Consider the following 57,671-nt stretch of genomic DNA (forward strand, 5'->3'; position numbering starts at 1 on the left):
CCTTGGTGAGCCATTACCTCACCAACTAGCTAATCCCACCTGGGCATATCCTGAAGCGAGAGGCCCGAAGGTCCCCCTCTTTGGTCCGTAGACGTTATGCGGTATTAGCTATCGTTTCCAATAGTTATCCCCCACATCAGGGCAATTTCCCAGGCATTACTCACCCGTCCGCCGCTCGACGCCCAACAAATCACCCGAAGGGTCAATGTTGTCGTTTCCGCTCGACTTGCATGTGTTAGGCCTGCCGCCAGCGTTCAATCTGAGCCATGATCAAACTCTTCAATTAAAGTTTTTTTGGCCGCTCTTATAAAAAGGCGACCGGCTCAATGAATACTGACTTCAAAACTGTTCCTTACTCGAAAGTAAGAAGTAATTTTAAAGCTATTACTATTCCAACAGAATAGTAATGAATTGACTGTGCTCTTATTGGTTTTCACTTTTCCTCTCTATTTAAAGAAAGTAGTAAAACAAACCAGCTCAAGGCTGATTTCCAATTTGATATTGGTCACTCAGTTCATTGATAAATCTTTTCGATTATCATCAACGAGTGCCCACACAGATTGATAGGTTTAAATTGTTAAAGAGCGTGCTTTAGATGATTCCTTTTGTGAGGTACATCTCAAAGCGGACGGCCATTCTAGCGTTTTGAACCTCAGTGTCAAACACTTTTTTAAGTTTATTTTCTAAAAGAAGTTAAACTCAAATGGTTCGGCTAAACTGCCTATGAATCACTGCGAAGCGTTGTGCGCTCTGCCGTGTCAGTGAGGCGCATTATAGAGAACATTGACGCATCGGCAAGGCTTTTTTTCAAAAAACTTAATAAAAATAGCTTTTCGCTCAAATTTTGACTGAAAGCCCTATTTATCCATTTTTACCCCCCTTTTAGGTACAGGTTATCCACAGAGTTATTCAAAAACACAAAAAAACCGCCAAATTGGCGGTTTGATTTTAATTGTTTTATGGCTGCTTATATTTAGATACCAGAGCCATTTTCTTCTTCATTATCTTCATGAAGCCCACATTCTCTCTTTAATCCAAAGAAACGAGTATCTTGCTCTTTCATTCCTTCTACATACTTTGTGGTTGTATGCACATCACCAATAGAGATATACCCCTGCTCTTTAAGAGGATGCTGTGGAAGACCATGCTCTTCTATATACTGATTTATTTGCTCACTAGTCCAGTCGACTATAGGTAAGAATTTAAATACACCATTTTGTATAGATAAAATAGGCAACCCTTGTCTTGAGTCTGATTGGCTTCTACGTAATCCGGAGAACCAAGTTCCAACATTCAGTTCAGTTAAAGCTCGGCGCATCGGCTCTACTTTATTTAACTGATTATACTGAGTTAGCCCTTCGACACCTTTATTCCATAGCTGACCATAGCGAGCTTCTTGCCAAGCTGAGCTGAGTACGCTTTTATAAACTTTAAGGTTTAACCCCAATAGTACTGTTAGCTCATCGATAAATTGATAGGTCTCAGGGAATAGATACCCTGTATCCGTCAATATCACCGCGATATCTTGTTGTTGGCGCGTAACTAGATGAAGCATTACCGCAGCTTGAGCTCCAAAACTTGAAGAAAGAGCGTGGCTTCCTTGCAAATTATTCAATGCCCATGCAATACGCTGCTGTGTCGTCATATCTTCGAGTTCAGCATTTAATCTCGCCAACTCTAAAGTTTGCTCAACTTTATTAAGATTTACGATCTCTTGCAGATCTGGTTTTTGTTTAAGTTCAAGCATGAAAATCCCTCTTAGATACTAAGACTTCTTTTACAATGCCATCTCTAATGACAAAGTCCCCAAATGCTTCTTGTGGTTGACGACTTGCAGTCCATCGTTCCACCAGCGTATCAATATCTTCAAGTATCTGCGCTGAGCTGGCATTTTCTTTGTAGATCTTAGGTACGCGAGTACCTGCTTTATTACCACCAAGGTATACGTTGTATCTATCTGGTGCTTTACCTACTAGACCGATTTCGGCCAACATTGCTCTACCACAACCATTCGGACAGCCAGTTACGCGTAAAATGATACTTTCATCTTCGTCCACACCATGCTTTTTCAGTATGCCTTCAACATCAGTCACAAACTGAGGAAGAAAACGTTCTGCTTCTGCCATTGCTAGAGGACAAGTAGGAAATGCCACACACGCCATAGAATCTTTACGTTGTTGAGACGTTGTTGAATCTAAAAGACCATGCTCAAAAGCTAGCTTCTCTATTTTATCTTTATCTTCTAAAGGGACACCGGCAACAATCAAGTTTTGATTTGCCGTCATACGCAAATCACCTTTATGGATTTTCGCTATTTCAGCAACACCCGTTTTTAATGGCTTGCCTGGGAAGTCGAGTAACCTTCCGTTCTCAATGAACAGAGTTAAGTGGTGCTTACCGTCTATTCCTTCTAACCAACCAAGCTTGTCACCACGGTTAGTAAGTTGATACTCTTGAACTGGCTCAAAGGTAATTCCCGCTCTTTTTTCTACTTCTTGCTTAAATACATCAATACCAACGCGATCTAGTGTGTATTTTGTTTTCGCATTTTTACGGTTTGAACGGTTACCCCAGTCACGCTGAGTGGTAACAACTGCCGCGGCAACTTCTAAAGTATGCTCCAGAGGAATGTAACCAAACTCATCGGCTTTTCTAGGATAGGTCGAAGTATCACCGTGAGTCATTGCTAACCCACCGCCAACCAATACATTAAAGCCGACTAACTTGCCATCTTTAGCAATCGCAATAAAGTTCAAATCATTGGCGTGTAAATCAACATCATTATCTGGTGGCACTACAACCGTAGTTTTGAATTTACGTGGTAAGTAGTTACTTCCCAGAATCGGTTCTTCATCTGTTGTTTCTACTTTTTCACCATCTAACCAGATCTCGGCATAAGCTCTAGTCTTTGGCAGTAGATGTTCACTGATCTTTGTTGCCCACTCATAGGCTTGCTGATGTAGCTCTGATTCAACAGGGTTACTTGAACAAAGTACATTTCGATTCACATCACCGGCTGTTGCGATTGAATCGATACCGATTGAATTTAAGGTTTGATGCATGAGCCTAATGTTTGGCTTCAATACGCCGTGAAACTGAAACGTTTGACGAGTAGTTAGTCTGATACTTCCATACATAGAGCTTTCAGTCGCAAACTTGTCGATAGCGAGCCATTGCTTAGGCGTAATCACACCGCCGGGCATGCGCGCACGCAACATCACATTATGCAAAGGTTCTAATTTTTGCTTTGCTCGCTCGTTACGAATGTCTCTATCATCTTGCTGATACATTCCATGAAAACGTATTAGCTGAAAGTTATCTGCTTCAAAGCCACCGGTAATCTCGTTTTTGAGGTCGTTAGTAATGGTGCCACGCAAAAAGTTACTTTCTCGTTTTAGTCTTTCATTGTCAGAAAGTGGGCCTAGTTCTTCACCCAATACAACTTGCTTTTCCATTAATATACGTCCCTTTGGTATCGTTTCTGTTTACGAAGATCTTTTAGCCACTCTTCAGCACTTTCTGAGCTTAATCCGCCTTGCTGTTGTGCAATATCTAATAGCGTTGTCTGTACATCTTTCGCCATTCTTTCTGCATCACCACAGACATAGAGGTATGCCCCGTCTTGCAACCATTGCCATAATTGCTCGGCGTTTTGTTTTAACTTGTCTTGCACATAAACTTTATTTGCGCCGTCTCGGCTAAAGGCCACATCAAGCTGACTTAATAAGCCGTCTTTTAAGTAACGCTGGAATTCGACTTGGTATAAGAAATCTTGAGCAAACGTTCTGTCGCCAAAGACTAACCAGTTTTTACCTTCGGCTTCTCTTGCATCACGCTCTTGTAAGAAACTTCTAAAAGGAGCAATACCTGTTCCTGGGCCAATCATGATAACTGGCGTATTGTCATCACTAGGTAGTTTGAAGTTATTGTTATGCTCGATGAACACCTTAACTTCTTCGCCTTCCTCTAAACCATTAGATAGGAATCCAGAAGCGCCACCGATTCGCTTACCTTTATTGGTATCGTATTCAACAACACCAACCGTTAAGTGCACTTCTTCATCCACTTCTGCCTGAGAAGAAGAGATAGAATATAAACGTGGAGTCAGTCGTCTTAGCATCGAAATTAATTCTTGAGCCGTTAGCTGTGCTTTCTTCTCTGCAATAACGTCAATGATTTGAGTTTTAGCGGCATACTCTCGAAGCTTATTTTTATCTTCGACTAATTTGAGTAGTTTTTTGCTATCAGACTTTTGCGCATACTGAGTCACAAACTGAGGATTAGATGAGGTCACTTCAAAAGACTCAATCAATGCCTGTTTGATTGAAATGGTTTGATCGTCAAGCTCAACCGTTTCGTCTTTATCAATGGCCGCCGTTGCTAGAATCGCATCCACCAGCTGTTCATCATTTTTATACCAAACGCCTAATGCATCGCCTGGCTGATAAGTAATGCCTGATTCTTCTAAATCAATTTCGATGTGTCTGACATCTTTGGTGGAATCACGACCGGTGATCTTTTGGTTGGTTAATAAGCTCGCGGTATAAGGTGATTGCTTGCTGTATTGAGAACCAGTAGTTGAAGTTGGTAAAGAGACAACTTCACCAGCAGTACTTGTTGATGATTTAAATAACTCACTGATGGTATCAAGAGCCTGAGTCTGCCATTGGGCAACCGGCGCTTCATAATCTAAGTCACAGTCAATTCGGTCAATAAACGGGGTTGCGCCTAGCTTGCTAAGTGCAGCGTCAAAGTCTTTACCTGTTTGGCAGAAGAACTCATAACTAGAATCACCAAGACCGATAACTGCATACTGCAACTTATCAAGTTTTGGCGCTTTCTTAGAATTGAGGTAATCATAAAACTCAATCGCATTATCAGGCACTTCACCTTCGCCGTTAGTAGAAGCAACCACAATAACGTGAGTTTCATTTTTTAAACTCTTGAGTTTATAGTCAGCAGCATCATAGAGTTTGGCGGCGTAGCCTTCCTCTTGTACTTTTGCATGCAACTGTTTAGCAACGCCTTTAGCGTTTCCAGTTTGAGAAGCAAAAATGATAGTCAGCTGTGAGGCTGTGCCAGTTGTACTCTCGACTTGAGGAACTGAGGCAATCGTATGATTTTGGCTGATACCATAAAAGTAACCACTAACCCATGCCAATTGTTGTGGCGATAGTTCAGCAGCAGCTTGTTTTAATTGGTTTGCTTGATTATCACTAAGTGGTGAAGCAAAGCCGGAAAGATCCTTGAGCAACATGGTCACATTATCCCTGTATATTACATGACCATAAGATTACCTATAATTTGTAATAGCAATAAAGAATAAAGAAGCATGTTTAATAATCAAAAGGAATGAAAAACTATTTCCCCTATAGTATTTCGACTCTCACTTGGCTAAATCCAACCGCCATAGCACTCTTTGAAGCAGAATCAAGATCGCTGTAGTAATGTTGTTCCCCTTGAGGATCTGTAAGGGCTAGGATGCCACCATGACTATCCCTAAACTCAACTAACCACAAGCCATCTTGGCTACTTTGCTCCACAATAGCTTCCACCAAACGCTCAGAACGATACAGCACACGAAGTTCATTGATTGTCATATAAAGCTTGCTCCCTATTTCTCCTATTAAGGATGGACCAAACTGATAAAAATGCGAGTTGATAACGACTATCAAATAGAATCTGGCAGATAATAAAAAACCCGTCACAAAAGGACAGGCTATTTATAGTATTCGTCGAATGAACCTAAACGGTATTACAGATTAGAAAGCAACTTGAGCACCAACAAACCAACCATCGACAAACCCGTAGGCTTTATCATCAATACTTTTAAAAGTGTAATCAAGTACTCGATATCCACCACGTAATACAATATCTGCAGAAGTTAAAGCAAAGGTATATTGCACACCACCAGTTACATCAGCAGATTTAATATCGCTAGTTTCACCATAATCAAACTCGCCAATGACCGCAAAATTGGTGTTGGGAACTTGGATTAGAGCATTCGCATACCAACTAAAGATAACCCCATCAAAATCGATACGTTGACCCGAGTCTTCATCATAAAATGAACTGTCTCGGTAATCGGTTAGAGTAAAGCCTGCATCTAGCTCTAAGTTCTCTGTTCTTAGAGGACGATAATAGAAAGTGTAATCAAACTTATCGTGAGCAATGTAGGTGGTGTCTAACCCTGTATATCGAATGCGAAAATTAGGAAGGTAAGGAACATCATGTTCAATTTGCGCAGATAACACTGGCAATTCATCATCATCTTGGCGAGTTTCTCGAATCTTTGTACTGCCCCAGAACATATCGGCAGTCACTTTTCCATGAATACCCGGCTGTGCCTCTTTAGCCTGCACAGCCCAAGAGCTTGCCAATGCACAGGCTCCGACAACAGCAACGAAAGTGCATCTGTTCATTCCCTACCCCTATAAAACTAAAATCATTCCTTTATATGCAGATACTAGCATACATAGATTTTAGTTAAATCAATAAGTAACGTTATGAACATGTACGGTAATACCTAAACAGGCCGTAGATAATGGCTCCGATTATAATATAAGGAAGTAAATTAAAAGCCGCCCCTAATAAACTCACCACAATACTCAGTGCAAATACCGCTGCAAACGCAACGAAGAAACCAAAAAATGTTAAGCCGACGAAGAAAAATACACCAAAGAACATAAGTAACATCAATAGCTCAAACATAGTGACTCCTAAATAAATTGACTACGACTCAATTAAGACCTGACTTTAGACCCCTTACTTTCCTATAAAGCAAGTACCTTGCCAAACTATCAATAATGCTAACACCTTGATAATAAAAAACAAAAAAGCCCTAATCATAGACAAGGGCTTTGTGCATTCGTTCAATGTGGTGTAAATAACCAACTAGTGGTTAAGCCTACACTCCCAACTCTTTAGGGATTTTAGCCAGTGCAGCTTCAACAACTTCGATACCTGAACCTGGCTTATGAGCATTCTCACTAATGTAACGTCGCCATTGACGAGCGCCCGGCATGCTTTGAAACAGTCCTAACATATGACGAGTAATGTGTCCTAGGTAAGCACCATCAGATAGTTGTTGTTCAATATACGGGTACATCAACTCAACCACTTCACTGCGTTTTATGATGGGTTTATCTTGGCCAAAGATAAGCTGATCCACCTCAGCCAATAAATAAGGATTCTGATACGCCTCTCGACCAATCATCACACCATCAAGGTGCTGTAGATGCTCAAGGGTTTCATCGATAGTTTTAACGCCGCCATTCACCCCAATATCTAGATGTGGAAAATCTTTCTTGATTTGATAGGCGCGAGGATAATCCAATGGTGGGATTTCGCGGTTCTCTTTAGGGCTAAGGCCACTTAACCATGCTTTACGAGCGTGGATAGTAAAATGCTCACAACCGCCTTTTTCATGAACGGTTGAAACAAAATCAGTTAAGAACTCATAAGAGTCTTGATCATCAATACCAATGCGCGTCTTTACTGTCACTGGAATATCAACCACCGATTTCATCTCAGCAATGCAATCAGCAACCAATTGTGGCTCACCCATAAGACAAGCACCAAAACGTCCATTTTGTACACGGTCAGAAGGACACCCAACATTTAAGTTAACCTCATCATAACCGCGCTCCTGCGCCAACTTGGCACAATGAGCAAGATCTTTAGCATTAGAACCACCAAGCTGCAAAGCAATGGGATGTTCTTGTTCGCTAAAACGTAAAAAATCACCTTTGCCATGAATGATGGCACCTGTCGTCACCATCTCTGTATACAAAAGAGTGTTCTGTGATAGCAGACGATGAAAATAGCGACAATGACGATCTGTCCAATCGAGCATTGGGGCGACAGATAAGCGAGATGATGAATACATAGTTAAGACCTTTTATTGAACTGTACAACACGAAACGAAATTGATGCTTGTGTTCGTGATGCTTAAGTAGAGATGACTCTCACCTCCACTTTGAACGGCGGATTATACGGCTTGGCTGAATCTTCATCAATCATAGACTTTGCCTATATACAACAAAGGCCATTTAGATATTATCCAAATGGCCTTTGTAAGCTATTTCTGTATTCATTTAGAATGCGGGCTCAATGGTGCCTTTAAAGGTTTTCTGTAAAAAATCACGCGTTGCTTGAGACTGGAATATTTTAACGAGTTTTAGGTAGCCAGGATTATTCTGTTGATCTTCTTTAGCTGCGATCACCATCACCGCAAGAGGTGCATCTTTTGACTCTAAATAGATGCCTTGTTTTTTAGGATCTAAACCCGCAGACATGACATAGTTCATTGTAATTGCAGCAGCATCCACATCATCAAGAGAACGGGGTAGTTGCGCAGCGTCCACTTCAACAAACTTTAGGTGTTTTGGGTTTGCGGTAATATCTTGTAGTGTGGCTTTTGAGCCTACTCCTGGCTTAAGAGTAATGAGGTTAGCTTCTTCTAATAGTAATAACCCACGTCCACCATTGGTTGGATCGTTGGGGATAGCAACTCGCGCTTCATTAGGCAATGCATCTATGGAGGTGAATTTATTTGAGTAGATCCCCATACGCATCAATATTGAACGGCCAATAGAGACTAAATGTGAATTATGACCTTCATTGTAGTTATCAAGAAAAGGCTGATGCTGATAACTATTAAGATCAATACTGCCATCCTCTAGCGCGGCATTGGGGGTGATGTAGTCAGAAAACTGTACCACTTCAACTTTGATTCCCTGTTTTGCCGCTTCTTTTGCGACAGCTTCAACCACTTGAGCATGAGGTCCAACAGTTGCGCCAATTTTAATCACTTTAGCTTCTTGTTGACCGCAAGCACTTAACCCTAATACCAATGCCGAGATAAATGCTAAACCGACTAACTGCTTTATTCCTTTCATGATCATTCCTATATTTAATTTTAGACTTCTAGCCATCTAAATTAAATATACTCTTTTGTGATTTGATAGCAATCATTAATTGTGATGCTAAGCACAGTCAATAAATGTCAGAAATAACTCAGGCAAAACAATAAAGGCCAGCACATGGCTGACCTTTATTGTTAATCGTTTTAGAAGTTACGAGCGCAAATTCTTAAACGCATTAATTAAACCATTGGTTGAGCTATCGTGAGAAGCAACTTCTACACTGTCTGCTAGCTCTGGTAAAATTTGGCTAGCCAATTGCTTACCAAGTTCTACGCCCCACTGATCAAAAGTAAAGATGTTCCAAATAACACCTTGTACAAAGATCTTATGTTCGTACATCGCAATCAGGTTGCCTAAAGTACGAGGCGTAATTTGCTTCACTAAGATTGAGTTAGTTGGGCGATTACCTTCAAACACTTTAAATGGTGCAAGCTCGGCAATTTCTTGCGCAGATTTACCTGCGGCCACTAATTCGGCTTCGACTACTTCACGAGATTTACCAAAGGCTAATGCTTCTGTTTGAGCAAAGAAGTTAGACATTAGTTTTTGATGATGATCACCCGTTGGGTTGTGGCTGTTCGCTGGAGCGATAAAGTCACAAGGAATCAGCTTAGTACCTTGGTGAATCAACTGATAGAAAGCGTGTTGGCCGTTTGTACCAGGTTCGCCCCAAATAATTGGACCTGTTTGGTAATCGACAGCATCGCCATTACGATCAGTGTATTTACCGTTTGATTCCATGTTACCTTGCTGGAAGTAAGCGGCAAAGCGGTGCATGTATTGGTCATATGGAAGTATGGTTTCTGACTCTGAACCGTGGAAGTTGTTATACCAAATACCAATAAGTGCCAGAATAGTTGGGATGTTGTTCTCAAGCTCAGTTGATTTGAAATGGTTATCCATTTCATGAGCACCCGCTAGCAACTCAATAAAATTGTCGTAACCCACGCCCAAGGCAATAGAAAGACCGATTGCTGACCATAAAGAATAACGACCGCCAACCCAATCCCAGAATTCAAACATGTTTGCAGTATCAATACCGAACTCAGAAACCGCTTCTGCGTTAGTCGATAAAGCGGCAAAGTGCTTAGCTACGTGAGCTTCATCTTGCGCTTCTGCTAGGAACCAATCACGAGCACTGTGTGCATTGGTCATTGTTTCTTGCGTAGTGAATGTTTTAGACGCGACTAAGAAAAGCGTCGTTTCTGGGTTTACATTCTTTAGCGCTTCAGCAATATGAGTGCCATCGACATTAGAAACAAAGTGTAGGTTTAGGTGATTTTTGAAAGGAGAAAGCGCTTCCGTCACCATGTATGGACCAAGATCTGAACCACCAATACCAATGTTCACAACATCAGTAATTGCTTTGCCCGTATAACCTTTCCACTCACCACCGATAACGCGATCAGTGAATGACTTAATTTTTTCAAGCACAGCATTAACTGCTGGCATCACATCTTCACCGTTAACAACCACAGGTGTGTTGCTACGATTACGCAAAGCGGTATGAAGAACTGAGCGCCCTTCTGTTTTGTTGATTGCTTCGCCTGAGAACATGGCGTCGATTGCTGATTGAAGCTCTGTTTGTTTAGCCAAATCAAACAAGTGCTTCATTGTTTCTTCGTTGACTAAGTTCTTTGAGTAATCAACTAAGATGTCATTACCGAAGTTTTTAGAGAAATGCGTAAAACGCTCAGAATCTTGAGCAAAGAGATCTTTCATCTCCATATCTTGAGCTGATTCAAAATGTGCGGTTAAAGCCTGCCATGCATCTGTGTGCGTTGGATTGATGTTTTTCAACATTATGATTCCTATTATTTTAATTTTAAGTTATGCCCAACCAAGGATTGTCATATCCATTATTGAGCTCCCCTGATACTGACGGTGATAACGCGCCTCTAAGGGCGATTATCTGAATAATTTGATTTTTATATGTATGCAATTGTAGTAGATATGCTTTGTCGTTAGATAGACTCAGCATCATCTTTAATGTAAGCAGGTATCACGCGAGACGTTAGCTTAGTCACTAATTCATAAGCTATCGTTCCCATGTATCTTGCTACTTCTTCCACTGGTAAAGACTCTCCCCAAAGTACGGCTAAGTCGCCTACTTCATCAGTGGCATCGGGACCTAAATCAACCGTTAACATATCCATTGAGACACGTCCGGATAACGGTACTTTGCGACCATTAATTAATATTGGCGTCCCATTTGGCGCAGTGCGAGGATATCCATCACCATATCCCACCGCAATCACACCTATTTTAGTATCTCGTTTACTTGTCCAATTTGCCCCATAGCCAACACTTTCACCAGCTTTAAGGTCATTAATAGCGATAAGATGTGAGCGTAATGTCATTACGGGGCGATAGCCAAGTTGCTGAGCATCATTGTCATTAAAAGGTGAGACCCCATACATGATGATCCCAGGACGAACCCACTCAAAATGACTATCACTACGAGACAATATGCCAGAGGATGCGGCGATTGAACGCTCTCCTTTACAACTTGCCGTCGTTTTCTTAAATAGCTCAAGTTGCTGTGAAGTGATTGGATTTTCTGGCTCATCAGCACAACCAAAATGACTGATGTATCGCAACGGATGAGAGACATTTTTACACTCATGTAAGCGTTGGATGTATTCATCATACTGCTCGGGACGAACTCCTAAGCGGTGCATGCCAGTATCCATTTTTAACCATACTACAACTGGGTTGTCTAGCTCTGCTTGCTCTAAAGCGAGCAGCTGTTCTTCACAATGAACAACTGTCTGTATGTTATTGGCGACTAAAATAGGTAAGTCACCATCGGAGTAAAAACCTTCCAACAACAAAATAGGTTTAACAATACCACCGGCTCGAAGCTGAAGTGCTTCTTCAACTCTGGCAACACCAAAAGCATCAGCACCTTCGGCGTGTTTAGCCACTTCCAAAGAACCATGCCCATAACCATTGGCTTTTACTACCGCAAGCAGACGACTATTAGGCGCTTGCTGATGCAAGCGTTTGATATTATGGCGCAATGCATCGGTGTTAATGGAAGCTACAGCAGCCTTTAATCTACTCATGATCTTTCCTACTCGTCATCATAATCAAATGCAGGGCCAGCATAGTTATCAAAACGAGAATACTGCCCTTGGAACGTTAAGCGTACCGAACCGATAGGACCGTTACGCTGCTTACCAAGGATAATCTCAGCCGTTCCCTTCATCGCACTGTCTGGGTTATAAACCTCATCGCGATAAATAAACATGATTAAATCGGCATCCTGCTCGATCGCACCTGATTCACGTAGATCCGAGTTGATCGGGCGTTTATCTGCACGTTGCTCCAATGAACGGTTAAGCTGTGAAAGCGCCACAACTGGTACGTTCAACTCTTTGGCTAACGCTTTTAAAGAGCGAGAAATTTCAGAGATTTCCAAAGTACGGTTATCTTGCATTCCCGGAACGCGCATCAACTGCAGGTAATCGACCATGATAAGGCTTAAACCACCATTATCACGGGCAATACGTCTCGCACGCGAACGAAGCTCTGTCGGTGTTAAACCCGAGCTATCATCAATGAACATATTCTTCTTCTGCATTAAAATGCCCATAGTAGAAGAAATACGAGCCCAATCTTCATCGTCCAATTGTCCGGTACGAATCTTGGTTTGATCCACTCGAGATAAAGACGCGAGCATTCTCATCATGATTTGTTCTGAGGGCATCTCTAGAGAGAAAATTAAAACCGGCTTGTCTGAATCCATTGCGGCGTTTTCACATAAGTTCATCGCAAAGGTTGTTTTACCCATAGATGGACGAGCTGCCACAATAATCAAGTCCGAAGGCTGAAGGCCTGCGGTCTTTTTATTTAAGTCATTAAAACCAGAATTCACACCGGTCACACCGTCTTGCGGTGTTTTGTATAGTGTCTCTATACGTTCCAGTGTTTTTTCTAGAATATTATCAACACTTTGCGGGCCATCTTTTTCACTAGAACGTTCTTCGGCAATGGCAAATACTTTACTCTCTGCAAAATCGACAAGATCGCTAGAAGAGCGCCCCTGCGGATCATAGCCCGCGTCAGCTATTTCATTTGCAACACCGATTAGATTTCTGACGACCGCACGCTCTGCCACAATTTCGGCATAAGCATTAATGTTGGCAGCACTTGGTGTGTTCTTAACTAAATCAGCTAAATAGGCAAAACCACCCACGTCTTCGAGTTGTTCTCGACGCTCTAAAAATTCAGATAAGGTAATGAGGTCCAGTGGTTGGCTATCTTCGAGCAGTGATTTTACCGCCTCAAATATCATTCTATGCGGTCGGCTATAGAAATCGGTGGCCATTACTTTCTCAGCAACCGTATCCCAGCGCTCATTATCTAGCAATAATCCGCCGATTACCGACTGTTCAGCCTCCAGTGAATGTGGAGGAGCCTTAATTGCATCGACTTGAGGATCGCGCTTTGTATTTGTTCGTTGATCTGCCATGGATATGCTCAGTGATTTGAGATTCCTTGCATTATACCAATGGTAATGATGATGTGGTCAAAAAATATGTTTTATCTAACAGCATTAATTCGGTTGCCTATATTTACAGAATGAAAATGCTAGTATTAGTATTTGGTTAACATTTACTTGTATAAGTATTTACCAAGTATTGACTATGCATCAATAACATAAGCTACAATGCTTTAGTATCCATTAAGTTAAAGGTATTTCGTGTCCAAAAAATTGCTATTTTGTCTGGGGTCTCTGATGTGCTCAGGGCTTCATGCGGAAGAGCCTGATGATACGAATATCGATAGCCCTTCCCCCTTTAAAACTGAAGTCGAATTCGGTTACCAAGCGCACAGCGGAAATTCCGACTCTGAATCTTTAAACTCACGACTTAGTGGTGAGTACATCAAAAACCGCTACCGTATTAATGGCGAGTGGAAATATTACTTGTTGTATAAAGATGGGGAAGAAGATAAACGGCAGTCTACCTATGATATTCAAGGGGATTATAAGCTTGGGCCCAAGAGCTATGGCTACGCCAACTTTAGCGGTTATGACTCTAAATACAGTGCTTACTTTACCGATTATACGGTCTCAATGGGTATGGGTTATCAAATAACCAATAGTAAATATCTTTTACTTGAAGGGGAATTAGGGCCGGGTTATCGCTATCAAGAGCCTAATTTAGATGAAATTGATGATGATGACATCGTCTTTCCTGAAACAGTTCAAGAAGCTATTATTCGTGGCAATCTATCGATGGTTTGGAAGCCGATCAAAACGCTGTCAATCGGTGGCAACCTAACTATTATCGCAGGTGAAAGTAACACTCGAACAGATACTGAGTTATCTGTAATCAACGCGATAACAGAAGATATCGCACTAAAGCTTGTTTACAATCGTCAGCATCACAACAAAGTCCCTGACGGACTCAGTAATACCGATTCTATTTTTTCAGTAAACCTACTTTTTCTTTTCTAATCCCCTTTCTTTAGACATATTGCTTTAGGCATAAAAAAACACCGACCAAGGTCGGTGTTTTAAAGTCGTCTTTAGAGTAAAAAATTACTCTGCAGGTACAACTTGTAGGTTCACAGTTGCGAAAACTTCAGAATGAAGTTGAACGCTTACTTCGAACTCACCAGTGTTACGTAGTGCGCCTTCAGGAAGACGAACTTCGCTCTTAGCAACTTCAACGCCAGCAGCTGTAACAGCGTCAGCGATGTCGCGAGTACCGATAGAACCGAATAGTTTACCTTCGTCACCAGCTTTTGATGCGATAACAACAGCTTCTAGAGCGTTAACTTTCTCAGCACGAGCTTGAGAAGCAGCTAGTTGCTCAGCAACTTTAGCTTCTAGTTCAGCACGACGAGCTTCAAACATTTCAACGTTAGCTTTAGTTGCCATTACTGCCTTATTCTGTGGAATAAGGTAGTTACGAGCGTAACCAGATTTAACGTTAACAGTATCGCCAAGTGCACCTAGGTTACCGATTTTATCAAGTAGAATAACTTGCATTATTTAATCCTCTATTCTTAATAAATCGACCGATTACTGATGCTTATCAGTGTACGGAAGTAGTGCTAGGTAGCGAGAACGCTTGATTGCACGAGCTAGTTGACGCTGATATTTAGCGCTTGTACCAGTAATACGGCTAGGTACAATTTTACCAGCTTCAGTGATGTAGTTTTTAAGAGTTGCTACGTCTTTGTAATCAATCTCTTGTACGCCTTCTGCAGTAAAACGGCAGAATTTACGACGACGGAAGAAACGAGCCATGGGCTATCTCCTGATCTTAAATTTGAGTGATATCTTGGGCATGCAAAACCAGTTTTCCTAAGCCATTTCGGCTAGTTTGATAAGCGACGAAGCCACTTACCCTGATTGTGCTGCCTTTAACTAGTTCTTGAGTTAAAGTGTGTGACTTTTTACCACTTACCACTACAGGCATTCGACAGTAAACCTGTCTTAGAAGCTCTGCTTCTATCACATCTGAGCGATGCTCAAGCCAAAACTGGCAATGTGATATCCCCGAGGGGCTTTGTGTTCGAATAGGGTCTTTAGTAACAGTGCCACTTAAGTCCATTCGATTGGTCATACAATCAATTACTCAGCAGATGCTTCTGGCTTAGCTTCAGTACGCTCTTCGCGGCGAGGAGCACGTTCAGCACGTTCTTCTTTTTGCTTAAGCATAATTGATTGCTCAGTCACAGCGCCTTTAGTGCGCATGATCATGTTGCGTAGAACTGCATCGTTAAAACGGAAAGCAGTTTCTAGCTCGTCGATCACAGCTTGATCAGCTTCAACGTTCATAAGAACGTAGTGAGCTTTATGAAGCTTGTTGATTGGGTAAGCCAGTTGACGACGACCCCAGTCTTCTAGACGGTGGATAGTACCGCCAGCTTCGTTGATAGAACCAGTGTAACGCTCGATCATGCCAGCAACTTGCTCGCTTTGATCAGGGTGCACCATGAATACGATTTCGTAATTACGCATTTGTTGCTCCTTACGGATTATTAGCTTCCACGAGTGGCCCGGTCGTCCAGAGGAAGCAAGGAACTAAAGATAAATGACCGAGTTTTAAGGACGGCAAATAGTACAGAAATCGCCCAGTAATATCAAGAGAAAAAGACGCAATGAGAAGATATAGTTTTTAGAGGTGTGTTTTTTGGTTTTTATCTATACAAATCAAGCAATAAAAACCGTTATATAAAGCACCAATATGCATTGATATAAAAATAGGAGCCTAGGCTCCTATTTATCACTGGTTATCGCTGGGACGACCTAATAATTTATTTTTGACGCTGTCTTACTGCTTCAAATAAGCATACGCCTGATGCAACAGAAACATTCAGACTTGATACAGAACCCGCCATCGGAATCTTAATCAGGTCGTCACAAGTTTCACGAGTTAGACGACGCATACCGTCACCTTCTGCGCCCATAACAATTGCCAAAGAGCCCGTAAGCTTACTTTGATAAACATCATGAGTTGCCTCACCTGCCGTACCTACAATCCAAACATTTTGTTCTTGTAGATGACGCATAGTGCGCGCAAGGTTAGTAACTCGAACCAAAGGGACGGTTTCTGCTGCGCCACAAGCAACTTTACTTACTGTTGCAGTCAAAGGCGCAGACTTATCTTTAGGTACGATAACCGCTGCCACACCGGCTGCATCTGCGTTACGCAAACAAGCGCCTAAGTTATGCGGATCAGTCACACCATCTAGAATAAGTAATAATGGGTTTTCATTAGACGCTAAAATGATATCCAGATCATTTTCATTTAATACTTTTGCAGCCTTAACACGCCCAATAATGCCTTGGTGATTAGCACCTTTAGACTTGTCATCTAATGCTTTGCGTCCCATCTGCTGAATAGACACGCCATACGCTTGTAGCTGGTTAATTAAAGGTAACAAACGGTCATCCTGACGCCCCTTTAAAACAAATACTTCGATAAAGCGTGCAGGATCATTCTCTAACACCGCTTTAATTGCGTGGATACCGTAAATATATTCGTTACTCATTAATCACTTCTCTTATTTCTTAGGAGCGCGAGCTTTATTTTTATTGCTGCGTGCTTTGTTTTTTCTGGCTTTCTGCGATTTTGATTTCTTTGATGCAGGCTTTGCATCGGTACTTCCATCAGGACGTACTGTAGGTTCAACCATCGTTTTAGCGCGCTTAGAACGCCCTTCTTTTTTTGCTGAACCGTCTTTCTTGCCATCAAAACGTTTTGCATCTTCTACAAGGCGCTTCTTAGCTGTTTTACCTTTGCCTTTTGGCACACGGTTACTGCCCGCAATTTCAAAATCAATCTGTTTGTCGTCTAGGTTAACCGCTAATACTTTAACTTTAACCTGATCGCCAAGACGATAGATCTGACCGGAACTTTCACCGACCAAACGCTGGCTAACCACATCATAACGATAGTAGTCATTAGCCAACGATGAAATGTGAACGAGGCCATCAATATGTAGGTCGGTTAATCGAACAAAGAAACCAAAACCGGTGACATTAGCAATAACACCATCCAGTTCTTCACCCACATGGTCTTGCATGTATTCACATTTTAGCCAATCCGCTACATCACGTGTAGCATCATCAGCGCGGCGCTCAGTCATCGAACACTGTTCACCAAATACGTTCATATCATCAAAAGAATAATGATAGCCACCCGTTGGGGTCCATCTATCAGTATTGTAACCTTCTTGCTTAGCAATCAGATACTTGATTGCACGGTGCAATAATAAGTCAGGATAGCGACGAATAGGTGAAGTGAAGTGAGCATAACGTTTGAGTGCCAGTCCAAAGTGACCTGCATTGTCTGGATTATACACAGCTTGCTTCATTGAGCGTAGCAGCATTGTCTGGATAAGCTCTTTATCCGGACGCTGAGTAACCACATGCATTAACTCTGCATAATCGGTTGGTGAAGGCTCTAGACCGCCATTTAGGGTTAAACCTAGCTCGCTCAAGAAGTCTTTAAAACCGACCAGTCTTTGCTCTCCCGGTGTTTCGTGAATACGATACAACGCAGGCTCTTTAAGCTTTTCTACAAAAGAAGCTGAAGCGATATTCGCTAAAATCATGCATTCTTCAATGAGCTTATGAGCGTCATTTCGAATAACCGGTTCAATGCGATCAATTTTTCTATCCGCATTAAAGATAAACTTCGTTTCTACGGTTTCAAACTCTATTGCGCCGCGACGCTCTCGAGATGTTTTAAGAATACCGTACATATTATGCAGCTCTTGCAGGTGTGGAACGACTGATTCATAGCGCTGATTCAGTTCTTCGTCACCATTAAGAATATCGTTCACCTTGGTGTAGGTTAAACGAGCGTGAGAGTTCATCACCGCTTCATAATGTTTATAACCAGAGAGCTTACCGCTGTCCGATACGGTCATTTCACAGACCATACACAAGCGATCAACTTGAGGGTTTAGCGAGCATAAGCCGTTAGATAACACCTCAGGTAGCATAGGCACAACCTGAGATGGGAAATACACTGAGTTACCACGATTAATCGCTTCTTTGTCTAGCGCTGAATCAGGGCGAACATAATAACTGACATCAGCAATGGCGACCCATAAGCGCCAGCCACCGCTTTTTTTCTTCTCACAATATACGGCATCATCAAAATCACGGGCATCTTCACCATCAATGGTGACTAATGGCAGATCTCTTAGATCTACACGTCCCTTTTTCGCTTCTTCTGGAACTTGTTCTTCTAATGAGGCAATTTGCTTGGTGACTTCTTCTGGCCATTCATTAGGAATTTGATGAGTGCGGATGGCGATTTGCGTTTCCATACCCGGTGCTAGGTTCTCACCTAATACGTCAATAATTTTACCTGACATACCACGAGAGCGACTGCCACGGTCTGTTACTTCAATCACAACAACATTACCCATACGAGCGCCCATTCGGTGCTCTTTAGGAATCAAAATGTCTTGATGGATTCTAGAATCATCAGCCACAACATAAGCGTGACCAAATTCAAGGAAGAAACGTCCGACGATTTGTATGGCACGCTCTTCAAGTACGCGAACGATGCGAGCTTCTTTACGACCTCGTTTATCGGTACCTGATTGTTGAGCTAAAACGTAGTCACCGTGAATGATGCCACGCATTTGATGGAAAGGCAGAACCAAGTCGTGATCTTTACCGATGACGCCTTCAGGGCGAACCCAGCCAAAACCATCTTTATGACCAATGACATGTCCTTTAATCATCTCTAATTTTTCAGGAACAGCAAAACATTGGCGACGAGTGAAAACTAATTGGCCATCACGTAGCATCGCATTTAATCGGCGACGTAAGCCTTCATACTGATCTTCACCGCTAAGTTCTAGTGCGGTAAATAGATCGTTGCGATTCATTGGCACGCCAGCACCTTCAAGAAAGCTTAGAAGAAACTCTCTACTCGGTACTGGGTTCTCGTAATTTTTAGCCTCTCGATCTGCATGGGGGTCAAGAGATTTAGAATCGGACATGGATGTGCTCATTAATTAGAATAATTAAGTAAAGTATATTCTAGTAATGCCTCACAAGGAAAAAATGCTTTAGTAATTAGTAAAATAATCGTCTTTTTCTATTAGCCTTTGGACAACAAAATCAGTAATTCTGAATTATCATCTAGAAGATCGTCTAAGTAGCAACGATCCAATTCTGCTAAAAATGCTTCTTTTGCTCGGTGAAGGTAGCTTTTTAGACGACAAGCAGGCGTGATATGGCAAAACTCTGGAGAACAATTAATTACCGTGAGAGGTTCTAGCTCCCGAATCACACTACCTATATTAATTTCACTAGCCGGTCTATTCAGTCTAATCCCACCATTCTTACCTCGAATGGTATGTATAAACTCTTTTTGGCCAAGTTTATTGACAATTTTCACCATGTGGTTGCGAGAGATACCAAACACCTCACTCACCTGAGTAATATTAGTAAGTTCATCATCTTTTAAGGCAGCCAAATAAATAAGAGTTCGAATGGCATAATCGGTAAAACTGGTAATTTGCATAGTGGTACTCCGTCTCGTCCTCACAGTGTAATTCTTTTGTTGACTTTAATATACGTTTTACACAACAATAAACATGACTTTAATATACACCTTTAGGCGAGATATAAGATGTTGGAACAAAAAACGATTGATACAGTTAAAGCCACAGCTCCTCTGCTTGCAGAAACGGGTCCTAAACTAACCGCTCATTTTTATGATCGTATGTTTACGCATAACCCTGAGTTGAAAGATATCTTTAACATGAGCAATCAGCGCAATGGTGATCAAAGAGAAGCACTATTTAATGCCATTTGTGGTTATGCTGCCAACATTGATAATCTTGAAGCATTACTACCTGCTGTAGAGAAAATTGCACAAAAACATACAAGCTTCATGATCACTGCGGAACAATACAGCATTGTTGGCGGTCATCTTTTAGCGACAATTGATGAGCTATTCTCTCCAGGTCAAGACGTTCTTGATGCTTGGGGTGAAGCGTACGGTTTACTAGCAAATATCTTTATTGACCGTGAAGAGCAAATCTACTCAGAAAACAATGACCTTAATGGCGGTTGGCGTGGACTAAGAGAATTTGAAGTTGTCGAGAAAACAGAAGAAAGCTCATTAATCAGCAGCTTTGTTTTCAAACCAACGGATGGCGGTCCTGTTATGGGCTTTAAACCAGGACAGTACCTTGGTATCTACATCAATACTCCGATGTTTGAAAACCAAGAAATTCGTCAATACAGCCTATCCGCTGCGCCAAACGAAAATACTTACCGTATTTCTGTAAAACGTGAAGGTGAAGGCCGTGTATCAAACTTCCTGCATGATCACCTAAAACAAGGTGAGACAGTACAACTTGCGGCTCCAGCAGGTGACTTCTTCCTAAACGCTGAGTCTAAAAAACCTGTAGTACTTATCTCAGCAGGTGTTGGCCTAACACCAATGCTTTCTATGCTAGAAACACTGCAAGGAAGTGAAGTACCTGTTACTTGGATTCATGCAACTGAAGACGGCAAGCAACATGCCTTTAAACAGCACGTTTCTGAACTATGTAGCAAACAAGACAACTGTGAAGCAATCACTTGGTACCGTAACCCTCTTGCAAGCGATACGCTAGCTCAAGATTACCAATTCGATGGCCTAATTGAACTGTCTAAACTGAACGAGAAACAACTACCGAAAGATGCAGACATCTACTTCTGTGGCCCTGTACCATTCATGCAAGCGGCTGCTAAACAGCTGATTACTCTTGGCTTCAATGAAGACCAAATTAATTACGAATGCTTTGGTCCACATAAAGTATTGTAATATCAATCGTAGTAATTAACGATCACCATATCGTAGATACAAAAAAACCGGCGCAAGCCGGTTTTTTTTATTCAAAGTTTAATTCGATTAAGCACCGAATGGATGAACTTTGATCATAGTCTCGTTACGGTCAGGACCTGTAGAGATGATATCAATTGGCACACCAGTTAGCTCTTCAATACGCTTGATGTAGTCAAGTGCAGCTTGTGGTAATGCATCAATAGATGTTGCACCGTAAGTCTTCTCAGACCAACCAGGCATAGTTTCGTAAATAGGTGTCGCTTCTTCGAATGCTTCAGCAGCCATTGGCGATACTTCTAATACAGAACCGTCATTCATCTTGTAACCAGTACAGATTTTTAGCTCTTCTAAGCCATCTAGTACGTCTAGTTTAGTTAGACAGAAACCTGAGATTGAGTTTAGTTGTACTGCACGACGCATAGCAACGGCATCAAACCAACCTGTACGGCGTAGACGACCAGTTGTCGCACCAAACTCATGACCAACTTCACCTAAGTGTTTGCCGATTGGATCTTGTTGTTCCAAACCGTCATACAACTCAGTTGGGAATGGACCTGAACCAACACGAGTACAGTAAGCTTTCGCAATACCTAGGATGTAACCGATGTGACGAGGACCAAAACCAGAACCTGCAGCAACACCACCAGCAGTAGTGTTAGAAGAAGTTACGTATGGGTAAGTACCGTGGTCGATATCTAGAAGCGTACCTTGAGCACCTTCGAACATGATTTTGTCGCCGCGCTTACGTGCTGCGTCTAGTTCGTCAGTAACATCAATAACCATTGAAGTTAGAAGATCCGCATAGCCCATAGCTTGCTCTAGAACTTCTTCGTAACTTACTGGGTCAACTTTATAGAAATGCTCAAGTTGGAAGTTATGGAACTTCATTACTTCTTTAAGCTTCTCTGCAAATGTAGCTTTGTCGAATAAGTCACCTACACGTAGGCCACGACGAGCTACTTTGTCTTCGTATGCTGGACCGATACCACGACCAGTAGTACCAATCGCTTTTTTACCAAGAGCAACTTCGCGCGCTTGATCGATAGCGATGTGGTAAGGAAGAATTAATGGACAAGCTTCTGAAATGAACAGACGTTCGCTAACAGGAATGCCGCGCTCTTCAAGAGGCTTCATTTCGTTAAGAAGCGCATCAGGAGAAAGTACTACACCGTTGCCAATAATGCATTTTACATTATCGCGTAGGATACCTGATGGAATTAAGTGTAGAACGGTTTTTTCACCGTCAATAACTAGAGTGTGGCCTGCATTATGACCGCCTTGATAGCGAACCACATACTTTGCATCTTCAGTTAAAAGGTCAACGATTTTACCTTTACCTTCGTCACCCCACTGGGTGCCTAAAACAACTACGTTATTTCCCATCTTTCCAATTCTGATTGCTAGTTAAAAAAGGATTTTAGCACCGAAAAGGCAAATTTGCAGTCATTTTTTGAGCGTTCACCATAAAATAATGATGGTTTTTCAAATTAAGTTAAGACCAATATTAAAACCTCAGCAATGCTTACAGTAGCATAAAGGTAATCACAGCCCCTGCAACAACAAGGCATCCGCCAATACGACGCAATTGATTATCAGGCTGCTGACTCATTTGTTGCATCATATTTCGCCAAGCATTAGGCGCAAGTAATGGACCTAAACCTTCCAATATCAGAACCAACCCTAATGCAATCCAAATTCCCTGGGACATAATCACTCTTCTTTTTAATTGATGAATAAAAAAGGCTCCTAAATAGGAGCCTTTGAAATAGTTAATTGAATCTACTTGCGAGGTGCACCTTTCGCATCGTTCATAAAGCGGAAGAAATCACTCTTAGGATCAAGGACCATAATGTCCCCTTTTTCAGAGAAAGATTTCTCATACGCTCTTAAAGAACGTACAAAGCTGTAGAACTCAGGATCTTTACTGTATGTATCAGAATAGATCTTAGCGGCTTTAGCATCTGCATCACCACGAGTAACTCGGGCTGTTCTATCTGCTTCGGCTAGTACTGTCGCAACTTCTAGCTCAGCTTGAGCACGGATAATCTCGGCTTTTTCACGACCTTGAGAACGGTGCTTACGAGCAACAGATTCACGCTCAGCACGCATACGACGATAGATAGACTCAGAGATTTCATCCGGTAGGTTGATTTTCTTCATTCGGAAATCAACAACGCGAACACCTAAGTCATCCATAGCACTTTGACGAGTATCATCTAGAACTACAGCCATGATTTTATCACGTTCGCCATCAATCTCTACCGCAGCGCGAGCCGCTTCAGAAACTGTATCGTCTAGCTCTGATTCATCAGGTAGTACCTTCTCATTACGAGGACCCGATACAATCTGCTTAATCTCACGAGAACCGATTTCTGCACGAAGTACATCCGTCACTTTACGCTCTAATAGCGCTTGCGCCGTTAGTGCATTACCGCCACCAGTTGCAAGATAGTATTGACCAAAATCTTCAATACGCCATTTCACGTATGAATCAATGATAACGTCTTTTTTCTCAGACGTTACGAAACGGTCAGAACGGCCATCCATCGTTTGGATACGAGCATCTAAGCGTCTCACGTTGTCAAACAATGGCATTTTAAAGTGCAGACCTGGCTCGTAAATACGAGACATTTCATTGTTATCTTTCAAGATACGACCAAATCGAACTACGATACCGCGCTCACCCTCAGGGACCACAAATACCGACATCAACAGTAGTGCAATGATAACTACTACTACAGGGATCATTAACTTACGCATTTCTAGTATCTCCCTTGACGAGTCGTTGTCGTTGGATGAGAGTTGGCAGCGGGTGTCGATGTTTTCGCTGCTTTATCTGCATCTAGCTCTATTTTATCGTAAGTTGAAGACGATTTACTTGCACGTTTAGTGGCTGAGCTGTCTTGACCTGCTAACTTATCAATTGGTAAGTAAAGTAGGTTGCCGCTTGATTCAGAATCAATCAGCACTTTTGATGTATTCGAATACACTTCTTCCATTGTATCTAAATACATACGGTTACGAGTCACTTCTGGAGCCGCTTGATATTCAGGTAGCAATTTCTCAAACTGAGCTACTTGACCAAACGCTTCATTTACAATGCGCTCACTGTAACCAAGAGCTTCTTTCTTCAGACGCTCTGCACGACCTGTTGCCTTAGGCAAAATTTCGTTTTTATAAGCTTCAGCTTCACGAATGAAACGTTCTTCATCTTCTCGTGCTGCGATAGCGTCATCAAATGAGTCTTTAACTTGCTCTGGTGGACGAGCAGATTGGAAGTTGACGTCGACAATCAAAATACCCATATCATAGCCATCAATGATGTTATTTAGAGTTTCTTGAGTGCTTTGACGAATTTGTTGACGACCACTAGTCAGGATACTATCCATCAATGAATCACCAATTACTGCACGAAGTGCAGAATCCGTCGCTTGACGTAAACTGTCATCAGCGTTAGTCACACGGTACAAGTATTTGTACGGATCAGACACTCGGTATTGAACACCCATACCAACAGTCACAACGTTTTCGTCTTTCGTTAGCATTAAGCCAGAAGCTTGTAGCGCACGAATTGCTTCAACGTTCACAGTTGTTACTTCATCAATAAAACGTGGACGCCAGTTTAGACCAGGATCAACGATGCGATCGTATTTACCTAGACGAAGGACGACCCCACGCTCTGCTTCACCTACGGTATAGAAACCGGAAGCAACCCAAATGACGATAGCCACTACAGCGATAAGTCCAAAACCAATAGCGCCGCCACCTTTAGAAGATGAGCCACCGCTACGCTTGCCAAATTTACCACCCAGCTTTTGACTCAGTTTATTAAAAACTTCGTCTAAATCTGGTGGTCCTTGATTGCGACCACCTGATTGTTGCTTGCCACGATCTTTATTGCCCCAAGGGTCATTATCGTGGCCATTATTTCCGTTGTTATTTCCAGGCTCGTTCCACGCCATTAGAAAACTCCATCACTAGATATGACGTTATAAAGTAACAGTCTTTTAACCGACTATAAAGTCGTCCAACTGCGCCTCTTCCCTCTTTTGCAGCCTAGCCCAATCGGCTTGCTGCATTCGAATATCAATCAACAAGTTGCCTTCTGAATCATAAGCTTCTTGTTGAATAGATTTCATGTTGAAGAATACACCGCGTAAACGCCCCTGATATAAGGGAGGAATACTCAGGCTATATTCGACCATTTGACTGGCTAAACGTTCAGTCAACGCTTGAAACAGTAGGTCTAACCCTAGCCCTTCCATCGCAGAAACCCATACGGTGGTCGGGATCCCCTCTTCATTATATTCAATACGAGGAGATTGCTGTTCCATATTGTCTATTTTGTTCATAACGAGCAAAACTGGAATTTCATGTGCATCGATTTCTTCTAAGACGATATCGACAGCCTGCACATTCTCCCTGAAACGCTCATCACTCGCATCTATAACATGTAACAAAATGTCAGCTTCTTGGGTTTCCTGCAAAGTTGCTTTAAAAGCAGCCACTAAATCATGCGGAAGATGACGAATAAAGCCAACAGTATCAGCTAAGATGGCTAAACCCACATCATCTAGCTCTATTTTGCGTAGAGTTGGGTCCAAGGTCGCAAATAATTGGTCAGCAGCATAGACACTTGCTTCTGTAATCTTATTGAACAACGTGGATTTGCCTGCGTTGGTATAACCAACTAAAGAGACAGTAGGGATCTCAGCACGCTTTCTAGCCCTGCGGCCTTGTTCACGCTGCTTAGCAACCTTATCCAAACGACGTAAAATCGCTTTGATTCGGTCTCTAAGTAAACGACGGTCAGTTTCAAGCTGAGTTTCACCCGGCCCTCTTAAACCAATACCGCCTTTTTGTCTCTCCAAGTGAGTCCAACCACGAATCAATCGGGTGGAAATATGGCGCAATTGTGCCAACTCAACTTGCAGTTTACCCTCGTGGGTTCTAGCCCTTTGTGCAAAAATATCCAAAATTAAACCTGTACGGTCTAAAACTCGGCATTCACATAATTGTTCGAGGTTTCTTTCTTGAGCAGGGGAAAGGGAATGATTGAAGATAACGATTTCGGCTTCAAACTGCCGAACCATTTCAGCAATCTCTTGAGCCTTACCCTCACCCACATAGTACTTAGCATGAGGAGTTTGACGACTACCCGTCACCGTTTGCAAGTTGTTAACACCTGCAGAAGACACTAACATTTCAAATTCTGCTAGGTCTTCCCACTCCCCTTCTTGTGTAAAATTAATATGAACAAGTATCGCCTGTTCACCTGATTCATACCGGTCAAACAAGCGATAAGCTCCTTACACAAATATTTTGATGATTAAATAACTTTTTCAATTAGTCTTCAGATTTCTCTTGAGCGCGATCTGCGCCACTGTGATGAGCTATTGCACGAGCAGGAACCACAGTCGAAATAGCATGCTTGTATACCATTTGATTCACGGTATTTTTAAGAAGGATAACAAATTGATCAAAAGACTCAATCTGTCCTTGAAGTTTGATGCCATTGACTAGGTAGATAGAAACCGGCACTCGCTCACGACGCAGTGCGTTTAAAAACGGGTCTTGTAAAGATTGCCCCTTTGCCATGTTATTTTCCTTATTAGTATGTTGTTGTAATTATTTAGCAAGTGACAGTAGAAAAGTTGTACTGCTTGCGCATCCTAGCTAAATCGAACAATACCTCAAAAACACTACATTCCATGTAGAGGTATTGCCTATGCAAAACGATCATATTATACACAGCAAATTCAATTAGATGCTATGACATTCGCTATAGTTTCTACACCTTGATCGATATTTAGACTATCAAGCCAAGTTAAGTTTTCCCAGCTACGAAGCCAAGTAATTTGACGCTTAGCCAGTTGCCTTGTGGCGCATACGCCCTTAAATATCGCTTCATCAAAGCTATATTCACCTTCAAGGTACCCCCACATTTGACGATACCCTACACAACGAATAGAAGGAAGATCTGCATTTAAATCAGTACGTTGATGCAATGCTCTCACTTCATCCTCAAAACCATCTGCAACCATATTCTCATAGCGAAGTTCAATTCTACGATGCAGTTCTGAGCGTTCTTGTGGCGCAATGGCAAACTGTTTCACATCATAAGGGATAGGATCGCCCTTTTGCTGAGTTAATTCAGTTAAAGACTTTCCTGTAATACGAAATACCTCTAAAGCTCGAGATAATCGTTGCGGATCATTAGGATGAATGCGCTCCGCCGCCACAGAATCGATAGATCTAAGCTCATCATGCAGAGCTTGCCAGCCTTTTTCTTGAGCTTCTTGTTCTATCTGAGCACGAATCTCTGGATTAGCACCCGGCAAAGGAGAAAGCCCTTCTAGCAATGCCTTGTAATACAGCATAGTACCGCCCACTAACATCGGGATCTTACCTTGCGAAGTAATCTCATCCATTAGCAGTAATGCATCACGACGAAAATCCGCCGCTGAGTATGATTGGCTTGGGTCAATGATATCAATCAAACGGTGAGGCGCAGCGGCTTGCTCTTCTGCTGACGGTTTGGCTGTACCAATATTCATCCCCTTATACACAAGGGCAGAATCGACACTAATCAATTCAATAGGAAAACGACGACGCAGTCGAATCGCAAGTTCAGTTTTACCAGAGGCCGTTGGGCCCATTAAAAATATGGCCAAAGGCAATTTATCATTCATGTAATAGCGCTTTAATTGGTGTGGAAAAATCCACTAATTGGATAAATTTGTCATCTTTCAAATCTAGACCCGAAGTGGAAACCCCTTCTAAATCTGAAAGTAACTGAATAGCTTCAGATAAAGTGTAGACCTTATCTTTCTCCGCAACCTGAGATGCAAGCCACAGGCTCAGCTCTTCAAATGACATTGATTGACCACTATTTAATAGCGCCAATAATTGCGAAAAAAGTTGTTGTAAATTATGTTGGCGCAATGGTTGAGGCACAGCCATAACCATTACTTTTGAACCGCCTTTAAACATCAGTTCAATGGCAAAACGCTCTAGCATCGGCTGAATTTGTTGAAGCTGAGAAATATCATCACTACTGACTCTTAAAGCCAGTGGAATTAATAATGGCTGTTTAATCAACTGCCTGAGATCAACCGATAACTGACCACGTAGCTTCAAGATTTCTGCTCTTGATAACGAAAGCAATGCACAACCTGCATTGCTATTAATTAATAAACAACGCCCTTCAACCACAGTTAGCGCTTTACCTAATTGAGTAATTGGCTGAGTCTGCGCCGTTTGCACTGACATAGGTTGTGCTGGCATAGATTGCACTGGCATCGTTTGTGCTGGCGCTGTCTTAACTGACGTTGGCTTAACTTGTGTTCGAGAGCTTTCTTCCGAGGCAGAAATAGAAGACGGCGCAGCTGTCATCAACTGTTGGTAAACCTCGACTTCTCGCTCAGAAACTTGTGACTTCTCGGCTCTAGGTCCTTGTCTTTGTCCTGAGCTTGATGCTGAAGATGAAGGCTTATCCTGAGCTTGAGCTTTATTTGGATATTGCGGCGTATGTTCTATTGCCTGAGTTTGTCGCTGTGAAGCCGAAACATCACGCAGGGCTACATTGCTTTGCTCTGCTGACGTCGGAGTTTTCGGCTCACTTTCAGCCGTTGGATGAGACGTAGCAAAAGCACTTTCTCGTCTTTGTTGTGGCATCATCTGCTGTGACTGCCCTAAAGCATCCACTAAAGCTTGATAGATAAAATCATGCACCAAACGCGCTTGATGAAAACGAACTTCATGCTTAGCAGGATGAACATTCACATCCACTTGATGAGCGTCTATTTCAATAAACAGCACATACGCAGCATATTGGTCAGATCTTAAGGTAAGCTCATAGCTTTGACGAATAGCATGATTAATCAGCTTATCGCGCATCATTCGGCCATTCACATAACAATACTGCAAATCACCTTGTGAGCGTGCGCCATCAGGCGTCGTTATCCAGCCATAAAGCTTTAAATCTTGATGCTGTAATTCGACCTTTAACATATTCTCGGCAAAATTCTTACCGCATACCGATTGAATACGTTGTTCAACTTGGCGCTCTGTTTTTGCCGCGCGATATTGCTTAACTAACTTACCGTTATGTCGAAGATTTAAAGTGACATCAAAGCAGCTCAATGCAATTCGCTTTAATAGTTCTTCAATGTGGGTAAATTCTGTTTTTTCGGTACGTAAGAACTTGCGTCTTGCTGGAGTATTAAAAAAGAGATCTAAAACCTCAACCGAAGTTCCTACAGGGTGAGCCGCCGGTTGCAGTTTTACCTGCATATCTCGCCCTTCAGAATAGGCAGACCATGCTTGCTCTTGTGTTGCGGTGCGTGAGGTCATCGTTAAACGAGAAACGGAGCTAATACTAGCCAACGCTTCACCGCGAAAGCCAAGACTCATAATCGCTTCAAGATCATCAAGTGTGGTAATTTTTGAGGTCGCATGTCGGCTTAACGCTAACTGCAATTCATCCTTAATAATGCCCTTGCCATTATCACGAATACGAATCAGCTTACTGCCGCCTTTTTCGATATCGATATCGATACGAGTTGCGCCAGCATCAATACTATTTTCAACCAACTCTTTCACAACAGAAGCGGGTCTTTCAACCACCTCTCCTGCTGCTATTTGGTTTGCCAGTCTTGCTGGCAGTATTTTTATTTCACTCATCGATTTGGAATAATTAGCACTTGCCCAATGGCAAGAGAATCAGAGCGGAGCTTATTCGCACTGCGAATACTACTTACTGATACCGCATATTTTGATGCAATTTTACCTAAGAACTCACCGCGTTGAACTTTGTGCTTACGAATCGGAGCATCTTTCACCGCAACGGTTATCTTTAGTTTTTTGCCAACATGTACCGTATTCGACTTGAGATTATTCTCACGCTTAATTGATGCGACCGAAACCTTATACTGACTGGCAATTTTACCTAGGTACTCACCAGATCTTACAGTATGAGTAACCGATTTTGTTTCTACAGAATTTAAAGTGCTCGAAACCACTGCCGCACCAGGAATCGTTAATTTCTGTCCAACCTTGACCGTATCACTCTTGAGTTTGTTCGCCGCTTTAAGAGCACTAACTGAAATGCCATGATTTTGGGCAATTTTAGAAAGGAAATCACCACGTTGAACGACATAAACACCATGCTGATGACTAACTGATTTATCAAAGCTAGTCCCTTCTGGTGGGCTGTTCTTCAGATAGGTCACAACCGCACGGCTTAACGCTGTCGCTAACTTGTCTTGATAAGAACGTTGGAACAGTAATTTCTCTTCGGTCGGATTAGAAATAAAACCTGTCTCAACTAACACTGACGGGATTTGTGGAGAACGTAATACCGCAAGGCTTGCTTCACTAGGTTTGCTTTTGTGCAAACGTGCCACTTTTTTAAGCTCACCCAGTATTTCTGTCGCGAGTTTCTCACCTTCACGCTTAGAGTGAGTAAACTGCAAATCAAGTAAGGTTTGGTTCACGTTCTTATCTGCGCGAGTCACCGTCGATGTACCACCCAACTTTCTAGATTGGCGTTCTTGGTTTTCGACCCAACGAGATATTTCTGTATTTCGGCGACGATCATTTAAGAAAAATACCGATGCGCCTCTCGGGCGTGGTGAGGTAAATGCATCAGCATGAATTGATATAAATAGATGTGCTTTTTGTTTATCGGCAATCGCGACACGTTGGTCTAAATGCACAAAGTAATCACCAGTTCGCGTCAGCTGAGTTCTTATTCCTGGAATCGCGTTTAACTGTGCTGCCAATTTTTTAGCAATATTTAAAGTCGCAAACTTCTCATATTTACGACTAGGCCCGATAGAGCCCGGATCTTTACCGCCATGGCCTGGGTCAATCACAATAAGCACGTCTTTTCGATGTGGCACACTGCTACTACTGACAACGACAGGTTTAGCTTGTGGCTTACTGGCTACCTTTGTTTTAGCAAAAGGAATATCAACCACCAATCTATGCCCATTGCCTTTACCCGGACCAAGCTTAAAGAGATTAGGGGAAGCTTTACCTTTTAATTCAAAAACCAAGCGAACGGTATTTTTACTCGGTGGTGAACTTTCACGAACCTTAGATAAAATAGGGCTTTTGGTCACTGACTTAGGCAGTTTGGCACTGTTTGAGCTGTTTTTAATATCAACAACTACCCGTTCAGGGCTACCTAAGGTAAAGAAACTGTACTCAGCAGCATGCGTAAGATCGATCACAGCTCTGGTATCTTTGCTGGTCGTAGAGATACGGATATCTTTTATTTCATTAGCTTGCACACTCACAAACAAAGAAGAAATAAAGAGCAACGTAAACGCCCATACTGAATTCTTGATCAATTTAGCTCCAGATTTTTCATCAGTGTTAATCCATTGTCACTGTTTGCTATAACAGTTGCGATGCGTCCTTCACCTTCATAGCGAATATCTATTTCAAGATCGGCTGCTGGTAAAAGCCCTGTACCTCTCTCCGGCCATTCGACAAGACAAATGGCATCAGGGGTAAAGTAGTCTCGAATACCCATAAACTCTAATTCTTCAGGGTCAGCCAGACGATAAAGGTCAAAGTGATAAACCTGCCACTGCTGCAAATCATAAGGTTCAACTAAGGTGTAAGTTGGACTTTTTACATTTCCCGTATGACCCATCGATTGAATAAACCCACGACTAAAGGTTGTTTTTCCTGCACCTAAATCGCCATGTAAATAAATCGTGGTTTGCTCAGAGCATAAGGCTGACAGTCTTGCCCCTAACTTTACGGTATCGTGCTCATCCTTGAGAGAGAAATGCTTCTGGGTCATAAAAGGTTCGTCTTAATTTGATTTTATAAGTTATGACCTAATTATCTCTACTCAGAGCGTTTTGTCGAGTAAACCTGCATTTTTGATAGGCGATGACCTATATTTTTCTTCCATAAGCAAAGAGAAAGTGTGACGAGGTTATCTATCAGCGCTTTTATTCGCTAAAATAGTACCATCTTCCTTCAATTGACAGTGTTATGGATCTTCAGCAATTAGCAGAACAAATTAAGCTATGGGGCAACGAACTTGGCTTTCAAAAAGTCGGTATTACCGATCTCGATTTATCTGCATGTGAAGATGGCTTAAATAAATGGCTGGAACAGGGCTACAACGGCAATATGGAATGGATGGAGCGTAATGCAGATAAACGCTTGCATCCCGATCAATTACACCCTGGGACACTAAGGGTGATCAGCGTTCGTTTAGATTACCTTCCTCCAGAAGCTCGTTTTGCCAGTAACCTTTCGGATCCAACAGAAGCTTATATTAGTCGATACGCATTAGGTCGTGATTACCATAAACTGATGCGAAATAAGCTAAAAAACTTAGCTCAGAAAATTGAACAAGAATTAGGGGATTTAAACTATCGCCCCTTTGTGGACTCCGCTCCAGTATTAGAGCGCCCTTTAGCCGATAAAGCAGGGCTTGGTTGGACAGGTAAGCACTCTTTATTACTCAATGATGATACTGGCTCTTGGTTCTTCCTTGGTGAACTCCTTATTGGCTTGCCATTACCTATTGATAAGCCCATCGAGAATCAGTGTGGTAAATGCCGTTCTTGTATTACCAGCTGTCCTACCGGCGCCATTGTTGAAGATGGCGTGATAGACGCACGCAAATGCATTTCTTATTTAACCATTGAATATGATGGCATTATTGATGATGAGCTGTGTGACGCAATGGGAAATCGGATTTATGGCTGTGATGACTGTCAATTAGTCTGCCCATTCAATCGACATGCTAGTGTCACCGAGCAAACAGACTTTCATCGAAGAGAAAGTATCGAAAATAGTAATTTAATGACTCTATTCTCTTGGACAGAGCAGGAGTTTCTGAAAAACTTTGAAGGTTCAGCAATACGTCGTATAGGCCATCAACAATGGCTGCGTAATTTATCAATTGCGATGGGAAATGGCTTTTATGCCGCAGAGACGATTGAAGCACTACAAAGTAAGCTTGGAATTAATGATGTACTCGACCATCACATTAACTATGCAATTAAGCGACTCACAGATCAAAGTCATACCTTATCTAACAAACAGCAACGATTGATTAGGATTGTCCAAAAAGGGTTGCCAAGAGATGCTTAATCAATAAAAACCAAACCGTGAACTCCAAAAGGAATTGGATATTCATCCCGCTTAGAATAATTCTCCATCAACTTCGCTTTATTCCCTCCGTTCAATGCATTATTAGACTTAAAATCAGCTTAATGTAGCAAGTAGACTACCAGTGTGGAAAAAGAAAACAAAATTAGAAGAATTTGAGCTGTGACTAAAGTTAAACACAGGCACGAAATATGATAAAGATCAAATAAAGTCGTATTTAAGATCGAGAGACTATGTATGGAAGATCAATGATAATTCGAATTAACTATTATATTTCAATAGCTTAACCTATATACCAGCATGCCATTCATTATTAAAAATCAAATAGATCTTGACATAAGATCTTTAAAAATATCTAAGAAATATATTTATCAACCAACTTATCCACAGATTTGGCTTTGTGGGTAAGTCTGTGTATTAATTCTGAATTGGAGTGATTAACTACTGGAATAGCTAGAGTTTAATAAAAGAAACTAAATAGAAAATAAACTATAAGAAAAAGAGTTAACTTAGAATTGAATTAGGAGTGATTATTTCAATAACAAGATAAATTAATAAAGTATCTTAGTTAAGGAAATTGGTTGCGGGGGCCGGATTTGAACCGACGACCTTCGGGTTATGAGCCCGACGAGCTACCAAACTGCTCCACCCCGCGTCCGTATTGTATCTTTCATTGTTAAGTACAATGACAACTTATTATCTCGAAAGAGATGGGAGCGATACGCTAAGTTCGCATTCCCTAAAGCATGAAATTATCACACCTTTAAAATGTGGTTGCGGGGGCTGGATTTGAACCAACGACCTTCGGGTTATGAGCCCGACGAGCTACCAAACTGCTCCACCCCGCGTCCGATTGTGTCACCGTTAAGTACGATGAAGACTTTTAATCTCTAAAAATAGATTGGAGCGACACACGAGGTTCGCTTTCCCTTGAACATAAGCGTGACCTCAACCTTGGCAAGGTTACGCTCTACCAACTGAGTTAGTAGTACATTCAATCTTTCTCAAAGAGATTGGAGCGACACACGAGGTTCGAACTCGTGACCTCAACCTTGGCAAGGTTGCGCTCTACCAACTGAGCTAGTGTCGCATTCCATAAAAGCATGAATTATCACACCTTTGAAATGTGGTTGCGGGGGCTGGATTTGAACCAACGACCTTCGGGTTATGAGCCCGACGAGCTACCAAACTGCTCCACCCCGCGTCCGATTGTGTCAACGTTAAGTACGATGAAGACTTTTAATCTCTGAAAGAGAAGTTGGAGCGACACACGAGGTTCGAACTCGTGACCTCAACCTTGGCAAGGTTGCGCTCTACCAACTGAGCTAGTGTCGCATTCCGTAAAGCATGAATTTATCACACCTTTGAAATATGGTTGCGGGGGCTGGATTTGAACCAACGACCTTCGGGTTATGAGCCCGACGAGCTACCAAACTGCTCCACCCCGCGTCCGATTGTGTCAACGTTAAGTACGATGAARACTTTTAATCTCTRAAAGAGAAGTTGGAGCGACACACGAGGTTCGAACTCGTGACCTCAACCTTGGCAAGGTTGCGCTCTACCAACTGAGCTAGTGTCGCTTCATAAACGTATTTAATCCGTTTAGGGGTGCGAATTATAAGAGGTTATTTTTGTGATGCAAGCCTTAATTTTTATTTTTTTATTCTTTCGCCCTAAACGAACAAAAAAGCATCAGATTGACATGATTGTTTTTCGGTAATAACGAAGTTCAGCAATCGATTCTCTAATATCGTCGAGCGCTAGGTGGACACCTTGCTTTGAAAACCCATCTAAAACTTCTGGTTTCCAGCGGCGAGTAAGCTCTTTTAGAGTACTGACGTCAACATAACGATAATGGAAGTATTGTTCTAACTCAGGCATATGCTTGTATAAGAAACGTCGATCTTGACCAATGCTGTTACCACAAATCGGTGACACACCTTTGGGAACCCACTTTTCTAAAAACTCAATGGTAAGTGCTACAGCTTGATTTTCATCTATAGCACTGTCTTTTACACGTTTAACTAATCCGCTATTGGTGTGAGTATTAGTGCACCAATCATCCATTATTGCTAACTCAGCATCAGATTGATGAATTGCGATAACTGGCCCTTCTGCCAAAATATTTAACTCGCTATCGGTCACGATAGACGCTATCTCAATCACTTTATGTACTTCAGGATCCAATCCTGTCATTTCAAGATCGACCCAGATTAAATTGTTATCGTTAAACGCCATGGATTACATTGCCTATTATTATGGTGAAGGAAACTTCCGTTATGCTTATAAAGTTCAAATCTTTGAATTGCATAATTTACAGCAGATATCGCTTAATCTCGCATCTTGATAGCGATTAGGTATATCATACTCTTCAATTATAGAAAGCCAACTGGACACATAAGAATACATGGCTAAGAAGAAAAAGCTAACCAAAGGACAAGTACGTCGTGTTCGCGGTAATCAAAAGAAGCGATTACAACAAGACAACGCTGTCCAATGGGACGAGCAAATGCTTGGTGAAACCAAAAAAGGCTTAGTGATCACTCGATTTGGCCAACATGCCGATATTGAAGACACTGAGACAGGAGACATTCACCGCTGTAATCTACGTCGTGGTATTGAAAGCTTAGTCTCTGGTGACCGTGTGCTTTGGCGTATAGGACTTGAGTCTATGGCTGGGATCTCTGGCGTTGTCGAAGCGGTAGAGCCAAGAACATCCATGCTCACAAGACCTGACTATTACGATGGTTTAAAGCCGGTAGCAGCAAATGTTGATCAGATGGTTATCGTATCATCAGTGCTTCCTGAGTTATCTCTATCTATCATTGATCGCTATTTAGTCGCCTCTGAAACGCTAAGCATTGCTCCGCTATTGGTGCTAAATAAAATCGATTTAACCACTAAAGAGCAACTTGCCACTCTTGAAGTCCAATTAAAAATTTATAGTGATATTGGTTATAAAGTTTTATTGGTCAGTAAAGAATCAGGTGAAGGTATCAGCGCTCTTGAAGATGAACTGGCAGGTAAGATTAATATCTTTGTTGGTCAATCTGGTGTGGGCAAGTCGAGCTTAGTTAACGCATTGATGCCTGAACTTGATGTAGAAGAAGGCGTGATATCAGAAAATTCTGGTCTTGGTCAGCACACTACAACAGCGGCAAGACTGTATCACTTCCCTGCTGGCGGCGATCTTATCGACTCTCCTGGAGTGCGTGAATTTGGCCTGTGGCACCTTGAACCCGATGAAGTGACTACGGCTTTTGTCGAGTTTAGAGAATTTTTGGGGCTATGTAAGTTCCGAGATTGTAAGCATGCCGACGATCCAGGCTGTGCATTACAGCAGGCTATTAGTGATGGCAAAATACATCCAAATCGCTTTGAAAACTATACAAGAATTATTGAAAGTATGGTGGAAAATAAAGCTAACCGTCAGTATTCAAAAAACAAGAAATTGGATCAGTAGTTTATTTAGACAAACTGCAACAGTTTAAGTAACATTCTGCCCCAATTTAGGAATAATGGACCTTATTGTGATTGATAAAATCAAAGTCGGCGCCCAATACTGGATGCCACAACACGGCCTTACACGCTTGGTTGGAAAACTTGCTTCTGCGAAACTGGGCGGATTTACTACGTCGATTATTCGCGGCTTCATCAAGCAATACAAAATTAACATGGACGAAGCACTACATTCAGATCCTGCTCACTTCAAAACCTTTAATGAGTTTTTTGTTCGTGAACTGAAACCTGGTATTAGACCTGTCGTTGAAGATGAATCAATTATCACCCATCCAGCTGATGCGTGTGTAAGCCAATTCGGTCCAATCGAAGATGGTAAATTAATTCAAGCGAAGAAGCATGACTACTCAGCACGCCAACTGCTTGGTGGTGATCTAAGCCTTGCAGAAGCCTTTACTGATGGCAGTTTTGCTACGCTATACCTTTCGCCAAGTGACTATCACCGAGTGCACATGCCGTGTGATGGAACACTAAGACAGATGATCTATGTTCCGGGTGACCTTTTCTCAGTTAATCCGTTAACCGCAGAAAACGTAGAAAATCTATTTGCACGCAATGAACGCGTTGTGTGTATTTTTGACACTGAATTTGGTCCAATGGCGCAAGTACTAGTGGGTGCAACCATTGTGGGTAGCATTGAGCTTACTTGGGCTGGCACAGTAACACCGCCACGCGGCAATACTGTTTATCGTTGGGATTATCCAGCTGACGGTGAAAAAGCCATTCAGATTAAGAAAGGGGAAGAAATGGGCCGCTTTAAGCTTGGCTCAACAGTGATTAACCTGTTCCCTAAAGGTGCTATCGAGTTTGATTCTAGTATGCAATTAGAAGCCACTACTCGCTTAGGTACCGCTTACGCTCGCAAGCTTTAATCTTAGTGAGATAAGCCATTGGTTAGACAAAAAAAGGAGCGAAAGCTCCTTTTTTATTTCCTTTCTATTTGCTTCCATCTACGGCATAGGTCATTTCAAGCCCCTGCTCTAGCAATAACAATTGCTCTTTTCCTGTTTTGGTCGCCACCGGTTTTACCATCGCCAATATCTGCAACATTCCCTGCATAATCATTGACTCTGTGACTTTATGAGTTGCATTCATTGCAGATTGATAGCCTAGCCACCCCGTTGCCACAAAGTGCAAATTAGTCACCAAACGAGGCATATCTTGAGGCTCAACAGAAATCAGCTCAAGAGTAGAGAAAGATTCGACTATTGCGACTAAATTGACTCTCAGTTTTTCCTGAACCTTTGAATAAGCACTATGAAGTTGTGCATCTCGGCTGACAATATCAGCGAGATTGGCGTAGAAAAAACGATATTTCCACATTAAAGAGAAAGTGGAATTGACGTAATGCTTCAATAATACAAGGCTTTCATCTTCACTTTCATAAGGACGAAATCTATCAAGTAACTCTGCGGTATAGTCCTCGAAGATGGCTCGAATGATCTCTTGTTTATTCGAGTAATGGTAATATAGATTGCCCGGACTAATCCCTAAGTATTCTGAGATATGATTAGTCGTGATATTGCGCTCACCGTGTAAGTTAAATAACTCAAGCGCACCTTTCACTATTCTTTGCTTTGTTTTCATTTGATGACTCAATACCTTAGGTCATTGTTAATTGATCAAAATAGTTTTGCTATACTCAGCATTCTCACTCTTAACGTAAAAGCTATTATTACTTTGTCTATCTCTCATTGGCTATCAGCCGCTAGACCTAAAACATTGCCACTGGCTTTAACTTCCATTGTTACAGGGAGTTGCTTAGCCTACACCCACCAGCATTTTTCTTGGAGTGTCAGCTTACTTTCATTGCTAACCGCAACCTTGCTACAAATATTATCAAACCTTGCCAACGATTATGGTGACTCTCAGCAAGGAACCGATAATCAAGATAGGCTTGGGCCAACAAGGGCAATACAGTCTGGTGAGATAAGTAGCAAACAAATGAGAATAGCAATGACAGCCTGCTCTATTTTGAGTTTAGCTGCTGGACTGGCTCTTATTCTAACATCATTAACCACCACAACCGATATTATGATTTTTCTTGGTTTAGGTGTGTTAGCCATATTTTGTGCAATCGCGTATACCGTAGGCAACCGACCATATGGCTACATGGGCTTAGGTGATCTTGCTGTTTATGTGTTCTTTGGTTTGCTTGGCGTCGGTGGCACATTTTATCTGCATACACTCAGCATATCAGCCGACTTATTTTTACCAGCAACCGCCACAGGCTTACTGGCCGTGGCGGTATTAAACGTGAACAATATGCGTGACTTAGACAATGACCAAGCTTTTGGTAAAACCACCATGGCTGTTCGGCTAGGCTTACCTAAAGCTAAGTTATATCACGCGTCTTTAATATCAATCGCATGGCTAGCCTACTTCGCCTTCATATTAAATAATCATTTCAGCCTATTGAGCTTACTGATAACTATGATTATCTTAGTACCTAGCTTCTTACATTTGCGTGCTCTACATAACGCGAAAGACAGCTTAGCGATAGCTCCGCTGATGGCCGATGTGGTAAAACTGGCTTTAATTGCTAACCTATTATTTTCTTTGGCAATTATTGTTTAGTAAAAAAGTTAACTGGCATCCGTTTTCAATTGCCATTGCAAGATATACTCAAGCATAGAAATACTAACTTAGAAGGTGACACTGATTATGGAATACAACACTTCAGCCCTGTGTGATGTCTACTTAGATCAGGTTGATGTCGTAGAACCAATGTTTAGCAACTTTGGTGGCCGCGCATCATTCGCAGGTCAGGTAACCACCATCAAGTGTTTTGAAGATAATGGACTGATACGTTCTGTTCTTGAGCAAGATGGGCAAGGTCGAGTATTACTTATTGATGGCGGTGGTTCATTAAGAAGAGCGCTGATCGATGCTGAAATAGCTTCTATTGCCGAAGATAATGAATGGGAAGGTATTGTTGTTTATGGTTCCGTCCGTGAAGTGGATGAACTAGAAGACATGAATATCGGTATTCAAGCATTAGCTTCTATTCCTGTTGGTGCAAGCCAAACAGATATCGGTGAAACTGACGTCCCGGTAAACTTTGGTGGTGTGAGTTTCTTACCAGAAGATTACCTCTATGCGGATAATACGGGCATTATTTTATCTCAAGAGCCCTTAGATACAAACTTTGAAATTGAAGAAGGCGATGTAGAATAACCCTTCTCCCTTGAACAAATTTAGAAAGCAGAGCGAGTTATTCGCTCTGCTTTTTTTGATTAAAAACAAAGCAAACTCGAATAATCACCAGTATTGGTAAAATAATTGCCTAACATCCAAACACTTGCAATAAGTTTCAGATAATCTTCCTCTTCTACGAACAAAGGAAGCGGTGGAATGACCAAAGAAAACAAGAGCCAAATAGCTAAGTTAGCTGTTTGTATCCTTATACCAATACTCATACTCTTAATGCCAAGTGCTTGGATTCCGATTCACGATCTTAGTGTCGTTCAGCATCGTCTATTGGCTATTTTCATCATGTCTGCCCTGCTTTGGGTACTTGAACCTGTTCCTGTGTTCGCCACTTCCATATTAATCATTACCCTTGAATTGATTTTCTTATCAGACAGAGGGCTTAACATCTTACGCCTCGATCATGCTAATGAAGCATTTGGCACACTGATTCCTTATACCGATATATTAGGCTCATTTTCATCTCCCATTATTATCTTGTTTATGGGTGGATTTGCGCTTGCCATTGCTGCCTCTAAATATCAATTGGATAACAACCTAGCGCGAGTGTTATTAAAGCCATTTGGCACGCAACCTAAGTTCATCATGTTAGGTCTAATGTTGATTACCGCTGTGTTCTCGATGTTTATGTCAAACACGGCCACAACCGTAATGATGCTTGCTCTGTTAGGGCCAATTGTTGCCTCTGCCAAACCTGGTGATCTTGGTATTAAGGCACTGGTACTGTGTATACCAATCGCCGCCAATACCGGCGGTATTGCCACTCCAATCGGTACGCCGCCCAATGCCATTGCCTTACAATATCTCACAGGTGAGAACAGCATCGACTTTCTTAGTTGGATGATGTTCGGTCTACCATTTGTCATTATTCAATTAGCTATTGCTTGGGTTTTGCTACAAAAACTGTTCCCCTCATCAGAAGATAAAATGGTTCTTTCATTAGAGGGTAAATTCCTTAAATCTTGGCAGGCTATAGTGGTTTATGTCACCTTCGCTTTAACCATAGTGCTTTGGATGACCACCAAACTTCATGGCATGAATACCTATGTTGTCTCGGTCATTCCTCTGGCGGTATTTACTCTGACCGGCATTATGGGCAAAAAAGAGATCAAACAAATTAACTGGGATGTACTTTGGTTGGTTGCAGGTGGTATTGCCATCGGACTGGCATTAGACAAAACGGGACTTGCCAAAGGGCTTGCTCACTCTATTGATTATCAAAGCCTATCGCCTGTGGCAGTTGTTATTACGCTATCCATCATTTGTTGGCTGATGGCTAACTTTATGTCCAACACCGCAACCGCAAACTTACTCATGCCTATTGCAGCTGCGATAGGTGCATCAATGCCAAGCTTAGTATCAGTAGGAGGCTTACAAGGATTACTTGTGGTTGTCGCCTTCTCTGCATCACTTGGTATGATCTTACCTGTATCCACACCACCTAACTCACTCGCCTATTCCACCGGCTTTATTGAAAGCAAAGATATGGCAAAAACTGGGATTATTCTTGGCATAGTTGGTTTGGCACTGGTTTACGTTGCTATGTTTTTATTAACTTAGGATTTCTATTAACTTAAAGCTTTTATTAACGTAAACCACTCTCTCATATAGGTTTTATCTGGATGTAGAAGGTACCAAATTTTATTTTAGAAGGAAGAAGTTATGTTTGTCATAGCCCATAGAGGGTCAAGGAGTACCCACCCTGAAAATACGCTACTTGCATTTGAAAATGCATTAGAAGGAGGGGTGAAAGCAATAGAATTGGATATTCATCAACATCAAGGTGAGTTTTGGGTGATTCATGATCGCTGGGTGAATCGCACCACTAATGGTTCCGGTCCTCTTAGCTGGTTTTCAGCTAAAGGCCTCAAAGAGCTTGATGCAGGCCAAGGGGAAACCATCCCCACCTTAAAAGAGGTGCTACGACATCTATCCGGTCGCTGCGCGCTTAATATAGAGCTCAAAGGGGTTGATGATATGACCGCCTTATTTGAGCATCTTGATTACGCCATCAATGAGTGTGGCTTTAATGCTGACCAATTACTGATTTCATCATTTAATCACCATTGGTTAGCAGAGCTTAATCGTCAACGTCCAGAATTTAAACTTGCGGCATTAACAGCAAATAAGCCGATTGGATTGTGTCAATTTGCTCAAGAGCTCAACGCCTATAGTATTAATATCGATCTGGATGTCATTGATGGTGAAATTGTCGATGATGCAAAAAAACGAGGGTTAAAAGTCTTTGTTTATACCGTCAATCGAGAAGAAGATTGGAAGCGATTAAGCACCATGGGTGTCGATGGTATATTTTGTGATAATCCAAATGAAGCGGTTAATTACTTTTTTACCACCACAACCCAACATAAAAACTGGCGCTAAAGGCAGATAGCCCCTGTAATCTATCTTAATTCAAGGGTTTATAATCAGTATAATATGATGCATATTGAGGTTATCTATCATCAACCACAATGTGCATCATGGGATACGAATGGTTGGCTCTCGCCGCAGCCTTCTTATGGGCAATATCTAGCCTAATATCAGTCAAACCTGCTCGTCATTTAGGTCCTTTTGCCTATAGCCGATGGCGCATGGGCTGTACCGCCGTCATGCTGACTGCCATGGCCGCCTTTACTGGTGGATGGAGCACAGTAACGTCAGGACACGTCGCGCCAATGGCCCTATCTGGTTTTATTGGCATATTCATTGGTGACACCGCTCTTTTTGCTTGTATGAACCGTATGGGCCCACGACGTGCAGGATTACTCTTTTCTTGTCATGCCGTATTCTCGGCGGTGATTGGTTACTGGCTGTTTAACGAACAATGGCAGGGACCTGAATTGCTGGGCGCGATACTGGTTTTTTCCGGGGTTGTGATTGCGATTTTCTTTGGCCGAAAACAAACCGAGCAACATGACTGGGAATCACTCAAGGGTAAAATGAATATAGGCATTGCTATTGGCCTACTTGCCGCACTGTGTCAGGCGCTAGGTGGCATCATTGCCAAACCTGTCATGCAAACCAGTGTCGACCCTATTGCCGCCTCAGCAATAAGAATGATCGCAGCATTTTTGGCTCACTCACTGTTTTTGTTCACCGGTGCCAAGCTGGCAAAACCTAAGTCGCCGATCAACCTCAGAATTTTTGCCATTACCGCATTAAATGGCTTTTTAGCCATGGCCGTAGGCATGACTCTGATTTTATACGCACTACAAGAAGGGAATGTGGGAATGGTAGCTCTGCTGTCTTCTACCACCCCAATAATGGTTCTGCCACTGCTTTGGCTTATCACTAAACAGCGCCCTAATCGTTACGCATGGTATGGCGCGATATTAGCAGTGGTAGGTACTGGCATTATCGTTAGCTAAGCTCTCGAAAACGGAAAAGCCGTAATATCATCAATATGTGCTTGCTGACACGCAAGCATAATTAATCGATCAATGCCTAATGCCACCCCTGAGCAATGAGGTAATCCATGACGCAGAGCGTCTATTAAATGGTAATCAATCGGCTGAGACTGTAAGCCCATTTGCAGACGCTTGGCATTATCCTGCTCAAAACGTTGTAATTGTTCATCGGCATCATCAAGCTCATGAAAACCATTGGCGAGTTCGATGCCTTTATAATAAACCTCAAAGCGATCAGCGACACGGCTATCCTTCGCGTTAATCTTTGCTAACGCAGCTTGAGAAGCGGGAAAGTCATACACAAATACTGGCGCTTCTAGCCCTATTTTTGCTTCAACCCCAATGCTAAATAATAGCTGTAATAAGGTATCTCTATCTTCTTCTGGTTCGGCAATATCAGCAAGACCTAACTCTTTAGCAACTAACTTGAGTTGTGCCATCGAAGATTCTAAAGGACACACCTTCAACACTGATATAAAGGCGTTTTGATAACTGATGCGCTGGGCTTTGTCACAGCTTAAAACCAACTGCAATAACTGGTCCATTTCGTCCATTAAATCATGATGATCAAACGCGACGCGATACCACTCTAATAGCGTAAATTCAGGGTTGTGATAACGCCCTGCTTCTTCATTGCGAAAGGCTTTAGCAATCTGATAAATACAGCCACTTCCCGCGGCCAACAATCGCTTCATATGAAATTCAGGGCTAGTCATAAAATACAGCTGTTTTCCGTCAGCATATCCCGGACCAATGAATTGAGTTTGGAAAGTATGCAGGTGAACATCAGTGACTGTGGCATGACTCATTGCGGGTGTATCCACTTCCATTACATTTCGCTGAGCAAAAAACTGCCTAATTTTAGCGATGATATCGGCTCGTTTTTTTAACGATGATAATTGGGCAGAGGGCTGCCAGTTGAGAGTAGTCATAAAATAACACCTGAAATAAGTTGAATAATAATCTCTAATTCACTGCCTATTTTGGCATGATAACGATCACACTCCCTGCTCTTTTTAGATTTTTTCACATTAAACATTCGAAATAATTAGATAAATCAATTTTTTCGAAGCGCGTATCCCATAGAATGGCTCGTAACAATCTTGTCTATCAAAATTATAAGCAGGAAAGTCTGCCTACACTCTGGAGGATACTGTGAAAGTACTACACACAGATATCGCGGTAATCGGCGCAGGTGGTGCCGGTCTTCGAACTGCTATCGCAGCAGCAGAAGCAAACCCTGAATTAGAAGTTGCGTTAATTTCCAAAGTTTACCCTATGCGCTCACACACTGTGGCTGCTGAGGGAGGCTCTGCCGCTGTCGTTAAAGATGAAGACAGCTTAGATAATCACTTCAATGATACCGTTGGTGGTGGCGACTGGCTTTGCGAACAAGACGTGGTTGAATACTTCGTCAAAAACGCGACCCGTGAAATGATCCAAATGGAGCAGTGGGGCTGCCCATGGAGCCGTAAAGAAAATGGCGAAATTAATGTACGTCGTTTTGGTGGCATGAAAGTAGAACGTACTTGGTTTGCTGCCGATAAAACTGGCTTCCACATGCTACATACCCTCTTCCAGACTTCGATTAAATATCCACAAATAAAGCGTTTTGATGAATATTTTGTTGTTGACCTATTGGTTGTCGATAATGAAGTTCAAGGTCTGATTGCCATCCATATGGCAGAAGGCGAATTAGTTACTATCAAAGCTAAATCAGTGGTTCTTGCAACTGGCGGTGCAGGTCGTGTTTATCACACCAACACCAATGGTGGTATCGTAACCGGTGACGGCATGGCAATGGCTTATCGTCATGGTGTTCCGCTTCGTGATATGGAGTTTGTTCAATATCACCCAACGGGTCTTCCTGGCACTGGTATTTTGATGACCGAAGGTTGTCGTGGTGAAGGCGGTATCATCGTCAATAAAGATGGCTATCGTTACCTTCAAGATTACGGCATGGGACCTGAAACTCCAGTCGGACAGCCTAAGAATAAACACATGGAGCTTGGCCCTCGCGATAAAGTATCGCAAGCATTCTGGCATGAGCAACAAAAAGGCAACACCATCAAACACCCTCTAGGGGATGTTGTTCATCTGGATCTACGTCATCTTGGTGAAGAGTACCTACATGAGCGTCTACCTTTCATTTGTGAATTAGCCAAAGCATACGTCAACGTTGACCCTGCTAAAGAGCCAATTCCAATTCGTCCAACGGTTCACTACACCATGGGCGGTATTGAAACTGATCCAAATTGTGAGACTCGCATTAAAGGCTTATTCGCCGTTGGTGAATGTGCTTCTATTGGTCTGCACGGCGCGAACCGTTTAGGCTCTAACTCTTTAGCTGAATTTGTTGTATTTGGTCGCGTTGCCGGTGAAGAAGCCGTTAAGCATGCCTCTGAGTTTAAAGGCTGGGATGATGACGCTATTCAAGCTCAAGTTGAGCTTGTTGAAGCTCGCATCGACGCATTGATGAATCAAGAAGGCGACGAAAACTGGGCAACTATCCGTACCGAAATGGGTAATGCGATGGAAGCTGGCTGTGGTATCTATCGAAGTGAAGACTTGATGCAAGAAACCATAGATAAGCTAACCGAGCTTAAAGAACGCTATAAAAAAATCAGCATTAAAGACAAAGGTAAGGTATTTAATACTGACCTGCTGTACGCCATTGAAATTGGCTACGGGCTGGAAGTGGCAGAAGCTATGGCTCACTCCGCATTATTGCGTAAAGAGTCTCGTGGAGCGCACCAGCGTCTTGATGAAGGCTGTACTGAGCGTGATGATGAAAACTTCTTGAAGCACTCATTAGCTTTCTACAAACCAAACAATGCACCAAGCATCGATTATAGCTCTGTGACCATCACTAAATCACAACCAAAAGCTCGTTTATACGGAGCTGAAGCTGAAGCTGCGGCTGCAGCAGAAGAAAAAGCAGCCAGCGATGCTGCAAATAATGCAGAGGAGCAAGAGTAATGCCAGCTCGAATTCAAAAAGTAGATATTCTGCGTTACGACCCAGAAAAAGATTCAAAGCCGTACTTGCAAACATTTGACGTACCATTTGATGACACAATGTCAGTACTTGATGCGCTTAGCTACATCAAGGATAACCTAGATAAAGACTTAGCTTATCGCTGGTCTTGTCGTATGGCGATCTGTGGTTCATGTGGCATCATGGTTAACCAAGTACCAAAACTTGCTTGTAAGACCTTCCTACGTGACTACCCTAACGGCCTAACAATTGAAGCCTTAGCAAACTTCCCAATCGAAAAAGATTTAATCGTAGATATGACGCCATTTATTGAGCGTTTAGAAGCGATTAAACCTTACATCATTGGTAACGACCGCACGCCAGAAGATGGAACGAATATCCAGACTCCTGAGCAAATGGCTCGCTATAAGCAGTTTGCAGCTTGTATCAACTGTGGTCTTTGTTACGCAGCTTGTCCTCAATTTGGCTTAAACCCAGATTTCTTAGGCCCTGCGGCACTGACTATGGCTCATCGTTACAACCTAGACAGCCGTGATGACGGTAAGCAAGAGCGTATGGAGCTTATCAATGGTGAGAACGGCGCTTGGGGCTGTACCTTTGTCGGTTACTGCTCTGTTGTATGTCCAAAGAGCGTTGATCCTGCTGGTGCGGTAAACCAAGGCAAAATTGAATCTTCAAAAGACTTTGTTATTGCGATGTTGAAGCCGGAGGATGCGTAATGAGCAATCGTAAACCCTATGTTCGCGAGATGAATCGCACCTGGTGGAAAGATCATTCTTTTTACCGCTTCTATATGCTGCGTGAAGCAACGGTTCTTCCTTTGGTTCTGTTTACCCTTTTCATTACTTTTGGCCTAGGTTCGTTGGTTAAAGGTCCTGAAGCGTGGGCAAGCTGGCTAGAGTTTATGGCGAACCCTGTTGTGATCATTATTAATATTTTGGCACTGCTGGGTAGCTTATTTCATGCGCAAACGTTCTTTAGCATGATGCCTCAAGTTATGCCTATGCGCTTTAAAGGTAAGGCTGTCGATAAAAAGACAATCGTACTGGCGCAATGGGCAGTGGTTGCTTTTATCTCTCTAATTGTTCTCGTCATTGTATAAGGAGTCGAATGTGATTAACAAAAACCCAAAACGTTCAGACGAACCCGTATGGTGGGGACTGTTTGGTGCTGGTGGTTCATGGTTTGCCATGATCACTCCTGTGACCATTTTTGTTCTAGGTATTCTGGTTCCGTTAGGCATTATTGATGCACACGCTATGAGTTACGAACGTGTGTCTACCTTTGTAACCAGCATTATTGGTGGCCTATTTGTCATCGGTACTATTGCACTACCTATGTGGCACGCAATGCACCGTATCCATCACGCAATGCACGATCTTAAATTCCATACTGGCACTACCGGAAAAGTTGCAGCTTACTTTATAGCAGCGTTTCTAAGCGGCCTTGCGGTTGTGTTTGTATTTATGGTCTAGCTTTAGCTAACAAACAAAAGGCCGCTGTTCTTATCGAACAGCGGCCTTTTTTAATGCAGAATAATCAATCGATTATTTTACACGTCCAACGTATTCGCCAGAGCGTGTATCACACTTAACAATTTCACCAATTGAGATGAATAGAGGTACGCGAACTACAGCACCAGTAACCAGTGTTGCAGGCTTGCCGCCAGTACCTTGAGTATCACCTTTTAGGCCAGGATCTGTTTCAACAACTTCCAGATCAACAAAGTTTGGTGGAGTAACGACAATTGGGTTACCATTCCACAAAGTGATCATACAAGTGTTATTCTCAACTAACCACTTAGCATTCTCACCAACCGCTTTTACGTCAGCTGCAATTTGCTCAAATGTTTCGCTGTTCATAAAGTGGTAGAATTCACCGTCCGAATATAGATAATCTAGGTCGACATCCAGAACGTCAGCAAGCTCAAAAGATTCACCTGACTTAAATGTCTTCTCTAGAACTTTGCCAGACAGTAATTTACGAACTTTAACGCGGTTAAACGCTTGGCCTTTACCTGGCTTAACGTATTCATTTTCTAGAATTGAGCATGGCTCGTTATCGAGCATGAACTTTAAACCGCCCTTAAATTCATTGGTACTTACAGTAGCCATTTTTTCCTCTTTATATTCTTAGAGTATGTTTTAATGCCGCATATAATAACCCAAAAACCTGTATCTGTTGAACAAAACTGGTTACAACAACTGGCGAATGGGATCTCAGATCCAAGCAAATTGCTCTCAATGCTTGATATTAACCCTCAAGATTGTGCAAATAGTTTATCAGCACGCAAACTTTTTGCGCAGCGAGTCCCTATAAGCTTTATCGAGAGAATGGAAAAAGGCAATCCCAATGATCCGCTTTTGATGCAAGTATTGCCGGTTGATGCGGAATTTAATGAAGTGGCTGGCTTTACAACCGATCCTCTAGAAGAGCAAGGAAACCAACAACCGAGCTTGCTGCACAAGTATAAAAGCCGAGTGCTTCTAATTTTAAAAGGCAGTTGCGCGGTCAATTGTCGCTACTGTTTCCGCCGTCACTTCCCTTATGAAGATAACAAGGGTTCCAAGTCCATCTGGCAACAAAACCTAGAATATATCGCGCAGCATCCACAGATAAATGAAGTGATTCTTTCTGGTGGCGATCCATTGATGGCAAAAGATCATGAATTGGAATGGCTAATACAACAAATAGAAAAAATTGAGCATGTACGAACATTGCGTATTCACTCTCGATTACCAGTGGTTATCCCTGCCAGAGTGACCGAAGCACTGTGCTCAATGCTAAAACAAACATCGCTAAATACTGTTTTAGTCACTCACATTAATCACCCTAATGAGATTAACCGTGAACTTACAACCGCAATGTCGAAGTTAAAGCAAAGCAACGTGACGCTACTCAACCAAAGCGTCATGCTAAAGGGAATTAATGATGATGTCGCGACGCTGACACAACTTAGCGAGCAACTCTTTAATGTTGGGATATTACCTTATTACATGCATGTACTAGACAAGGTACAAGGCGCTGCGCACTTCCATATTAGTGATGAAAAAGCGAAAGCATTAATCGCGGAGCTAATGACGGAAGTATCAGGATATTTAGTGCCTACCCTGACTCGAGAAGTGGGCGGAAAAGGCAGTAAAACGCCATTAGACTTACATTTAGAATAAAAAAAATCTGGCGAGGTTAGCCCTCGCCAGATTCAATATATTGTTATTGCGGATTACTTAGCAAAGTTCACAATAGGGAAACACTTAAAGAAACCGTTATCAGCACAGTTAATAAGCCCTATTTGTACACCTTCAATTTTGTCTGTCTTATTAAAGATACCTAGCTGGAAAGTCGAAGTTTTTGAGATACTTGCAATCGCAACATCCGCTACGGTTTTGCCTTCAGAGTAGTTTGCAAGACCCAAGTTTAGACCTTTAACATTGTTAGTAATGTTCACAGCACTGATGTTAGCACCCGTTGTATTACCCGGCATCCAGTTAAACAAACCGAAGGCTGCACCTGTCATTTGTTTGTTAACCTTAGCACCACCAAAGAAAATACCTAAGTTTACCCCAGTCATTTTATCACGCTCTGACATACCCAATACTGAGATATCAAGACCGGTTACTTCCGTTACTTGACCGTGCAATACAGAAAGACGAACACCACCAACAGAGTTAGCATTTGGCGCATTAAAGCCATTAATCGAAGAAAACATAACAGGTGTGCTATCTGCCATTGCAAATGGAGAAGCAAGTGCCGCCGCAGCTGTTAGTGCTAATAGTCGTTTTTTCATTTTAAAATCCATCTTATTGTGAATAACTTAACTGGTTTGATATGCAAACCCTGTAAAATTAAGCATAAAACAAAATAAACTTATTGCATATAAAATATGACTTTTTAAACCACTAATAAAAAAAAACCTCTGCATTAGCAGAGGTTTATAATCAACTTCAGTAAAAATCGACGTTTTTAGGCATCAATACCGCGAGATTTTAAGAACTCAGCGTAAGTGCCACGGAAATCGATAATTTGATTGTCTTTAATTTCCAAGATACGTGTTGCCAGTGAGTCAACAAAAACACGGTCATGAGAAACGAAGAACAAAGTGCCTTTGTAGTTTTCAAGCGCAAGGTTCAAAGACTCGATAGATTCCATATCCATGTGGTTAGTTGGCTCATCCATTAATAGGATGTTAGGTTTATGCATCATGATCTTACCTAGTAGCATACGACCTTGCTCACCACCAGAAAGAACTTTAACTGATTTCTTAATATCGTCCTGACCAAACAGCATACGACCAAGGAAGCTGCGTACAACCTGCTCATCGTCGCCTTCTTGACGCCATTGCGCCATCCAATCAAATACTTTGAGATCTTTCTCAAAGTCATGCGCATGGTCTTGAGCGTAATAGCCAATGTTTGAATTTTCTGACCATTTATACTCACCACCGCGAGGAGCAATAGCACCTGCTAGTGTGTTTAATAGCGTTGTTTTACCCACGCCATTTTCACCAATAATCGCCACGCGCTCACCGACTTCAAAAATAGCATTGAAGTTAGTGTATAAATCATCTTCAAAACCTTGAGTTAGGTTTTCAAGAATCAATGCATTACGAAATAGCTCTTTAGATTGCTCAAAACGAATGAATGGGTTTTGACGGCTTGATGCTTTTACTTCATCTAGCTGGATCTTATCAATACGTTTAGCACGAGAGGTGGCTTGTTTTGCTTTTGATGCGTTTGCAGAGAAACGAGATACGAAAGTTTGCAGCTCAGCAATTTGCGCTTTCTTCTTCGCATTATCAGACAATAAACGCTCACGAGCCTGCGTTGCCGCTGTCATGTATTCGTCGTAGTTACCTGGGTATAGACGAAGCTCACCGTAATCTAAATCGGCCATATGCGTACATACAGAGTTTAGGAAGTGACGGTCATGCGAGATAATGATCATGGTGCAGTTACGTTGGTTTAACGTCTCTTCCAACCAGCGAATCGTGTCCATATCCAAGTTGTTGGTAGGCTCATCAAGTAGCATGATATGCGGGTCAGCAAATAGAATTTGCGCAAGAAGCACACGCAGTTTCCAACCAGGAGCAACTTCGCTCATTAGGCCAAAGTGCTGTGATTCAGGAATACCCACACCCAAAAGCAATTCACCTGCTTTTGCTTCTGCCATGTAACCGTCCATTTCAGCGAACTCAACCTCAAGGTCGGCCACTTTCATGCCATCTTCTTCACTCATTTCTGCCAATGAGTAAATACGGTCACGCTCTTGCTTTACAGCCCATAGCTCTTTAAAGCCCATGATAACTGTATCGATAACAGTGAATTCTTCATAGGCAAACTGGTCCTGGTTTAGTTTCGCTACACGTTCGTTTGGATCGTAGCTAACATTACCACCTGAAGGCTCAAGCTCTCCGCTCAAGATCTTCATGAATGTGGACTTACCACAACCATTTGCACCGATCAGACCATAGCGATTACCTTCGCCAAATTTAACCGAAATGTTTTCAAATAGTGGCTTAGCACCAAATTGTTGAGTGATATTAGCTGTGGAAATCAAACCAGACCCTTATGCATTGAGAATTTAACCGCGCAAAGGTACTCGTTTGCGCTAAAAATAGCCAGTAAAGTTTGAACTAGCCCATATCTTTATAGATAAAAACTAGCTAACCACCAAACGATGACCTTCATTAACCGGCTCAAAATCAATAAAATGCTCGATGGCCTCTAATGAATCTTCAGCGTAGTGCGTCACATACAACAACTGGCTCATGTTGGTCTTTGCGATACGGTTTAAAACAAAGAACACCAACTTACGGTTAATGTAGTCTAGTCCTTGATAGGGTTCATCTAACACCAACAATGCAGGTTGCTTAATTAAAGCTCGGCCAATGAGCAGTAAACGCTGTTGTCCATAATCAAGGGTTTTAAAACCGACTTTTTCAAATTCACTCATTTCTAAAACGTTTAGCCACTGCTGAGCAATTTGGATTTGTTTTTTGCTCGGCTGTTCATACAGGCCAATGCTGTCAAAGAAGCCAGATAACAACACATCCAATGAACTGCAATTGACTCGGTATTGCAGATGCAACGCCGATGAAACAATGCCTATCTGCTTTTTGATGTCCCAAATACTTTCACCAGAACCACGCTTCATTCCGAGCACAGTAATGTCGTTGCTATAACACTGAGGGTGATCCCCCATAATTAGGCCCAGCAAGGTGCTTTTCCCACAACCATTGGGACCACGAATCTGCCAGTGCTGACCTATCTTGGCTTGCCAATTAAAGTCTTTGAAAATAACACCATCGAGATACTCCACTTTGACATTGTTCATATCGATAAGTGGGTCATGAAGCGTCTTCTGCTCATGATAAGATTCAATTAACTCAAATACACCGCCACCTTTTTGTTGCGACAGTTTCTTGATGTGTTGCTTAATCGGGTGATTATGCCATTCATCTAAGGTCATGGTTTGAGTTAAAGAGTGATGATCAAACAGCGCCACATGGCTAATGCAAGCAGGCAATTCGTCTTCACGAGAGGTAATGACGATTAACTGCATTTGTTGAGCGCAACGATTAAGCAATTGGCTGAGCGCCAATCGATGATCTTTATCTAAACCAGTATATGGCTCATCTAAAATTAATAACTCAGGTTTAGTGACTAAAGCGCGAGCAAGCATTGCACGTCTTGTTTCACCGGTAGATAACTGGCGAAACGGACGTTGACGCAGAGCTTGTAAATCCGTTTTATCAATCACATCATCAAGCTCTGATTGAGAACAACCCATATTAGAAATTAGCTGTTCTACCGTTGACCCATAATCAATACTGTCTTGAAAATCGGTCTCATCCTTGGCAATTTCTTCTTCTAACAAACGTTGTTGATGCAATAAAGACACACAGGCAATGCGTTGAGGGCTATCAGAGATCTCACCTGAGTTAGCACTTAACTCACCACTTAATAACTGAACAATGAGCGCTGAGCACTGGCTTTGTGATGAGAAGATCCCCCAGTGTTGCCCCGCCTCAATATGCCAATCCGCTATTGATAGCGCCGCCATGCCATCTTTGTATTTAAGTTTCTGTATGTGCATCATTGTTCTCTAACTGTTTCGATGAGCTTAGTGTGCAAGATATTTTGGGATAAGACTAGTCACTGACAAACATAAAAAAAGCACCACTTAAATAAGTGATGCTTTGGTTTTAGGAGAGCTAACCTATCGATAAATAATCATAGATAGGTTGTCAATGTCTCTACAACTGATGAATAGAAAGCGCTTTGCTTAAAAAGTCGAAAGTCACTTTATAAGCAGCTGTGGTTTCCGGAGTGAACCGAATATTGCCACCATTTTCATCAATCGCTAGTGAATCACTGGCAATAGAGACATCGGTAAATCCATGCTCACATTCTCCCCAATCACCACACGTGATTTTAAACTCATAGCCTGTTGTCGCAGTTAGTTCGCCTGTTGTAAACGACACAACTACTCCATCTTCCTCAACAAAAACCATTTTACGATCATCGGAATGATCCCAATCACCGGAGATTGAACCAGGGATATACCACTCTTTATCCACGTAACTCTCAACTAGTTTAGCCTCCAGAACTTCAGGATTAGCCGTATCAGTCGCGTTTAAGGCAAACTCATACATTCCCATTTCATTGACTTCAACTAAGCAGTTTTCATCACTACAGCCAATGGCACTATCCCAATCACCCAGTGTAAATTTATACTCAGCATTTTCACTTAAAGCCAATTTGGTGCTATACACACCGTTGGTTAAATAAGGTACTTCTATAGTTGCAGGATCCCAAGATGCCATAGGGAAGTTACCTGTAATATAAACAGTTGATGCGCCAAACGGTGGTAAATCCTGATCTTTTTCAACAACTGCTAAACCCTCACCTTGTGAGTCGCTCTGAGGCAGAACAAACACAGCAGTGGTTAATGCAGGAACAACAAACGTTCCCTCGGAGAATGTTGCAGTACTCACAATTGAATCGGCAGAGGTTGCATGAACATCGTGAAGTTCAAAACCTGTCACTCCCTCAATATCAAAGCTTTGTGCTGCTGACGAAGCGTTAATGATAACGACAATCGCATCATTATTTGGATCAAGATCCTTACCGGCAGAAATACCATCATCAATAGACATAACGATTAGGCCTTGGGTTTGCCCTTCACCTACGTTACGGAAATCGACACGCTTCATGACCTCTTCTTTGGAACTCAGTAAGAACAGTTCACTAGAGTTACGAATTTGCAGTAACTCAATAAATTGTTGCTTCGCCAGTTCAATATCTTGGACACTTGGTTCGTTGGTGCTATCGGCAATAATTTCAGAGATTAAATTCCAATTTGCACCATCTTTGTCAAAACGAGGTAATCCAACGTTCCAGTTATTATCTGAGCCATCAAATTTGACTCGATTAAACCAATCGCCAGAGTCATAAGAATCTCGCTGCATTGATTTAGAACGAAGTAGCTCCGATCCCATATGGATAAATGGAATACCCTGCCCCATCATCACAATAGATAAACCAAGCGATTGCATACGCGCTCGCTCATCTGAAGGTACATCTTTTGCCGATTTATAGGCATTGTTGTCCCAGAACGTTTGGTTATCATGCTTAGAGACATAAGAAATATTCTCTGAAGGATCTTGTGTGTAACCGGCAGGAGCACCGTTGTAGTCAATACTGCTTCCCTTTTGAGTCGCACCTGCATAATCAACTAGAATAAAGTCCGCCAAATTACCCGCCATACCCAAGCGCACTAAATCTTGATTATGTAATAGGTCTTCAGTTTCTTCTTCGCTCATTGCTCGACGTTCATTTGGATAGGCTGCATTAGCAAAACCCTGATTTCTGCGCAAACCAGTACCGTCGCCATCAAATGGGCTACCGCCACGCACAGCATCACGCAATCGATCAGAGAAAGTACCTATACCTGTTCCGGCCATATTAATTTGGGTTGCTTGCTCAAAACGCGCATTATTGGCAACTTCACCAAAGTCCCATCCCTCGCCATAGAACAAAATATCAGGACGAATTTTGCGGATTTCTTCTAGCGCTTCAATCATGAGATCTTTAGGTTGATGAGCCATGAGATCAAAGCGGAATCCATCCACATTATAATCTTTTGCCCACGTCACTAATGAGTCAATCATTAGCTTACCCATCATCAAGTGCTCTGTTGCTGTGTTGTCACAACAAGTTGAGTTTTCTACGCCACCCGTATTCACATTTAAACGGTGATAGTAGCCAGGGACAATCTTATCTAATACTGACTTATCATTGGTACCAGAAGCATTGGTATGGTTATAAACCACATCCATAATCAATTTAAGATCCATGTCATGAGTGGCTTTAACCATCTCACGAAACTCTTTCACGCGGGCAGAGCCATCAGCATTGGTCGCATAACTTCCTTCTGGAACCGTATAATGGAATGGGTCATATCCCCAGTTAAAGCTGTCTAAATCACGTAAATCGTTCATCAGAAGCTGTACTTGGTCAGTGGTAGGATCGTAGCTTTGTAAGACGCTATCTAAAGTAGCGTTTGAATCCTCAACATCACACACGACTGCGCTTGGTCTAATGTCACAAAGATCGCCGACAGTATCATTTATATCAACGGTTTCTTCTTCATTTACGGTGGCAATATCAAAGGCTGGAAGAATGTGGAGAGTGTTTAAGCCTGCCGCTTGAAGATCCTTAAGGTGACTAACGGATTCACGATCTTGTTCAGTAAGAGCAAGGTATTTTCCGTTGAGGCTTGCCGTTCCCTTGCTATCACTGAAACTAAAGTCTCTCAGGTGCGATTCATAAAGTACATGAAACTCATCTAAGTACTCTCCATCACTGTTTTTAGGCGTTTCTGGTCTATCGTAGTTATCCCAATTATCTGGTTTAAGATCCGGATCGTTATCTAAATCGACAACTTGAGAATAGGTAGAATTAGCGGAGACACTTAAAGAATAAGGGTCCGTCACCATCACTGTTTCAATTTGCTTAGTGGTTGGGTGATACACCGTTACTTCATAGCGATAAAACTGGTCTACAACATCGAGTACTTCGTCAGACTCCCAGATACCTGTTTGCATGTTCTCAGTTAATGGAACTTGCTTAATCTGTTCTTTAGCTGAGTTATAAATATAAAGATCGACATTCTGAGCTGTTGGAGCCCAAAGTTTGAATACTGTAGTTGAGTCATTAACGATAGCACCAAGCTGTTGTGAAATAGCATTACCTGCGCCCTCACGAACAAATACATCATCCAATACACCGGCTTTTTGTATTTCAGTTGAACTCGTTAGTTTATCTTCTTCATTGTAGGTCGCTAATATAATCTGACTTTTTAATATCTTATTTAACGTAGTATCTTCAACATTAATATGCGTTGCCGTTAGCCCAGCAAGGTGTGGGAAACGCGATTTAAGCTCATCACTTAAACTGCCTTCGATTTGCAAAGCAACCGACGTTCCACCAACAATATCTTTAGACTCTACATCAAGAGTCATGCTGTTGGTTGGTGAATAATAAAGTACTACTTTTTCGGCATGTGCAGCCGCTTCCAAACCAATAGTTTGTTTGTCTAACCAATGTGCTTTTTGCCCATCAATGGCAGTTGGTCGCTCAGCAATAGGTTCATAATAAAGTTCACTACTGCCATGGAAGCCAAATAAGCTACGAGTTTCGCCAAGTTGCGTGAGCTGTACTTTGTGATTAGCACTGCCAAAGCCTTTTTCATCACCCTTATGCAGGATAAAGTTCATACATTCATGTGGATCAGACGCTAACTCATCCACTTTCAGGACATAGTAAGCACCGTAAGTTCGATTAAAACCAGTCGCTAGGTAAGGTTCAGCCCAGCTAGTACCAGAGTCGCTGATACCCATGTCTTCTAAGTCAGTACTGGTACAACCCTCACCATTCCACAAGTGCAGACCCCAGTCGTCATAGTCACTTTCTGCAGCACCATCACGCTTATAATAGATAACAACTTCATCAGCTTGCGGTGGATAAAGGGCTTCATTGCCAGGAGTATCATCAGGGATAGGTGGATTGTCAGGAGAGACGGTATCGTCTCCACACCCAGAGAGTAAAGCGGCGACTAGCATCGGCATAGTC

At 42.1% G+C, this 57,671-nt stretch carries 51 protein-coding genes, 7 tRNA genes and 1 rRNA gene (1 of these 59 running past the window's edge); 15 read left to right on the plus strand and 44 right to left on the minus strand.

Translation table 11 applies throughout. The annotated features are described in order from the left end of the window. From A9260_RS04715 to A9260_RS04770, 12 genes are all read right to left on the minus strand, one after another. Window positions 1-286, minus strand: a 16S ribosomal RNA gene (locus A9260_RS04715); the annotation flags it as partial. Window positions 287-973: 687 nt separating this feature from the next. After that, window positions 974-1,747: a phosphoadenylyl-sulfate reductase gene (locus A9260_RS04720; protein ID WP_068696714.1), complete on the minus strand. Its 774-nt coding sequence runs from the start codon at window positions 1,745-1,747 to the stop codon at window positions 974-976. Continuing rightward, window positions 1,740-3,455 carry an assimilatory sulfite reductase (NADPH) hemoprotein subunit gene (gene cysI, locus A9260_RS04725; protein ID WP_068696716.1) on the minus strand — a complete coding sequence of 572 codons (1,716 nt, stop codon included), beginning with the start codon at window positions 3,453-3,455 and terminating at the stop codon, window positions 1,740-1,742. Before cysI ends, A9260_RS04720 begins: the two co-directional genes overlap by 8 nt. Then, window positions 3,455-5,257, minus strand: coding sequence for an assimilatory sulfite reductase (NADPH) flavoprotein subunit (locus tag A9260_RS04730; protein ID WP_068696718.1), 1,803 nt, complete (start codon window positions 5,255-5,257; stop codon window positions 3,455-3,457). The genes cysI and A9260_RS04730 overlap by 1 nt, the downstream gene beginning before the upstream one ends. A gap of 112 nt (window positions 5,258-5,369) precedes the next feature. Next, entirely contained in the window at window positions 5,370-5,600 is a 231-nt protein-coding gene (locus A9260_RS04735; protein ID WP_068696720.1) for a thymidylate kinase, read from the minus strand. Between the two features lie 162 nt (window positions 5,601-5,762). Then, window positions 5,763-6,422 carry a TIGR04219 family outer membrane beta-barrel protein gene (locus A9260_RS04740; RefSeq protein ID WP_068696722.1) on the minus strand — a complete coding sequence of 220 codons (660 nt, stop codon included), beginning with the start codon at window positions 6,420-6,422 and terminating at the stop codon, window positions 5,763-5,765. 82 nt (window positions 6,423-6,504) lie between these two features. Further along, window positions 6,505-6,711: a hypothetical protein gene (locus tag A9260_RS04745; protein WP_068696724.1), complete on the minus strand. Its 207-nt coding sequence runs from the start codon at window positions 6,709-6,711 to the stop codon at window positions 6,505-6,507. 196 nt (window positions 6,712-6,907) lie between these two features. Then, the gene (gene dusA / locus A9260_RS04750; protein ID WP_068696726.1) at window positions 6,908-7,888 is read right to left on the minus strand and encodes a tRNA dihydrouridine(20/20a) synthase DusA; all 981 of its coding nucleotides are present in this window, start codon (window positions 7,886-7,888) and stop codon (window positions 6,908-6,910) included. 208 nt (window positions 7,889-8,096) lie between these two features. Beyond that, window positions 8,097-8,900, minus strand: coding sequence for a MetQ/NlpA family ABC transporter substrate-binding protein (locus A9260_RS04755; protein ID WP_068696728.1), 804 nt, complete (start codon window positions 8,898-8,900; stop codon window positions 8,097-8,099). Window positions 8,901-9,077: 177 nt separating this feature from the next. After that, the gene (gene pgi / locus A9260_RS04760) at window positions 9,078-10,730 is read right to left on the minus strand and encodes a glucose-6-phosphate isomerase (protein WP_068696730.1); all 1,653 of its coding nucleotides are present in this window, start codon (window positions 10,728-10,730) and stop codon (window positions 9,078-9,080) included. A gap of 161 nt (window positions 10,731-10,891) precedes the next feature. Further along, entirely contained in the window at window positions 10,892-11,995 is a 1,104-nt protein-coding gene (gene alr / locus A9260_RS04765; RefSeq protein ID WP_068696733.1) for an alanine racemase, read from the minus strand. 8 nt (window positions 11,996-12,003) lie between these two features. Then, window positions 12,004-13,404, minus strand: a complete 1,401-nt coding sequence (locus A9260_RS04770) for a replicative DNA helicase (RefSeq protein ID WP_068696735.1) — start codon at window positions 13,402-13,404, stop codon at window positions 12,004-12,006. Between the two features lie 267 nt (window positions 13,405-13,671). Here A9260_RS04770 and A9260_RS04775 point away from each other — a divergent pair, with 267 nt between their 5' ends. Then, window positions 13,672-14,394 (plus strand): DUF481 domain-containing protein, encoded by a 723-nt coding sequence (locus A9260_RS04775; protein WP_068696737.1) that lies wholly within the window; start codon window positions 13,672-13,674, stop codon window positions 14,392-14,394. An 84-nt stretch (window positions 14,395-14,478) separates the two neighbouring features. Here the strand turns inward: A9260_RS04775 and rplI are convergent, their stop codons facing one another. The 7 genes from rplI to nsrR form a co-directional block, all read right to left on the minus strand. Continuing rightward, entirely contained in the window at window positions 14,479-14,931 is a 453-nt protein-coding gene (gene rplI / locus A9260_RS04780) for a 50S ribosomal protein L9 (RefSeq protein WP_068696739.1), read from the minus strand. A gap of 33 nt (window positions 14,932-14,964) precedes the next feature. Then, window positions 14,965-15,192, minus strand: coding sequence for a 30S ribosomal protein S18 (rpsR, locus tag A9260_RS04785; protein WP_000090472.1), 228 nt, complete (start codon window positions 15,190-15,192; stop codon window positions 14,965-14,967). 16 nt (window positions 15,193-15,208) lie between these two features. Continuing rightward, window positions 15,209-15,511, minus strand: coding sequence for a primosomal replication protein N (priB, locus tag A9260_RS04790; protein WP_082957057.1), 303 nt, complete (start codon window positions 15,509-15,511; stop codon window positions 15,209-15,211). 8 nt (window positions 15,512-15,519) lie between these two features. Beyond that, complete coding sequence (gene rpsF / locus A9260_RS04795) at window positions 15,520-15,909, minus strand: 30S ribosomal protein S6 (RefSeq protein WP_068696743.1); 390 nt, start codon at window positions 15,907-15,909, stop codon at window positions 15,520-15,522. Between the two features lie 296 nt (window positions 15,910-16,205). Then, window positions 16,206-16,943 (minus strand): 23S rRNA (guanosine(2251)-2'-O)-methyltransferase RlmB, encoded by a 738-nt coding sequence (gene rlmB, locus A9260_RS04800; RefSeq protein ID WP_068696745.1) that lies wholly within the window; start codon window positions 16,941-16,943, stop codon window positions 16,206-16,208. A gap of 12 nt (window positions 16,944-16,955) precedes the next feature. After that, the gene (gene rnr, locus A9260_RS04805; RefSeq protein WP_068696747.1) at window positions 16,956-19,415 is read right to left on the minus strand and encodes a ribonuclease R; all 2,460 of its coding nucleotides are present in this window, start codon (window positions 19,413-19,415) and stop codon (window positions 16,956-16,958) included. A 101-nt stretch (window positions 19,416-19,516) separates the two neighbouring features. Beyond that, window positions 19,517-19,942: a nitric oxide-sensing transcriptional repressor NsrR gene (gene nsrR, locus A9260_RS04810; RefSeq protein ID WP_068696749.1), complete on the minus strand. Its 426-nt coding sequence runs from the start codon at window positions 19,940-19,942 to the stop codon at window positions 19,517-19,519. 108 nt (window positions 19,943-20,050) lie between these two features. Between nsrR and hmpA the strand changes: the two genes are divergently transcribed. Beyond that, window positions 20,051-21,235 carry an NO-inducible flavohemoprotein gene (hmpA, locus tag A9260_RS04815; protein ID WP_068696751.1) on the plus strand — a complete coding sequence of 395 codons (1,185 nt, stop codon included), beginning with the start codon at window positions 20,051-20,053 and terminating at the stop codon, window positions 21,233-21,235. An 87-nt stretch (window positions 21,236-21,322) separates the two neighbouring features. Here hmpA and A9260_RS04820 read toward each other — a convergent pair whose 3' ends face one another. The 10 genes from A9260_RS04820 to tsaE form a co-directional block, all read right to left on the minus strand. Next, window positions 21,323-22,639 carry an adenylosuccinate synthase gene (locus tag A9260_RS04820; RefSeq protein ID WP_068696753.1) on the minus strand — a complete coding sequence of 439 codons (1,317 nt, stop codon included), beginning with the start codon at window positions 22,637-22,639 and terminating at the stop codon, window positions 21,323-21,325. A 139-nt stretch (window positions 22,640-22,778) separates the two neighbouring features. Continuing rightward, window positions 22,779-22,964, minus strand: a complete 186-nt coding sequence (locus A9260_RS04825) for a DUF2065 domain-containing protein (protein ID WP_068696755.1) — start codon at window positions 22,962-22,964, stop codon at window positions 22,779-22,781. 71 nt (window positions 22,965-23,035) lie between these two features. Next, complete coding sequence (gene hflC, locus A9260_RS04830; protein ID WP_068696757.1) at window positions 23,036-24,016, minus strand: protease modulator HflC; 981 nt, start codon at window positions 24,014-24,016, stop codon at window positions 23,036-23,038. 2 nt (window positions 24,017-24,018) lie between these two features. Then, on the minus strand, window positions 24,019-25,218 hold the full coding sequence (gene hflK, locus A9260_RS04835; RefSeq protein WP_068696759.1) for an FtsH protease activity modulator HflK: 1,200 nt from the start codon (window positions 25,216-25,218) through the stop codon (window positions 24,019-24,021). Window positions 25,219-25,263: 45 nt separating this feature from the next. Then, window positions 25,264-26,553 (minus strand): ribosome rescue GTPase HflX, encoded by a 1,290-nt coding sequence (gene hflX, locus A9260_RS04840; protein ID WP_068696761.1) that lies wholly within the window; start codon window positions 26,551-26,553, stop codon window positions 25,264-25,266. 49 nt (window positions 26,554-26,602) lie between these two features. After that, window positions 26,603-26,854 (minus strand): RNA chaperone Hfq, encoded by a 252-nt coding sequence (hfq, locus tag A9260_RS04845; RefSeq protein WP_068696763.1) that lies wholly within the window; start codon window positions 26,852-26,854, stop codon window positions 26,603-26,605. A 161-nt stretch (window positions 26,855-27,015) separates the two neighbouring features. Continuing rightward, window positions 27,016-27,948 carry a tRNA (adenosine(37)-N6)-dimethylallyltransferase MiaA gene (miaA, locus tag A9260_RS04850; protein WP_068696765.1) on the minus strand — a complete coding sequence of 311 codons (933 nt, stop codon included), beginning with the start codon at window positions 27,946-27,948 and terminating at the stop codon, window positions 27,016-27,018. Then, window positions 27,941-29,941 (minus strand): DNA mismatch repair endonuclease MutL, encoded by a 2,001-nt coding sequence (gene mutL, locus A9260_RS04855; protein ID WP_068696767.1) that lies wholly within the window; start codon window positions 29,939-29,941, stop codon window positions 27,941-27,943. Before mutL ends, miaA begins: the two co-directional genes overlap by 8 nt. After that, a complete protein-coding gene (locus A9260_RS04860; protein ID WP_068696769.1) occupies window positions 29,938-31,614 on the minus strand; it encodes an N-acetylmuramoyl-L-alanine amidase in 1,677 nt (558 codons plus the stop codon). Before A9260_RS04860 ends, mutL begins: the two co-directional genes overlap by 4 nt. Further along, window positions 31,611-32,075 (minus strand): tRNA (adenosine(37)-N6)-threonylcarbamoyltransferase complex ATPase subunit type 1 TsaE, encoded by a 465-nt coding sequence (gene tsaE, locus A9260_RS04865; protein ID WP_068696771.1) that lies wholly within the window; start codon window positions 32,073-32,075, stop codon window positions 31,611-31,613. The genes A9260_RS04860 and tsaE overlap by 4 nt, the downstream gene beginning before the upstream one ends. 197 nt (window positions 32,076-32,272) lie before the next feature. Between tsaE and queG the strand changes: the two genes are divergently transcribed. Further along, complete coding sequence (gene queG, locus A9260_RS04870; RefSeq protein ID WP_068696773.1) at window positions 32,273-33,385, plus strand: tRNA epoxyqueuosine(34) reductase QueG; 1,113 nt, start codon at window positions 32,273-32,275, stop codon at window positions 33,383-33,385. Window positions 33,386-33,981: 596 nt separating this feature from the next. On the opposite strand, the gene A9260_RS04875 is transcribed toward queG, so the two are convergent. The 8 genes from A9260_RS04875 to orn form a co-directional block, all read right to left on the minus strand. Next, window positions 33,982-34,058, minus strand: a tRNA-Met gene (locus tag A9260_RS04875). 116 nt (window positions 34,059-34,174) lie between these two features. Then, window positions 34,175-34,251: transfer RNA gene (locus tag A9260_RS04880), tRNA-Met, on the minus strand. Between the two features lie 166 nt (window positions 34,252-34,417). Further along, window positions 34,418-34,493 (minus strand) — tRNA-Gly (locus A9260_RS04885). Between the two features lie 37 nt (window positions 34,494-34,530). After that, window positions 34,531-34,607 (minus strand) — tRNA-Met (locus A9260_RS04890). A 55-nt stretch (window positions 34,608-34,662) separates the two neighbouring features. Further along, a tRNA-Gly gene (locus A9260_RS04895) sits at window positions 34,663-34,738 on the minus strand. Window positions 34,739-34,775: 37 nt separating this feature from the next. Next, window positions 34,776-34,852 (minus strand) — tRNA-Met (locus A9260_RS04900). Between the two features lie 55 nt (window positions 34,853-34,907). Then, a tRNA-Gly gene (locus tag A9260_RS04905) sits at window positions 34,908-34,983 on the minus strand. Between the two features lie 112 nt (window positions 34,984-35,095). Beyond that, window positions 35,096-35,641, minus strand: a complete 546-nt coding sequence (gene orn, locus A9260_RS04910; protein ID WP_068696775.1) for an oligoribonuclease — start codon at window positions 35,639-35,641, stop codon at window positions 35,096-35,098. A gap of 169 nt (window positions 35,642-35,810) precedes the next feature. Between orn and rsgA the strand changes: the two genes are divergently transcribed. Next, window positions 35,811-36,866: a small ribosomal subunit biogenesis GTPase RsgA gene (gene rsgA, locus A9260_RS04915; protein ID WP_068696777.1), complete on the plus strand. Its 1,056-nt coding sequence runs from the start codon at window positions 35,811-35,813 to the stop codon at window positions 36,864-36,866. Between the two features lie 70 nt (window positions 36,867-36,936). Then, on the plus strand, window positions 36,937-37,794 hold the full coding sequence (gene asd, locus A9260_RS04920; protein ID WP_068696880.1) for an archaetidylserine decarboxylase: 858 nt from the start codon (window positions 36,937-36,939) through the stop codon (window positions 37,792-37,794). A 64-nt stretch (window positions 37,795-37,858) separates the two neighbouring features. On the opposite strand, the gene A9260_RS04925 is transcribed toward asd, so the two are convergent. Beyond that, complete coding sequence (locus tag A9260_RS04925; RefSeq protein ID WP_068696779.1) at window positions 37,859-38,509, minus strand: TetR/AcrR family transcriptional regulator; 651 nt, start codon at window positions 38,507-38,509, stop codon at window positions 37,859-37,861. Window positions 38,510-38,596: 87 nt separating this feature from the next. Here A9260_RS04925 and A9260_RS04930 point away from each other — a divergent pair, with 87 nt between their 5' ends. The 5 genes from A9260_RS04930 to A9260_RS04950 all read left to right on the plus strand — a co-directional run bounded on the left by A9260_RS04930 (window position 38,597) and on the right by A9260_RS04950 (window position 43,500). Next, the gene (locus A9260_RS04930; RefSeq protein WP_197485250.1) at window positions 38,597-39,499 is read left to right on the plus strand and encodes a 1,4-dihydroxy-2-naphthoate polyprenyltransferase; all 903 of its coding nucleotides are present in this window, start codon (window positions 38,597-38,599) and stop codon (window positions 39,497-39,499) included. Between the two features lie 87 nt (window positions 39,500-39,586). Beyond that, entirely contained in the window at window positions 39,587-40,099 is a 513-nt protein-coding gene (rraA, locus tag A9260_RS04935) for a ribonuclease E activity regulator RraA (protein ID WP_068696781.1), read from the plus strand. A gap of 177 nt (window positions 40,100-40,276) precedes the next feature. Continuing rightward, window positions 40,277-41,692, plus strand: coding sequence for an SLC13 family permease (locus A9260_RS04940; RefSeq protein WP_068696783.1), 1,416 nt, complete (start codon window positions 40,277-40,279; stop codon window positions 41,690-41,692). Between the two features lie 102 nt (window positions 41,693-41,794). Next, window positions 41,795-42,514: a glycerophosphodiester phosphodiesterase gene (locus tag A9260_RS04945; protein WP_068696785.1), complete on the plus strand. Its 720-nt coding sequence runs from the start codon at window positions 41,795-41,797 to the stop codon at window positions 42,512-42,514. A gap of 98 nt (window positions 42,515-42,612) precedes the next feature. After that, window positions 42,613-43,500, plus strand: coding sequence for a DMT family transporter (locus tag A9260_RS04950; RefSeq protein WP_068696786.1), 888 nt, complete (start codon window positions 42,613-42,615; stop codon window positions 43,498-43,500). On the opposite strand, the gene epmA is transcribed toward A9260_RS04950, so the two are convergent. Further along, complete coding sequence (gene epmA / locus A9260_RS04955) at window positions 43,497-44,471, minus strand: elongation factor P--(R)-beta-lysine ligase (RefSeq protein WP_068696788.1); 975 nt, start codon at window positions 44,469-44,471, stop codon at window positions 43,497-43,499. The genes A9260_RS04950 and epmA overlap by 4 nt on opposite strands. Before the next feature lie 223 nt (window positions 44,472-44,694). Between epmA and frdA the strand changes: the two genes are divergently transcribed. Genes frdA through frdD form a run of 4 tightly spaced genes read left to right on the plus strand, consistent with a single transcriptional unit; the run spans window position 44,695 to window position 48,011 of the window. Next, on the plus strand, window positions 44,695-46,518 hold the full coding sequence (gene frdA, locus A9260_RS04960; protein ID WP_068696790.1) for a fumarate reductase (quinol) flavoprotein subunit: 1,824 nt from the start codon (window positions 44,695-44,697) through the stop codon (window positions 46,516-46,518). Then, complete coding sequence (locus A9260_RS04965; protein WP_068696792.1) at window positions 46,518-47,255, plus strand: succinate dehydrogenase/fumarate reductase iron-sulfur subunit; 738 nt, start codon at window positions 46,518-46,520, stop codon at window positions 47,253-47,255. The genes frdA and A9260_RS04965 overlap by 1 nt, the downstream gene beginning before the upstream one ends. Next, window positions 47,255-47,638 carry a fumarate reductase subunit FrdC gene (gene frdC / locus A9260_RS04970; protein WP_068696794.1) on the plus strand — a complete coding sequence of 128 codons (384 nt, stop codon included), beginning with the start codon at window positions 47,255-47,257 and terminating at the stop codon, window positions 47,636-47,638. Before A9260_RS04965 ends, frdC begins: the two co-directional genes overlap by 1 nt. Window positions 47,639-47,648: 10 nt before the next feature. Then, window positions 47,649-48,011 carry a fumarate reductase subunit FrdD gene (gene frdD, locus A9260_RS04975; RefSeq protein WP_068696796.1) on the plus strand — a complete coding sequence of 121 codons (363 nt, stop codon included), beginning with the start codon at window positions 47,649-47,651 and terminating at the stop codon, window positions 48,009-48,011. A 72-nt stretch (window positions 48,012-48,083) separates the two neighbouring features. Here frdD and efp read toward each other — a convergent pair whose 3' ends face one another. Continuing rightward, complete coding sequence (gene efp / locus A9260_RS04980) at window positions 48,084-48,650, minus strand: elongation factor P (RefSeq protein ID WP_068696798.1); 567 nt, start codon at window positions 48,648-48,650, stop codon at window positions 48,084-48,086. Window positions 48,651-48,683: 33 nt separating this feature from the next. Here efp and epmB point away from each other — a divergent pair, with 33 nt between their 5' ends. Continuing rightward, entirely contained in the window at window positions 48,684-49,706 is a 1,023-nt protein-coding gene (epmB, locus tag A9260_RS04985) for an EF-P beta-lysylation protein EpmB (protein WP_068696801.1), read from the plus strand. 53 nt (window positions 49,707-49,759) lie between these two features. On the opposite strand, the gene A9260_RS04990 is transcribed toward epmB, so the two are convergent. The 4 genes from A9260_RS04990 to pulA all read right to left on the minus strand — a co-directional run. Further along, window positions 49,760-50,323 carry a VC2662 family protein gene (locus A9260_RS04990; RefSeq protein ID WP_068696803.1) on the minus strand — a complete coding sequence of 188 codons (564 nt, stop codon included), beginning with the start codon at window positions 50,321-50,323 and terminating at the stop codon, window positions 49,760-49,762. Between the two features lie 176 nt (window positions 50,324-50,499). Then, on the minus strand, window positions 50,500-52,092 hold the full coding sequence (locus A9260_RS04995; RefSeq protein WP_068696805.1) for an ABC-F family ATPase: 1,593 nt from the start codon (window positions 52,090-52,092) through the stop codon (window positions 50,500-50,502). Window positions 52,093-52,194: 102 nt separating this feature from the next. Then, window positions 52,195-53,631: an ATP-binding cassette domain-containing protein gene (locus A9260_RS05000; protein ID WP_068696806.1), complete on the minus strand. Its 1,437-nt coding sequence runs from the start codon at window positions 53,629-53,631 to the stop codon at window positions 52,195-52,197. A gap of 160 nt (window positions 53,632-53,791) precedes the next feature. Beyond that, window positions 53,792-57,671, minus strand: the 3' portion of a protein-coding gene (gene pulA / locus A9260_RS05005) for a pullulanase-type alpha-1,6-glucosidase (protein ID WP_068696807.1). It continues 32 nt past the right edge of the window; only the last 3,880 of its 3,912 coding nucleotides appear in the window; its start codon lies beyond the right edge, outside the window; its stop codon occupies window positions 53,792-53,794.

The sequence above is a fragment of the Vibrio sp. UCD-FRSSP16_30 genome, from assembly GCF_001676025.1.
Taxonomy (GTDB): domain Bacteria; phylum Pseudomonadota; class Gammaproteobacteria; order Enterobacterales; family Vibrionaceae; genus Vibrio.

Bases quoted from the DNA above. Each gene is read 5' to 3' on its own strand.
- A9260_RS04720 (WP_068696714.1), bottom strand. From the start codon at position 1,747: ATGCTTGAACTTAAACAAAAACCAGATCTGCAAGAGATCGTAAATCTT.
- cysI (WP_068696716.1), bottom strand. From the start codon at position 3,455: ATGGAAAAGCAAGTTGTATTGGGTGAAGAACTAGGCCCACTTTCTGAC.
- A9260_RS04730 (WP_068696718.1), bottom strand. From the start codon at position 5,257: ATGTTGCTCAAGGATCTTTCCGGCTTTGCTTCACCACTTAGTGATAAT.
- A9260_RS04735 (WP_068696720.1), bottom strand. From the start codon at position 5,600: ATGACAATCAATGAACTTCGTGTGCTGTATCGTTCTGAGCGTTTGGTG.
- A9260_RS04740 (WP_068696722.1), bottom strand. From the start codon at position 6,422: ATGAACAGATGCACTTTCGTTGCTGTTGTCGGAGCCTGTGCATTGGCA.
- A9260_RS04745 (WP_068696724.1), bottom strand. From the start codon at position 6,711: ATGTTTGAGCTATTGATGTTACTTATGTTCTTTGGTGTATTTTTCTTC.
- dusA (WP_068696726.1), bottom strand. From the start codon at position 7,888: ATGTATTCATCATCTCGCTTATCTGTCGCCCCAATGCTCGATTGGACA.
- A9260_RS04755 (WP_068696728.1), bottom strand. From the start codon at position 8,900: ATGAAAGGAATAAAGCAGTTAGTCGGTTTAGCATTTATCTCGGCATTG.
- pgi (WP_068696730.1), bottom strand. From the start codon at position 10,730: ATGTTGAAAAACATCAATCCAACGCACACAGATGCATGGCAGGCTTTA.
- alr (WP_068696733.1), bottom strand. From the start codon at position 11,995: ATGAGTAGATTAAAGGCTGCTGTAGCTTCCATTAACACCGATGCATTG.
- A9260_RS04770 (WP_068696735.1), bottom strand. From the start codon at position 13,404: ATGGCAGATCAACGAACAAATACAAAGCGCGATCCTCAAGTCGATGCA.
- A9260_RS04775 (WP_068696737.1), top strand. From the start codon at position 13,672: ATGTGCTCAGGGCTTCATGCGGAAGAGCCTGATGATACGAATATCGAT.
- rplI (WP_068696739.1), bottom strand. From the start codon at position 14,931: ATGCAAGTTATTCTACTTGATAAAATCGGTAACCTAGGTGCACTTGGC.
- rpsR (WP_000090472.1), bottom strand. From the start codon at position 15,192: ATGGCTCGTTTCTTCCGTCGTCGTAAATTCTGCCGTTTTACTGCAGAA.
- priB (WP_082957057.1), bottom strand. From the start codon at position 15,511: ATGACCAATCGAATGGACTTAAGTGGCACTGTTACTAAAGACCCTATT.
- rpsF (WP_068696743.1), bottom strand. From the start codon at position 15,909: ATGCGTAATTACGAAATCGTATTCATGGTGCACCCTGATCAAAGCGAG.
- rlmB (WP_068696745.1), bottom strand. From the start codon at position 16,943: ATGAGTAACGAATATATTTACGGTATCCACGCAATTAAAGCGGTGTTA.
- rnr (WP_068696747.1), bottom strand. From the start codon at position 19,415: ATGTCCGATTCTAAATCTCTTGACCCCCATGCAGATCGAGAGGCTAAA.
- nsrR (WP_068696749.1), bottom strand. From the start codon at position 19,942: ATGCAAATTACCAGTTTTACCGATTATGCCATTCGAACTCTTATTTAT.
- hmpA (WP_068696751.1), top strand. From the start codon at position 20,051: ATGTTGGAACAAAAAACGATTGATACAGTTAAAGCCACAGCTCCTCTG.
- A9260_RS04820 (WP_068696753.1), bottom strand. From the start codon at position 22,639: ATGGGAAATAACGTAGTTGTTTTAGGCACCCAGTGGGGTGACGAAGGT.
- A9260_RS04825 (WP_068696755.1), bottom strand. From the start codon at position 22,964: ATGTCCCAGGGAATTTGGATTGCATTAGGGTTGGTTCTGATATTGGAA.
- hflC (WP_068696757.1), bottom strand. From the start codon at position 24,016: ATGCGTAAGTTAATGATCCCTGTAGTAGTAGTTATCATTGCACTACTG.
- hflK (WP_068696759.1), bottom strand. From the start codon at position 25,218: ATGGCGTGGAACGAGCCTGGAAATAACAACGGAAATAATGGCCACGAT.
- hfq (WP_068696763.1), bottom strand. From the start codon at position 26,854: ATGGCAAAGGGGCAATCTTTACAAGACCCGTTTTTAAACGCACTGCGT.
- miaA (WP_068696765.1), bottom strand. From the start codon at position 27,948: ATGAATGATAAATTGCCTTTGGCCATATTTTTAATGGGCCCAACGGCC.
- mutL (WP_068696767.1), bottom strand. From the start codon at position 29,941: ATGAGTGAAATAAAAATACTGCCAGCAAGACTGGCAAACCAAATAGCA.
- tsaE (WP_068696771.1), bottom strand. From the start codon at position 32,075: ATGACCCAGAAGCATTTCTCTCTCAAGGATGAGCACGATACCGTAAAG.
- queG (WP_068696773.1), top strand. From the start codon at position 32,273: ATGGATCTTCAGCAATTAGCAGAACAAATTAAGCTATGGGGCAACGAA.
- orn (WP_068696775.1), bottom strand. From the start codon at position 35,641: ATGGCGTTTAACGATAACAATTTAATCTGGGTCGATCTTGAAATGACA.
- rsgA (WP_068696777.1), top strand. From the start codon at position 35,811: ATGGCTAAGAAGAAAAAGCTAACCAAAGGACAAGTACGTCGTGTTCGC.
- A9260_RS04925 (WP_068696779.1), bottom strand. From the start codon at position 38,509: ATGAAAACAAAGCAAAGAATAGTGAAAGGTGCGCTTGAGTTATTTAAC.
- rraA (WP_068696781.1), top strand. From the start codon at position 39,587: ATGGAATACAACACTTCAGCCCTGTGTGATGTCTACTTAGATCAGGTT.
- A9260_RS04940 (WP_068696783.1), top strand. From the start codon at position 40,277: ATGACCAAAGAAAACAAGAGCCAAATAGCTAAGTTAGCTGTTTGTATC.
- A9260_RS04945 (WP_068696785.1), top strand. From the start codon at position 41,795: ATGTTTGTCATAGCCCATAGAGGGTCAAGGAGTACCCACCCTGAAAAT.
- A9260_RS04950 (WP_068696786.1), top strand. From the start codon at position 42,613: ATGGGATACGAATGGTTGGCTCTCGCCGCAGCCTTCTTATGGGCAATA.
- epmA (WP_068696788.1), bottom strand. From the start codon at position 44,471: ATGACTACTCTCAACTGGCAGCCCTCTGCCCAATTATCATCGTTAAAA.
- A9260_RS04965 (WP_068696792.1), top strand. From the start codon at position 46,518: ATGCCAGCTCGAATTCAAAAAGTAGATATTCTGCGTTACGACCCAGAA.
- frdC (WP_068696794.1), top strand. From the start codon at position 47,255: ATGAGCAATCGTAAACCCTATGTTCGCGAGATGAATCGCACCTGGTGG.
- efp (WP_068696798.1), bottom strand. From the start codon at position 48,650: ATGGCTACTGTAAGTACCAATGAATTTAAGGGCGGTTTAAAGTTCATG.
- epmB (WP_068696801.1), top strand. From the start codon at position 48,684: ATGCCGCATATAATAACCCAAAAACCTGTATCTGTTGAACAAAACTGG.
- A9260_RS04990 (WP_068696803.1), bottom strand. From the start codon at position 50,323: ATGAAAAAACGACTATTAGCACTAACAGCTGCGGCGGCACTTGCTTCT.
- A9260_RS05000 (WP_068696806.1), bottom strand. From the start codon at position 53,631: ATGCACATACAGAAACTTAAATACAAAGATGGCATGGCGGCGCTATCA.